Genomic DNA, 56,495 nt, shown 5'->3' on the forward strand with positions numbered 1-56,495 from the left:
CATGTCCCCGAACACCCGTCAGTCATGTCTCCGGGCTAAACAGCAGCGAAGCAATCCAGAGTCCCTCCGCGGAAAGATTCTGGATTGCTTCGCTACGCTCGCAATGACGGCTGAAAGGACAGTGGCCCTCAGTGGTTCAGCTCGAACCGCTTGAGCTTCCTGTGCAGGGTTGCGCGGCTGACGCCGAGGGCTTTGGCGGCCGCCGAAACATTGCCGCCCGCGCGGAGCAGCGCCCGCTGCACCACCGCGCGCTGACCGCCGGCGAGGTGGTCGCGCGCCGTATCGCCGCCGAGAAGATCGGCCGCGGGCACTGGCCGCAACGCCCGGCCTGGCGCGAGCCCAAGTCCCACCCGGGCGGAGCGGGTCGCGCCGATCACGAGATCGTCCGCATCGACCGCAACGAGGCCCCCGCACTGTCCGTCCGCAGCCGGCGTCAGCACGATGCGGGCATGGGCGAAAGCCCGGCGGAACAAGTCGGCCTCGATGCGCTTTGCCGCCTCGCCTGCCGCGAGCGCGATCAGATTGGAAAACGCATCGGTCCGGTCGGCGCGGCAGGAGGAGACGTCGAGCACGCCGGCAAACGCCGCCTCGTGGTCGTAGATCGGTACGGCGGTGCAGCTCAACAGCGTGTTGCGCGTGAAGAAGTGCTGGTCGCGGTCGATCGTCAGCGGCCGCTGCTCGACGACGCAAGTGCCGATGCCATTGGTGCCCTCGCGCTCCTCGCTCCAGAGCGCGCCGGTCCACAGACCCCAGGATTGGAAGGTGGTGTCGTCCGCCGGCGTGCCGCGACGATCCACCGGCACCCCCTCGCCGTCGGCCAGCAGCACGCAGCAGCCGGCCGCGCCAACCGCCTGGTAGAGCCGGTCCATCGCGCCTCGTGCAGCGGCGAGCAGCGGTGCGATCCGCTCGCGCGCCTCGCGGAGTTCCGCGTCGGTCAGCCGCTGGGGCAGGCCGCGGCCGGAGGGGTCGAGATGATGCAGTCGGGACGAACGGCGCCAGGAGGCCACGAGCGCGGAGCGAGCCGCCTGGCCTGATGCAATAGCGGCTTCGACACGAGCCGCGTGATGCTGGGGCATTGACCCATTCATCACCGTTTCCTCCGGGTGGCAATCTACGGCGTGCCGGCGCGGCCTGATTGATCTCTGTCAATCCTGGGGAGCGGTTGCGCCGCATAAGCCATGCCCCCGCCCGCGCTGCTCCGTCAAGGCGGCAAGACGACTGCGGTCTTGCGACCTTTGCAGGAGGCGGTCGGACCCGGCGCCGGCTTTCGATACCGGTTTCGAAACCTGCGCAAGCGCTAGTTCGGCGGGATCATCCGAACGAGATCGCGCGGATTGACATAGTCGAGCTGGAAGCGTGCCCGCTCGTCCAGCATGTCGGGATCGATCCTCGCGGAACGCAGCAGCGAGACGCGCTGCTCGCTCCTGGCGCGCTCGCGCTTGAGCTGGGCCAGCTCGCTCGTCAGCGCGATGATCTCCTGGTCGAGTTCCTGGCGGGCGTTGAGGCCGTATTTGCCGGTATAGGCGTTGACGCCGAAATAGCCGACGATGGCAGCCGCCATCGCATAGAGGGCAAGACCGGTCAGGATCGATTTGAGGCGCGCGCGGGAGACCATCTTGGGAAGATGGGGCAGCTTGGTTAAGGGAGCGCTAATCTTGGCAAACTGTCATTCCGGGGCGATGCGCAGCATCGAACCCGGAATCTCGAGATTCCGGGTTCGGCTCTTCGAGCCGCCCCCGGAATGACAAGGTTGTTCAGCCTCAGCCGTGATGCTTGGCCACGTGGGCGGCGAAGGCGTCGATATAGGCCTGGAGCACGGTCTTGAGCGCGTCCTTGGCGAGGTTACCCTCGGCATCGAAGGCGTCGCCAACCGCGTTCAGGTAGGTCTCGGGCTGCTGCATGATCGGGCCGGCAATGCCCGGCAGGATGTTCTGGAGCGTCTTGGCCGCGCTGACGCCGCCGAGCGGGCCCGGCGAGTTCGAGATGATGCCGACCGGCTTGCCGTTGAACGAGCTCTTGCCATAGGGGCGCGAGGCGACGTCGATGGCATTCTTGAGGACGCCCGGGATGGCGCGATTGTATTCCGGGGTGACGAACAGGACACCGTCCGACTTCTGGAGCTTTTCGCGGAAGGCCAGCCAGTCCGCGGGCGGCGCGCCCTCGAGGTCCTGGTTGAAGAAGGAGATGCCCGCCGGCGTGATGACCTCGAGCTTGAGAGAGGCCGGCGCGAGCTTCGCGAGCGCATTGGCGATCTTCAGCGAAAAACTGTCCTTGCGCAGGCTGCCGGCGATCACGACGATATTGTAGGCCATGGAGTGTCCTCAGAACTTGAGCGGGAGTGCCGGGCGGCACTTAAGCGATCCGGACCAATGGATGCAAGTGCATGAACCGGTCCGATTTGGAAACATTGAGTTTCTGAAACCGTCGTCCAAAACAATCAGGCCGCCAAGCGGCGGCCCGATCTTTCGCACAAACGTCCAGCCCGATCAGATCGTCGGATTCCAGGCCGACGGGATCAGGCGATATTTGGCGCCGTCCTTCTCGACATGGCCGACCGAGGGGAAGGTGAAGTGGAAGCCGATCACGGTCGCCTTCTCGGCCGCCGCCATGTCGTAGAATTTGTGGCGCGTCTGCTGCGCCAACGCGGCATCGGTGTCGAACACCACGTGCCAGTCCGGATTGCGCAGGAAGAACTCCGGAATGTTGGTGACATCGGACTGGATCAGCACCTTGGCATCGCCGGATGCAACCGCAAACGAGGTGTGGCCGGGCGTATGGCCGGGCGTCGCGATCGATGTGATGCCGGGCGCGACCTCCTTGCCCCACTCGTACTTGGTGACCTTGGATTCGAGGCCGGCGAAGGTCTTCTTCACGTTGGCGAAGTAGTTCTTCATCATCGCGTTGGACTCGGCCTTGGCGGCGTTGTCCTCGCTGGTCCAGAACTCCCAGTCCTTGCCCGGCACGATGATCTCCGCATTCGGGAACGCGAGCGCGCCGTCGGCGAGGCGAATGCCGTTGGTGTGGTCGGGATGCAGATGCGAGAGCAGCACGACGTCGATGCTCTTGGGATCGACGCCGGCGGCCGCGAGGTTCTGCAGGGTGCGGCCGACCGCGCCCTTGCTGGGCTCGAGATTGGCGACGCCGTTGCCCGTATCGATCAGAACGAGCTTGGAGCCGGTGTTGATGAGCTGCGGGTTGAACGGCACCGTGACCATGCCCTTGGGCATGTAGGCCGCCTCGCCCGCGGCGAGCGCCTCGTCCTTGGGCGCGTTGACGACGAACTTGTCCGGCATCGGGAAGGTGCGCGCGCCGTCATTGATCGAGGTGCACTCGAAGCTGCCGACCTTGTAGCGGTAGAAGCCCGGCGCCTGCGCCCCGGCTTGCGGCACTGAGGCACGAGCAGTGATCGGTCCGAGCCCGGTAACGGCAGCCGCGCCCACAGCGGCCGCGCCCGCCAGCAAGTGGCGGCGATTCAGATCAGTCATGGAAGTGTCCCCTTCTTTGCTTGCGGTTGTCCCGCTTTCAATAGCGGCGGAATAATCCCCCGCTTCGCTCAGAAGGCAAGACCTTCCTTCGGTGAGGTGCCGTCGCAGATCACGATAATTTATTTGGGGCGTTGGGGAATTTTTCGCCCGCGGCCTGTCCGCGCCAGTATCGCTTCGGTGCGTGGCCGTAGACTCGCTTGAAGGCATGTCCGAAGGCGCTCTCCGACGAGTATCCAAGCTGCGCGGCCGTTGCCGAAACGGTCGCTCCACGTCGTAGCTGATCGCGTGCAAGTCGCATTCGCCATCGAAGCAGGTAGTCGAGCGGCGCCAACCCCACAAGCGACTTAAACCGCTTCGAAAACGCGGATCGCGACATGGCGATCGCGTCGGCCAATGCTTCCAGGGTCCAGGGGTGAGCGGCGTTTTCGTGCATCAGCCTGATGGCCTTGCCGATCCTGGCATCGACCAGCGCGTTGATCCATCCAAAACCCTCGCCGGCACTCTGAGCCAGCGCCGCGCGGAGCACCTGGACGAGCAGGACGTCGGCAAGCCTGTCGGTGAGTACGGCCGCTCCGATTCCCGTCCCCCTGATCTCAAGGTCGAAAATCCCAAGCGTGGAATGAATGATGGGGGCCGACGGGCTGCGCGACGGTATGAGCAGAAAGCGAGGAAGCGCATCGAGCAGCAATCCGGCGTCCGACGCTTCGAAGCCGAAACTGCCGGCAAGCAGAACGGTATCGCTGCCCGCGTGACGCGCGACATCCGACTGCTTCCAATCGAACGCCGCTATGCCGTCTTCGGGAGCAAGGCGTTGGTCGTTGGCCAGAACATAGGCTGGTGCATTGGCCAGAAGAAAGCAGTCGCCGGTGACAAGCCGATGATGGGCTTCGTCACCGAAATCGATCCAGCAATCACCTCGGATGACCGCGCCGAACTTCAGGGCGGGTTTGGCCGGGAACCGATACGACCAATTGCCGCCCGCCTCGAACCTCGTGCAACGCGCAGCGCGAACGTTCAGGAGCGAGAAGACCTGAGACAGCGGGTCCGAGGCGTTACCCGAGGTCTCGTGCCTATCTGGGGGTGTGTCCAAGGCCTGATCCGATCTCGACGATTTTCGAGCACTTCGAGCATAGATCATCCTCGCTTTCGATGCGAAGTTCATCGCAACGAATTGCATGGAACATCTATGACGGGCATCGCAGGCAAAGTCATCGCCATCACGGGCGCCAGCAGCGGAATAGGCGCAGCCGCCGCCCGGCATCTCGCGGAACGTGGCGCCATCGTGGTCCTCGGCGCACGGCGCGCCGACCGGCTGGAGATGCTGGCCGCGAGCATCGCGTCAAAGGGCGGAAAGGCGTCGTACCTCGTCACCGACGTCAGGCAACGCGAGGATGTCGCCGGGCTCGTCGGACTGGCAACGGATCGATACGGGAAGCTGGACGTCCTGATCAACAATGCGGGGATTGCCCCGATTTCGCTCCTGGACGATCTGAGGGTCGACGACTGGGACGACATGATCGACGTGAACGTGAAGGGCGTGCTCTACGGGATCGCCGCGGCCCTGCCCGTGTTCCGTCGTCAGGGCTTCGGCCATTTCGTCAACACCCTGTCGACCGCCGGCCTCAAGATCGTTCCGACAATGGCCGTCTATGCGGGGTCCAAGAATGCCGTCAGGGCGATTTCCGAAGGACTTCGTCAGGAGGTCGGCCCGTCCCTTCGCGTGACGACCATCTCACCCGGTTATGTCGACACCGAACTGCCGTCCTCCATGACGGATTCCGCGTTACGGGAGCAAGGACAGGCAAGCATGAAGGCGATGGCCATTCCGGCGAGCGCAATCGCGGAGGCGATGGCCTTCGCGATAGCGCAGCCGGATAGCGTGGACGTCGGCGAGATCGTTATTCGCCCCACGGCTCAGGCATAAATTCGATCAGGCCTGGACGCCATCGCTCGTCACGACTTATTCGGGTTGATGAGGAATTTTTCGCCGGTGGCCCGTTTGGCGTAGACCGCGATGTTGGCGGGATCGAGCGCCTCGGGAAGCGAGACCACCTTGGTGTAGTGGCTGGCGAAGGTGGTCTTCAATTCGTTCACGACGCGCTGGCGCAGCCGTCCGATGTCGGCCGGACCGATCTTCTGAAGGAACGGGGTCAGCAGCCAACCGCCGACGCCCCAGGCCATGCCGAAGCCGCGCGGCAGTTCGATCGGGCGGATATCGAGCGCGCCGTAGACATAGACCTGCTTGTGCACGCTGGAGCCGTAGCGGCTGTATTCCTTGGCGGTCTTGTTGATCGCGATTTCCATGCAGTTGAGGATGTCGCCGGCAAGCTTGCCACCGCCGATGGCGTCGAAGGCAATAGTGGCGCCGGTCTCGACCAGCGCGGCCGTGAGATCGTCGAGGAAGCTCGGCACGCTGGAATCGACGACGTATTTGGCACCGATCTTGTTCAGGATCTCCGCCTGCTCCTTGCTGCGCACGATGTTGACGAGCGGAATGCCGTCCTTGATGCAGATCTTGTTCAGCATCTGCCCGAGATTGGAGGCGGCAGCGGTATGCACCAGCGCCTTGTGGCCTTCGCGCCGCATCGTCTCGGTCATGCCGAGCGCGGTGAGCGGATTGACGAACCAGGACGCGCCCTCCGCCGCCGTCGTGCCGTCAGGCAATGGCTGGCAGTCCCTCGCCTTCAGGGTCCGGTATTGCGAGTACATGGCGCCGCCGATCATCGCGACCGTCTTGCCCATCAGCGCCTTCGCGGCATCCGACGAGCCGGTCTTGATGACGACGCCGGCACCTTCATTGCCGACCGGCAGGGATTGGTCGAGCCGCGCGCCCATCGCGCGCATCGCACCGTCAGGCACTTTCGCGGTGATGACGGGCGCCTGCTTTGTGCCGGAGAGCTTCGCCGTGCTCATGTCGGCCGCGCCGACGAGCAGACCGAGATCGGACGGGTTGATCGGCGCCGCCTCGACGCGGACGACCACCTCGTCCTCGGCGGGCTCGGGGGTCGGCACGTCGAGAAGCGAGATTTCCAGCTCGCCGCTCTTCTTGATCAGCGAACGCAGTTGCAGTCCGGTTTCGCCATCGCTCATGTCGATCCTCCCTTGATGCAGGAGCGTCAGCGAGGCCTTGGGCCCTCGACCAACTCATGGCCTCAGGCCCAGGCATTGCAGCGCGACGCGCCCGGATAGGCGGCCTCCTTACCAAGTTCCGGCTCGCCGCGCAGCAACTGATTGAACAGGAAGCCTAGCCGACGGGAACGGCGGATTCGCGCTGCAGGATGTGCGGCTGGCTGCGCGGATGCAGATGCTGAAGTCCGATCGGCATGTCCTGCCCCAGCGGACGGGGGCCGCCGAGATCGACATCCGTCGAATACGCAAATGCATTGGTCGGCGACAGCCCCGATACCTTGAAGCATAGCCGCGCCTCCGGCAGACCGCCGCCGTAATCCTTGGGCGGTGCATATTCAACCGAAAGCCACACGATGTTGAAGCAGGCCGGACTGAGGAGCCCGATCATCCATTCGCCGGTGAAGGCCTCTGGCGTCACGTAGGTCCAGGCGTGCGGGTTGCTGCCAAGGCTCCAAAGTCCGAAGCCGGGCAAAACCGTAGCTCCGTCGGGCCCGCCAGTGACCCTGAGGTAGAGCTGAATCCATTCGGCTCCCAGCGAGAACGTGAAGACATAGGTCTTCCCGGTCATCACGGCATTGCTGCTCATGTCGCTGATGTACAGTGGCTGGTAGATGCCGGCCTGGTAAGTGTAGCCGTAGGTCGTCGGGACCATTCCCTGGGCGCCGAACGCGGTGCCGTTTCCGGACCAGTATTGCTTGCCCGGCTTCCACGGCGGCGGAGGTTCGTTGGGCGGCCCGTAGGCAAGCGCTCCGGCCGTCACCTTCAGTCCGTTCACCGCGCCGCTGCTGATGTACGATGCGTTGTTGTCGAGGTTGAGGCCGACAGTAAGCCTGCCTTTGGTCTGCAAGGTCGGATCCGAGCGGGCATGAAAATATCCTCTGATGAAACAGCCTGGGTGAAAATCAGTTTGCGAAATTTGAGCAGTATGAGCGTCCCTCCGGACGCGCGGCCCGTGACCTAGGCCGAGCCCATCGAGACGCGCCTTGCAGTCAGCGTCGTCCCTTGCTCCGAATCGATGATCTCCTTGCCGTGGACGATCTTGGCGATTCCGGCGCTGACGTCGCTGACGATATCCACGACGCCGAGGAAGATACGGGCATCAAGCGGATCAAGCGTGTGCTTGGCCGGCTTTGCGATCGCCGACAATGACCCGGCGGCGCCGGCAACCCATTCCGACACCCGCGCCGTGCCCGCACTTTCCTTCTCGAAGAACATCCATGCATTCATCGCCAAGGACAGGATGCCGCCGGCACTCAGTGCGCAAGATCCCGGGAACGAGCCGCGCGGACCATCCTTGAACTTACGGGCGATGCCCCACAAGAACTTGAACGCGATATTGCCGAACCCGGACAGCCAGGCCGCCGAGGTGGCCTTGTTGACCGGCGTGTCGAACGCGAGCCGTGCGAACGGGCCTCCGGGCCAGGCGAGAAACTGGATCAAGGTCGGGCCGAGAATCACGACGGCCAGCGCTTGCCAGGCAGGCGGGTTGTCGAACAATCCGACATCGAGCCCGACGTCGGCGACGCACCAGACCGTCGCCTGAACGAGGCCGGACAGGATCAGCAGAACGCCGATCTCCTTCTTGCTCGACGCAACGCCCTGCTCGGCTTGTTCGAGCGAGAACGGAGAATCCTCGAAGATGATGCGATAGAGCGTGGTCGCAACGAAAGCGCAGAGCAACGAGCCGAGGCCGACGACGGTCAACCCCTCCGAAGACCCCGGGTTGATCAGATCGTAGAGCGCCTGAATGACGAAGTTATTGATGGAGGCGCCGAACACTGCGGTGTTGAGCGCGACGAGATCCTTGGCGAAGAAGTTCAAAACGGATTGAACCAGTCCATCGAGGACGCGCAGAACGGCCAGGATCAGGTCTTTCACCTCGCCGAGGATCGTGGCGAGCAGCACCTTGCCGAACTCCGACGTGCTGGTTGCCAGCGCCCGCAAGCGTTTCATGCTTGCCTGGATGAGCTTCGCGATCTCGGTGGCGAATGTCGACTGGACCCGCGAGATGAGAGCCATCGCATCCTGCACCATCGCCGACGGGATATTGATGCCAAGGCTGATGAGGCTGCCGAACGAAACCTTGTCCATCAGCCAGTTGGCGACGCTTGCGCTGTCCTCGATGATTTCGAGAAACGTGCTCACGCCGGACGGCGCATCCATCCCGTCATCCGCATCGATCTTGCCGAGATCCTTCTCGATCCCCGCAAAGGCCTGCTTGACGGTACCTTCCATGGTCTCAAAGAAGCTGTGACTGACCTTGCCGCCGTCGGCGGCAAAGCCTGCGAGCGAAACCAGACCCTGGCTGAATATCCGCTCGAACTTCCGCTTGGTGGCCCAGATGTCCTTGCGCGCATCGCTCAACAGCCAGGCAAAGAAATTGTAGAGCCCGACGAAGAACGTCCTGACCGCGTTGAAGACGGTTTCCACGAAGCGGAACGCGCTTTCCACGGTGTCGACGATGCCGTTCCATACGATCTTGAGCTTGTCCGCCACCCAGTTGATGGCGAGTTCGAAACCGGAGGCGATCGGCTTGATGACGTAGTCGTACACCGCATCGACCGCGGTCTCGAACGCATTGCCGATCGCCTCGATCGCGTCCTCGAAGAAGTCGAGGAGTCCAAAATCCGGACTGGTGCGCAATGCCGCGATCTCGACGATGGCGGCGTCCGCCTCCGCATCGGTGAGAGTCTTGAAGACGGCCCGCCCGCCGGCAACGGTGAAGCGGAAGGGCTGCCGGGGCTGCGCGCGCATCGGCAGCGGCAGCCGAAGGTCGTCCCTGGCATTGATGCGCGCCCGCACCAACGCGACCGGCCCGTCATGGATGTTGGCCATCGCTTCCGTGACGGCCAGTCGGATTTGATCGGCATCGCCGGCGAACTCGCTCGGCACGAGCTGCTTGACCTGGGCTGTCGTGATGTTGCGCAGCCGTTCCTGCACATCATAATTGGGCGTCACCGCGAAATCGCCGCCGTCCATCATCAGGTCCGGCAGCCTGGCGCTCAGCCCCACGGCATTCAGCGACCGCGTCTCCGTCGTGACCCGCAGGCGGCCGGACGCATCGGTCGTGAACGTCAGGGCCCGCGCCGGACCAAGGGTCACGACCTGCCCGGCGATCGAGGCGCTCATGATCTCGGTCGATTTTAGCGCGACCTTGGCGTTGGAAAGGGTCACGCCATTCGCGTCATAGAAAGTCAGCGTCGTCGAATAGGTCTTCTGCTCGACGAGCTTGCGGGTCAGCGGCGGATACTGAATCGGCTCCTGATTCCAGCCGCCCTTGCTGCCGTCAGGCGAAGCCGGATCGTCCGGCGGACTCTGCCACATCCGCATCAGGCCCTTTGTGGGCACGTAACCAACCAGCTCCGCATCGCCCTCCGTCCCCCGCGCAGTCAGGATGTTCCTCAGGCGAAGGAAGAAGTCGAATTTGGTGTCCGACGGCGGCGTCGCGATGAATTGCAGCGAGCCGCTGTCATCGAGCGCAAACAGCGCCAATGGATTGGCGCCGGCGCTCGCAACCGCCAGCGCGGTCGCCTTGATCGTGGAATCCACGACCACGAAACCGGCGTCCGGATTGCCACCGTCGAGATACTGGATCTGCGGCCGATCGGTCATGTCACCGGGATCGGCAATGAACACCGCCGAATTGTTGTCCGCCTGCGTACCAACGGCCAGCGAGCGGAATACGATGTTCGCCGCCAGCAATGTTGCCGTTGCCGTGAAGGGAGCCGCCACGGTGAACAGATCCAGCGCGACGGGCGTCGCCTCGGCGGTGTTCGCGAACAAGAGACAATCGATGTCCGCGACGGTGCAGCTCTCGATGATGGTCTGGTCGGTATCGGCGATGTACTGCCAGCTCGGAGCGGCAGCATCCCAGCCGATGCGCCACAGGCTGGACTGGCCGTTGGACCCCGGCGAGGGGCTGAGCAACGCGAACAGTTCGAGCTTGCCCGCGATTGCAAAGGCCGCAAGCTTGCTGGCCTGCATGAATACAGGCACCGAGCCGTCCGGTGCGATCGGCTGCGGCGCGCTCCAGCTTCCCCCGCTCTGGCGCGTCATGACATAAACATCGGGCGCCGCCGCATTCGAGCCGATGGCAAAGACCGTGAACCTGCCGCTGGCATCGATGCCGCCGACAACCTGGCTCGGCTGAAGGGTGGCATCGACCACCTCCTCGCTCCAGCCCGTATCGCTGTCAGGGTCCCGGCGCAGCGACATGATGTTGCCGGTCGCTCCGAGGTAAAGCAGGCTGTAACTGCCGTCGGCCTGTTGTATCGCCGTCAGATCCGTCTCGCCGGTCAGATCGGTGGCGTAGACGTAGTCGTCCATCAATTGACCGCTGGCCTGAACGGTAACGGTTCCATCCGTGCTGACGGCTCGGGTTGCTCGCAATCTGGTCATTTTGGCGCTCCGCGTTGGGCGAGGCAAAGCACCGGCGCTTCCGCGCCCGACACGCGCGGAACGTCAAATTGCTAAAAAATGAAATAAGAAAAAAGTAGCCTCACCTTTAAGGTGTATGAGCACATCACGACAACCATCCGGCGTCAACGCGCATGCGACTGAGCGTCGATCAAGCTAACGTGACGCCGGAGAATTGGCTTGGCGAGGCGCGTTAGGCCAGCGCCTTCAGTGCCGCCTTGCCGCCATAGAGCGCCTGCTTGCCGAGCTGTTGCTCGATGCGCAGGAGCTGGTTGTACTTGGCGGTGCGATCGGAACGCGCAAGGGAGCCGGTCTTGATCTGACCGCAATTGGTGGCGACGGCGAGGTCGGCGATGGTGGAATCCTCGGTCTCGCCGGAGCGGTGCGACATCACAGAGGTGTAGCCCGCCTTGTGCGCCATTTCGACGGCGGCGAGCGTCTCGGTCAGCGTGCCGATCTGGTTGACCTTGATCAGGATCGAGTTGGCCCGGCCCGCCTTGATGCCTTCGGCGAGGCGCTTGACGTTGGTGACGAACAGATCGTCGCCGACGAGCTGGCACTTCTTGCCGATGAGGTCGGTGAGCTCCTTCCAGCCGTCCATGTCGTCTTCCGACATGCCGTCCTCGATGGTCACGATCGGATAGCGCGCAACGAGATCGGCAAGGTACTTGGCCTGCTCGGAGATCGAACGGGTCTTGCCCTCGCCTTCATAGACGTACTTGCCGTCCTTGAAGAACTCGGTCGAGGCGCAGTCGAGGCCGATCACGATGTCGCTGCCCGCCTTGAAGCCGGCCTTGCCGATCGCGTTCATGACGAATTCGAGCGCGGCGTCCGCCGACGGCAGGTTCGGGGCAAAGCCGCCCTCGTCGCCGACATTGGTATTGTGGCCGGCCTTCTTCAGCTCCGACTTCAGCGTGTGGAAAACCTCCGCGCCGTAACGCAGGCCCTCGGCAAAGCTCGACGCGCCGACGGGCAGGATCATGAACTCCTGGAAGTCGATCGGGTTGTCGGCATGCACGCCGCCGTTGATGATGTTCATCATCGGCACCGGCAACAGCCGCGCCGAGGTGCCGCCGACGTAACGGTAGAGCGGCATGTCGAGCGAGTTCGCAGCCGCCTTGGCGCAGGCGAGCGACACGCCGAGGATGGCATTGGCACCAAGGCGGCTCTTGTTCGGGGTGCCGTCGAGGTCGATCATGATCTGGTCGATCTGGGCCTGCTGCTCGACATCGAGGCCGCTCAAGGCCTCGAAGATCTCGCCGTTGACGGCGCCGACCGCCTTGGTGACGCCCTTGCCGAGATAGCGGGCCTTGTCGCCGTCGCGCAGTTCCACCGCCTCATGGGCGCCGGTGGAGGCGCCTGATGGCACCGCGGCGCGGCCGAGCGCGCCATCTTCCAGCACGACGTCGACCTCGACGGTGGGATTGCCACGGCTGTCGAGGATTTCGCGGCCGATGATGTCGATGATGGCGGTCATGATGTTGCACTTCCGTTCGTTAGGTTTGATCGGTTCGCCGCGGGTCTTACACGGAGCGCAAGCAAATGTGAACGCTTGGACGGCGAGCTTCGACTGACGCGTGAATTCCCCAAGACTAAGCTTGAGAACACTGGGTCTGCGCGTCCATCCTCAATCCTAGACAGTCGGGGTAACGCCATGAATCGCCGCCAGTTTCTTGCTTCCAGCGCCGCCCTCCTCGCCGTTAGCCCATCTTTTGCGCAGGAGGGCCCGTTCCGGACAAAATATTTCCCCATCAGTGCCGGGATCGGGCTGCACGACCTCGCGCCAGCCCCCGACGGCACGGTCTGGTTCACCGCGCAGGGCAAGGGCATGCTCGGCAGGCTCGATCCGAAGGATGGCACCTTCAAGACCGTCAGCCTCGGCCAGGGCGCCGCGCCGCACGGCGTGACGATCGGTCCCGATGGCGCGCCCTGGATCACCGAGGGCGGACAGAATGCGATCGCGCGGGTCGATCCCGGCGATCTCAAGGTCACGCTGTTCCGCCTGCCGGAGAAATTCGCCTCCGCCAATCTCAATACCGGCGTGTTCGACAAGGACGGCACCTACTGGTTCACCGGACAGTCCGGCTATTACGGCCGGCTCAAGCCGAAGTCTGGCGAGATGGACGTGTTCCGGGCGCCCAAGGGCGTCGGCCCCTACGGCATCACCGTGACGCCCAAGGGCGACGTCTGGTACGCCTCGCTCGCCGGCAGCTATATCGGCGAAGATCGATCTTGCGACCGGCAACGCCAATGTGGTCGAGCCGCCAACGCCGAACCAGGGATCGCGGCGCGTCTGGTCGGATTCGAAGAGCCGGATCTGGGTCAGCGAATGGAACAGCGGCCATGTCTCGGTGCACGATCCCGCTGACGGTTCCTGGAAGACCTGGAAGCTGCCGGGAGATCGTCCCCGCACCTACGCCGTCTATGTCGACGACAAGGACAAGGTCTGGCTGACCGATTTTTCCGCCAATGCCATCGTCCGCTTCGATCCCATGACCGAAAAATTCAACGTCTTCGCCAGCGACAAGCCGAATGCCAATGTCCGCCAGCTCGACGGCAGGCCGGGCGAGCTCTGGGGCTGCGAGTCCGGCAACGACCGCATCGTCATGATCCAGACAATCGCGACCGGTTGACGGCAGCTTCAATTGCGTCCATCCCGGCATCCGCAAAAGGATGTGACGACGATGGCGAAAAAATCCCTCCAGCTCGGCCGCGCGGTCGAATGGCCGCACACACCGGAAGAAGCCCAGCTCGACCGCGTGCCCAATCCGCAAAAGGGCACCGACTATCTGGTGCGCTTCACCGTGCCGGAATTCACCTCGCTGTGCCCGGTCACAGGACAACCGGATTTCGCGCATCTGATGATCGACTACGCACCCGGCCCATGGCTGCTGGAGTCGAAATCGCTGAAACTCTACATCGCGAGCTTCCGCAATCACGGCGCCTTCCACGAGGATTGCACCGTGATGATCGGCAAGCGCATCGCCTCGGAGATCAAACCGAAATGGCTCCGCATCGGCGGCTACTGGTATCCGCGCGGCGGCATCCCGATCGACGTGTTCTGGCAGACCGGCCGCGTGCCGAAGGGCCTGTGGGTGCCGGAGCAAGGCGTCGCGCCCTATCGCGGGCGGGGCTAGCTGGAGACCAACGACGATGAAATCGACATCTGACAAATTTCGCGGCCTTGTCCTGAACCTTTCCTTGGGCCTTCTGAGCGTCCTGTGGCTGACCGGCGCGTCCGACGCGGCCGAGGTCCGGGTGATGATTTCCGGCGGTCTGACAGCGGCCTATCAGGCGCTCGTGCCGGAGTTCGAGAAAGCCACCGGGAACAAGGTGCTGACCGCGTTCGGGCCTTCGATGGGCACCACCACCAATGCGATCCCGGTCCGGCTGGAGCGGGGCGAGCCGGCCGATGTCCTGATCATGGTGGGCTATGCCCTCAACGACCTCGCCAGCAAGGGCAAGGTCGTTGCCGGCAGTCAGGTCGATCTGACCAGATCGCCGATCGGGATTGCCGTCAAGTCGGGCGCGCCGAAGCCGGACATCAGCTCGGTGGAAGCCGTCAAGCGTGCGCTGCTGGCGGCGAAGACGATCGCCTATTCGGACAGCGCCAGCGGCGTCTACGTCTCGACCGAGATGTTCGACAAGCTTGGCATTGCCGATGTCATGAAGGACAAGGCGCGCAAGATTCCGGCCACGCCGGTCGGCGAGATCGTCGCGCATGGCGAGGCCGAACTGGGCTTTCAGCAGATCAGCGAACTGAAGCCGGTGAAGGGCATCGATATCGTCGGACCGCTGCCGAGCGAATTGCAGAAGATCACGATCTTCTCAGCCGGCATCGCGACCGTTTCAAAGGAGCCCGAGGCTGGCCGGGCCTTGATCAAGTTCCTCGCCTCCCCCGCTGCCCGCGACACGATCATTGCGAGCGGCATGGAGCCGATCGCTGCCGGTGGAGCGAATTAGGCCCGGCCTCCTAATACGCGCTCAGCAGGTCGACCTTGGCATTGGCCGCCACCAGCCGCCGCGCCAGGATTGCGGCGAGGTTGCGCATGATCTTCAGCGCGGTCTCCGGGTGCAACCGGCGGTAATCGGCAAAGCTGTCGAGCGGCAGTTCGAGGCAGGCAACGGGCGTATCGGCAAACACGTCGGCGCTGCGGGTTCGCTCCAGGATCGCCATCTCACCGAACTCCATGCCGGGACCGAGCGAGGCCAGCCGAACGCCGCTCCGCAGCTTCACGCTGACCATGCCGCTCTGGAGGAAGAACAGCGAATTGGCGGGCGCGCCGGCGGCGATGACGCGCTGGCCGGCCGTGTAGTGCCGTGTGGTCGAGAGTTTGACGATGGCGGCGATCTCGTCGGTGTCGAGCTCGGCCAGCAAGGCCTGCTCGCCGAGATGCGCGCTCTCCTTCACGTCGGTGAAGCCGCCGAAGCGATAGATCACCTGGTCCTCGGCCCATTCGATGGCATCGTCGAGCAGCGCGAAGCGGCGCAGCCGGCGTGGATCCCCCGTGCGCGCGGCGATCGCGGCCCAGACCGCGGAGGCCTCCTCGAGGCCGGACAGAATCGTGGTGACGTTGGCATTGCCGAGCGCCGTCAGCGTCTCGCCCAGAAGCTCCGCACCGGCCGCGGTGATGTCGGGCACGCGGCGGAAATCGATGATCAACAGCGGCGCGTTCGGCGGCTCACTGGTCAGTCTTCGCGTGACGTAATCGATGGTGCCGAAATTCAGCGCGCCGACGAGCTCGAGGATGCGGATGTCGCTGTGACGCTCGTCAAGAATCTGCTGCTCGTGCGGCTGGCGGCTGCGGCGCGAGGAGATGCCGTAGACGTCGTAATCCGCCATGACGCTGGTGCGGACGTCGGCATTGCGGTTGAGCATGTGCAGGTCGAACCGCGCCGACAGTGCCTCGCAGACCTTCAGGCCGCGCACGCTGTTGAAGTGATTGTCGAGCAGCGGCGAGAAGGTGCCCAGTCCCAGTTGCGAGGGCAGCGCTGCGACGATGCCGCCGCCGACGCCGCTCTTGGCGGGGATGCCGACGCGATAGGTCCACTCGCCGGCATAGTCGTACATGCCCGAGCTCGTCATCACCGACAGCGTGCGGGCGACGATGTGCGGCGTGATCACCTGCGCGCCCGTCACCGGATTGATGCCGCGATTGGCGAGAGTTGCCGCCATCACCGCCAGATCGCGCGCCGTCACCAGGATCGCGCATTGGCGGAAATAGACGTCGAGCACCGCGTCGACGTCATCCGGCAGCACCGCGTAATTGCGGAGCAGCCACGCGATCGCGCGGTTGCGGTTGCCCGTCGCGGTCTCCGAGGCATGCACGGCCTCGTCGACGCCGAGCTCGCGCCCGGCGAACTCGCTGAGTTTTGAGCGGACACGCTCGAAAGCACCCTTGCCGTCCACCTCGTAGATCAGGCCCGAGCAGGCAATCGCACCGGCATTGACCATCGGGTTGAAGGGACGGTTGTCGTTGGTGAGCCGGATCGAATTGAAGGCTTCGCCGCTCGGCTCGACGCCGATGGTGGCCGAGACGCGCTCCTCGCCCACCGTCTCCAGCGCCAGCGCGAACACGAAGGCCTTCGAGACCGACTGGATCGTGAACGGCACCGCGCTGTCGCCGACCTCGTAGACATGGCCGTCGATGGTGACGAGCGCGATGCCGAAATGATCGGGGTTGGCGCGCTTCAGCTCGGGAATGTAATCGGCAAGCTCGCCCGAACCGTCGCCCCTGAACTCCTCGTGGCAATCGGTCAGGAAACGCCGCAGTGGCGGCCTGGTGGGATATCCGGCCGACCGGGTCGCGCCGGCTACGCTGGGCAAACGGATGGGCTGGGCGTCCACGGTCTCACACCTCGGTTTGCCCAGAATAAAAGCAATTCGTGTGCCATGTATACGGAGCCGACGGTGTCGTGGTGGGGCGATCCCCCCTTAAGGACCGAATAAAATCTCAGCGCGCGTCGGCTGGTGCACGCGGCCTGAGCAGCCGGGCGCAGACGATGCCGAGGACCACCATGATCGCGGCGCTCACGAACAGCGTCGGCATCTTGCCGCCGTGTTGCAGGCCGAAGCCGTAGGCGAGCGGCCCGACCGTCTGTCCCATGAAGAAGAAGAACGAATGCAGCGACAGCGCGGTGGCGCGCGCCTCGACTGAGAGCTCGCTGGCGAACACCTGGAGACAGCCATGGGCGATGTAGAAGCCCCAGCCCATGACGATGAGATTCAGCGCCTGCACCTCCCAGCGCGGACCGAAGGCCACGGCGACGAGCTGCGAGGCCACCAGCGTCATGCCCGCGATCATCATTCCCTTCATGCCGAGCCACGGCAGCAGGCGCGACACCGTCAGCGTGTAGAAAAGGCCGCCGACCGCGAAGCCCGCGATGACGATGCCGGCGATCGAGAGCGAGGTCTGGCCGAGCTCGAACAGGAACGAGGCGATATAGGGAAACAGGCCGAGCACGCAGCAGCCTTCGACGAACACGGCCGAGTAGCACACATAGGCGTTGGGGTTGGTGAAGATGGTGCGATAGCCGGCCTTCAGCGCCGACAGGCTCGTCTTCGGCGGATGCTTGACCTTGGCGCCGCGAAAGCCGGCGGCAACCGCGATCGATGCAACGATCACGAGCACGCCGAGCACCGCCAGCACGCCGCGCCAGCCGAGGAAATCGCCGATCAGGCCGGAGGCCGAGGCACCGAGCAGATTGCCGGTCATGGCGCCGGCGAGCGTGCGGCTGATCGCGACCTGCCGCTTCTCCGGACCGACCAGATCGCTGGTCAGGCTGAGCGCCACCGGAAACACGCCGCCCGAGCCGATGCCGGCAAGGACGCGGGTCGCAAACAGAACCGAGAACGAGGTCGAGAGCGCGCCGAGAATATTGGCAAGCCCGAGCAGCGCGAGGCAGCCGATCATCAGCCGCGTCTTGCCGAACAGATCGGCGGCGGCGCCGACGATCGGCTGGATGATCGAGAAGGTGAAAGCGAACACCGCGGCAAAGCCCGCGGCGGTCGCGATGCTGACGCCAAAATCCTCGGCGACGTGCGGCAGCACCGGGTCGAGCGCACGCGCCGACAACGCCGCGGCGAAGCTGGCGCCGGAGATGACGTAGAGCGCGGCCGGCAGACCGTGATCGTGCGGCCGCGCCTCGCCGTGCTGCATCAGCGCGGGTTCTTTGCGAGCGCGTCGAACGCCATCAGCTTAGCGATCAGGCCTTCGAATTCGCGTAGCGGCACCATGTTGGGGCCGTCGGAAGGCGCGCTATCGGGATCGGGATGGGTCTCGATGAAGACGCCGGCGACACCGACCGCGACCGCCGCGCGCGCCAGTACCGGCACGAATTCGCGCTCGCCGCCGGAGGACGTCCCCTTCCCGCCCGGCTGCTGCACCGAATGGGTCGCGTCGAAGATCACGGGTGCGCCGGTGGTGCGCGCCAGGATCGGCAGCGCGCGCATGTCGGATACCAGTGTGTTGTAGCCGAAGGAGGCGCCGCGCTCGGTGACGAGCACGTTCGGATTGTTCGCGCTCGTGATCTTGGTGACGACGTTCGCCATGTCCCAGGGCGCCAGGAACTGGCCCTTCTTGACGTTGACAACCTTGCCGGTCGCGGCCGCCGCCAGCAGCAGGTCGGTCTGCCGGCACAGGAAGGCCGGGATCTGCAGGATGTCCACGGCCTGCGCCACCTCGGCGCATTGCGTGGCTTCGTGCACGTCGGTCAGCACCGGCAGGCCGAGCGAGGCGCGGATCTCGGCGAAGATCGGCAGCGACTGCGCGAGCCCGAGCCCGCGCGCCGCCGACGCGCTGGTGCGGTTGGCCTTGTCGAACGAGGTCTTGTAGACGAGACTGATGTTCAGCCGCGCGGCGATCTCCTTCAGCGCGGAGGCCACCTCCAGCGCATGCTGGCGGCTTTCGAGCTGGCAAGGCCCGGCAATGATCGAAATCGGCAGATCATTGCCGAACTTGACCCTGCCAATGGTGACGACCGGCGCCGCTGACGTCGAAGAGCTCAAGGCAAATCCCTCGTTTCGGCGCGACCATAGCCGCCATCGGGGTCGGATCAACCCCAATCGGCCCAGGCCGTCCGAATATCAGGGTTGCGCCGAAGTTCCGCGGGCGCCGCCGACGCTATTTCACCGCCGAAAAGGCGGTCGGCGTCAGGAGCTGGCTGACGATATTGCCGACGATCTGGCCGTCCGCCTCCGACTTCGCCCGCGCCTCGAGCCAGTCCGGATCGGTCACGAACGCGCCCCACTTCTTCTCGCGCTCGGCGAGCGACTCCCAGGCGAGGAAATAGGTCAGCTCCTGGCTGGATTCACCAATCAGCGTGGTGAAGAATCCAGCCTGGCGGATGCCGTGCTTCTCCCACAGCTTCAGCGTCGCCGTCTCGAATCGCTTCAAGAGCGCCGGCAAGCGGCCGGGCACGCAGCGGTAGACGCGCATTTCGTAGATCATTCTTGCTTCCTCCCAGAACAGGTCCGCCGCTTATAACGGCCGGCCATAACCGTGTCTTGAGCCCTGCGCGGCCGCCCCTGTGGCGTTTCGCGCATGGCTCGGCGGCCTCCGGTAACGCATCAAGTCCGGCTCCCGCAATGCTGCCGCAATGATCGGGCCGCTAGAATGGCTTTAGTTGAAGCCCAGGTGCCGGATCATGCGGATTTTGCTCGTCGAGGATGAGGCGGAGATGGCGGGCGCGCTGGCGTCGGCGCTGAAGCGCTACGACATGGTGGTAGACCATGCCCCTACCCTTGCCGACGCGGAAGCGGCCATTTCCGCCGACGTCCATGTCGCGGTCCTGCTCGACCGCCAGCTCCCCGACGGCGACGGCCTTGCGCTGATTCCGAAGCTCCGGGCGCGCGCCGACGGCGTGCCGATCATCGTCCTGACCGCGCGCGGCGAGCTCGCCGACCGGATCGCCGGGCTCGACAGCGGCGCCGACGATTATCTGGCCAAGCCGTTCGCGGTCGAGGAGCTGCTGGCGCGCCTGCGCGCCGTGATGCGGCGCCCCGCGGGACTTACGCCGGATGTCATCCGCGCAGGCCGCCTCGCCTTCGATGTCGGCCATCGCGAGGCGAGCATCGACGGCCAGCCGTTCGAGCTGCCGCGTCGCGAGCTGTTGGTGCTCGAGGCGCTGATCCGCCGCATCGGCCGCACCGTGATACGCTCGGCGCTGGAAGAGGCCGTCTACAATTTCGACGACGAGATCCAGTCGAACGCGCTGGACACGCATATCTCGCGGCTACGCCGCAAGCTCGCCGAGGCGGATGCCGGCATCGAGATCCACGGCATTCGCGGCGTCGGCTATCTCCTGAAGAAGCTGCCATGAGCAGGCACGACGATCCCTACTGCCTGCGCTCGCGCCTGAGCTGGCGCCTGCTCTCGCTCCAGGCCGCGCTGCTCCTGGCCCTGGTTGCCGTCGTCGTCGGAGCGCTGTGCGCGTCAGGACTTGTGCTCGCCGAGCGCGACGAGGATCGCGTGATTGACGTCGTGCAGCACGCACTGACGCGCGACGCACAGGGCGGCCTGACCGTGCGGCCGACGCCCGAGCTCAAACAATTGCGTAGCGAGACGCCAGACCTCTGGTTCCTGGTCCGCGACCGGCAGGGACATTCGCTCGCCGAAGGTGCCGTGCCGGCTGAATTCGCCGCGATCGGCGGCGGCCTCGACCAGATCAGCCAGGCGCGGCTCGGCTGGCAGCTGTTCGAGGACGATCCGCGCAAGCCGGCGGCGCGGCTGAAGCGGGTCGATACCGAGGCCGGCAATGTGCAGGTCATCACGGCGACACAGGGCCGGTTGACCGGCGCCAAGGCGCTGGTCATGACATCGCTTGCGTTCCTCGGCATCGCCCTGCCAGGCCTCCTTCTGATGGGAACCGCGACCTTCATCGCGACACCGATGATCGTGCGGCGCGCCTTCAGAGGGCTTGATACGACCGCGGACCAGGCGCGTCGTATCGACATCCATCAGCGCGGCGCGCGTCTGTCGGTGGAGAGAATTCCGCTGGAGGTCGTACCGCTCGTGACTGCGGTCAATGACGCGCTGGCGCGGCTCGACCAAGGCTATGCCCGCCACAAGCGTTTCGTCGCCGACGCCGCGCACGAGCTGCGCACGCCGATCGCGATCCTCAACACGCGCCTGGAGTCGCTTGCCCCCGGGCCGGACAAGACCCGGCTGCTGGAAGATGCCGCGCGGCTGGCGACGCTTGCCGAGCAGTTGCTGGACATTCAGCGGCTCGACCGCTGCGGCCATCCGTTCGCGCGCGTCGACCTTGTCCGGGTCGCGCAAGGCGCGGCTGCCGACCTCGCGCCGCTGGCGATTGCCGGCGGCTACGAGCTGGCGCTCGATGCACCCACGACGCCGATCGAGACGATCGGTGACGCGGCCGCGTTGGAACGCGCGCTGACCAACCTCGTGCAAAATGCGATTCAGCACGGCCCTCGCCGCGGCACCATCGGCATTCGCGTCAGCAGACCCGCGAGCATCGAAGTCACGGACGAAGGTGCCGGCATTCCCGTCGGACAACGCGAGCAGATCTTCGAGCCGTTCTACCGGCTGACGCCGCTCGATCGCGGTGCCGGCCTCGGCCTCAACATGGTGCGCGAGATCGTGCAGCTGCATGGCGGCCACGTCTCGGTCACGGACGGGCCGGACGGCGGCGCCTGTTTCAGAATAACGCTGCGCCCAATCCCGCAGGATTGATTCAATCCGCGTGCGCCCCTCACAGCGCAATGCTGTCGCAATGCACGACCGTGACACTGCATCCGCTTCACCTCCGATCTTTCGAGGTGCAACCAAGATGCCGGAGTGCGCATGCCCAACGATTTCCTCTCCTTCTTCCTGTCCTGGATGTCGGCCCCGCGCCGGGTCGGCGCGATCGCGCCATCAGGCGCGGCGCTCGCCGATCTGATCACCCGCGAGATCACGGCATCGACCGGTCCGATCCTCGAGCTCGGCCCCGGCACCGGGGCATTCACCTACAACCTCCTGAAACGCGGCGTCCGCCAGCAGGACCTCACGCTGATCGAATACGGCTCCGACTTCATGAAGCTCCTGCAAGTGCGCTTTCCCAACGCGCGCGTCTTGTGGATGGATGCGGGGCGGCTGACGACGGAGCGCCTCTATGACGGCGCGCCCGTCGGCGCGGTCGTGAGCGGGCTGCCGCTGCTCAACATGTCGACGCGCAAGGTCGTCTCGATCGTCAGCGGCGCGTTCAGCTATGTGCGCCCCGGCGGCGCATTCTACCAGTTCACCTACGGCATGAGCTGCCCGGTGCCGCGGCCGATTCTCGATCGGCTGGGCTTACGCGCCACGCTGGTCGATCGCGCCCTGCTGAACATGCCGCCCGCCGCCGTCTACAGGCTGACACGGCGGCCGCAGATGAAGCTCGTCACGGGATCGCTTGCGCCGGCCCCCTCGACGCGAGTCGCCTTGGAGCCGATACATCACGCGCGCGACTACTCCGCCGCGCGCTGAGTCATCAGACCAGCCGGCTCTGCACCATCGCCGCCTGAATGAAGGAGGCGAAGAGAGGATGCGGCTCAAAAGGCCGCGACTTCAGTTCGGGATGGAACTGGACGCCGATGAACCAGGGATGATCCTCGTATTCGACGATCTCCGGCAGGACGCCGTCGGGCGACAGCCCTGAGAATTTCAGGCCGTGCTGCTCGAGGCGGTCCTTGTAGGCGGTGTTCACCTCGTAGCGATGGCGGTGGCGCTCGGAAATCTCGGTCGCTCCGCCATAGACCTGCGAGACGCGGCTGCCGCGGTTGAGTGCCGCGGGATACGCGCCGAGCCGCATCGTGCCGCCGAGATCGCCGGCCTGCGAGCGCTTCTCGAGCTCGTTGCCGCGCAGCCATTCCGTCATCAGGCCGACCAGGGGCTCCTTGGTCGGGCCGAATTCGGTGGAGTTGGCGTCCTCGATGCCGACGAGATTGCGCGCGGCCTCGATCACCGCCATCTGCATGCCGAAGCAGATGCCGAAATACGGCACGTCACGCTCGCGCGCGAACTGCGCCGCGCGGATCTTGCCTTCCGCGCCGCGCTGGCCGAATCCGCCCGGCACCAGGATGCCGTTGACGTGCTCGAGGAACGGCGCGGGATCTTCCTTCTCGAAGATCTCGCTCTCGATCCAGTCGAGATTGACCTTCACCTTGTTGGCGATGCCGCCGTGTGAGAGCGCCTCGATCAGCGACTTATACGCATCCTTCATGCCGGTGTATTTGCCGACGATGGCGATGGTGACGTTGCCTTCGGGATTGCGGACGCGCTCGTTGATCTGCTGCCAGCTCCGCAGCTCCGGCGAAATCCGCGAGGCGATGCCGAAGGCGGCGAGCACCTCGTCGTCGAGGCCCGCATTGTGATAGGCCTCAGGCACCGCATAGATGTTGTCGACGTCGCGCGCTTCGATCACCGCGCTTTCACGCACGTTGCAGAACAGCCCGAGCTTACGCCGCTCTTCCTTCGGGATCTCGCGGTCGGTGCGGCAGAGCAGGATGTCCGGCTGGATGCCGATCGAACGCAGCTCCTTCACCGAGTGCTGCGTCGGCTTCGTCTTCAATTCGCCTGCGCTCGGAATGTAGGGCAGCAGCGTGAGATGTATGTAGACGGCATGATCGCGCGGCAGATCGTTCTTGAGCTGGCGGATCGCCTCGAAGAACGGCAGGCCCTCGATGTCGCCGACGGTGCCGCCGATCTCGACCAGCACGAAGTCGTAGTCGTCATTGCCGTCGAGGACGAATTCCTTGATGGCGTTGGTGACGTGCGGAACCACCTGGATGGTCGCGCCGAGATAATCGCCGCGGCGCTCCTTGGTGATGATGTCCTGGTAGATACGCCCCGTCGTGATGTTGTCGGCCTTGGTCGCCGGCCGCCCGGTGAAGCGCTCGTAGTGACCGAGATCGAGATCGGTCTCCGCGCCGTCATCGGTCACGAACACTTCGCCGTGCTGATACGGCGACATCGTTCCGGGATCGAGGTTGAGATAGGGGTCGAGCTTACGGAGGCGGACCTTGTAGCCCCGGGCCTGCAACAGCGCACCGAGTGCCGCTGAAGCCAAACCCTTGCCGAGCGAAGAAACCACGCCGCCGGTGATGAATATGTACCGCGCCATGGGACTTAACCTCTAATCCCTCGAATTCGATTCGCCAAAGCGATTCGTATTCCGCCCCAAAGATTTTGCGGGCCTGTGGGTGAGCCAGAACTAAGAATGGTAACAGAGCCTTGATGGGGATTGTTGACGCAGGACGGTAGAAGCCGTCCTGCATGGCCCCCCTGCTTTATTGCGAGCGAGGCACCTGCGGGCCGCTCGGCGCTGCGGGGGCCTGCTGCTGCTCGTCGGCCTTCTTCAGCGAATCCAGGATGCCGCCCGAGGTCGGCGGCGCAATCGGCGATCCGCCGGCCGGCTGGCCCTGCGATGCCGGCTGGCCAATGATCGACGAAGGCGCGCGGTTGTAGCCGGCGTACCAGGACAGGAACAGGCTGGTCACGAAGAAGCCGGCGGCGAGGATCGCGGTCGTCCGCGACAGAAGATTCGCGGTGCCGCGGCTCGACATGAAGCCCGCGCCTCCGCCCATGCCGAGGCCGCCGCCTTCCGACTTCTGGAGCAGGACGGCGCCGATCATGACGGCGACGATCATGAGATGGATGACGATGACAACAGTCTGCATAGTGCCCTTCCGTCACAAGCCGACAGCGCCGAGACGGCGGCCGATCGCGCTTCGCGGGTTTTCCTGAAGTTGCGCGGTGTTACACGATCGGAAACGGCATTGCCACCCCCGATCGGGTCCAGACCAACGGTTTGGGTTAGCTAGGGGCAGCCCTTGGCGATCGCAAGGAAATCGGCCGCCTTGAGGCTGGCGCCGCCGACCAGCGCCCCGTTGACGTTCTTCACGGCCATCAGCTCGGCCGCGTTCGAGGGCTTGACCGAACCGCCATAGAGGATTCGCATCTTCGCCCCGTCCGCCCTAAACCGGGAGGTCAGGAACTCCCGGATAAACCCATGAATCTGCTCGACATCCTGGGCCGTGGGGGTCAGGCCGGTGCCGATTGCCCAGACTGGCTCATAGGCCACGACCAGGTTGGCCGCGGTAGAGCCGTCCGGCAGCGAGCCGTCGAGCTGGCCGCGCAGGATGTCCAGGGTCTGGCCGGCATCGCGCTGGGCTTGCGTCTCGCCGATGCAGACGATCGCCGTCACCCCGGCCCGCCAGGCGGCTTCCGCCTTCTGCCGCACCAAAGCATCGCCCTCGCCATGGTCGGCGCGGCGCTCGGAATGGCCGACGATGATGGCAGTCGCGCCGGCATCCGCCAGCATTTCGGCGGCGATATCGCCGGTATGGGCGCCGGAGGCCTTGGGGTGGCAATCCTGGGCCCCAACCGCGACCTTCTTGCCGCGCGCCTTGTCGGCAAAGGCCGCGATCAGGGTCGCCGGCGGGCAGACCAGCAGATCGGCCTTGGCGGCCACGTCTGCCGCGCCATTGAGCATGGCGTCGAATTCGGCAGCGGAGGCCTTCAGGCCGTTCATTTTCCAGTTGCCGGCGATCAGCGGTCGGATGGCGTCGGTCATGTCAATTTCCAGCAAAATGAGGTTTGTGCATGCGCTAGCAGAGGTGCCGCGGCAGTTCCAGAGACCTAAGGGCTTTTAACCGCAGCTTCGCGAGGCCGCGTGACCTGAGGTTGCGGGGGGAAAGCCGCCACTTTATGATGATCTATCAATTTGGTGACGCGCTTTTGCGGAATCTGCATTAAGACGCGCTCCCGTTCCCTTCCTGCCAAACAAGTTGGACCAAATGCTTCGAGGAATGCGCAAGGCCTCATCAAACTGGCTCGGCAAGACCATTATGGCCGTGGTGATGGGCGTGTTGATCATCAGTTTCGGCATTTGGGGCATCGCCGACATCTTCCGCGGCTTCGGACAGTCCACGGTGGCCAAGATCGGCCGCACCGAGATTTCGCTGAACGAGTTCCGCCAGATCTATACCGACCGCTTGCAACAGATCAGCCGCCAGTTCGGCCGTCCGCTAACGCCTGATCAGGCCCGCGCCTTCGGCCTCGACCGTCAGGTGCTCCAGCAGACGATCGCGGAAGCCGCCCTCGACGAAGAGGCGCGCCGGCTCGGGCTCGGCCAGTCTGACGACCAGATCCGCCAGGTCATCATGAACGACCCCAACTTCAAGGGCGTCGGCGGCAGCTTCGATGCGAACCGCTTCCAGGCCGTGATCCGCAACTTCGGCTATACCGAGCAGCGCTACGTGTCCGAGCAGCGCAAGGTGTCGCTGCGCCGGCAGCTCACCGGCACGATCGGCGCGGGTCTCGAGCCGCCGAAGGCGATGATCGACGTGCTGACGCGCTTCCAGAACGAGCAGCGCGCCATTGAGTTCGCAAGGCTCGACGCCGCGCAGGCAGGCACCATCGATGCGCCCTCGCCCGAGGCGCTCGCCGCCTATTTCGAGGATCACAAGGTCCAGTTCCGCGCGCCCGAATATCGCAAGATCGCCTTTGTCGTGATCTCGCCGGAAGAGATCGGCAAGTGGAGCGAAGTCTCCGATGAGGACGCGAAGAAACTGTTCGACCAGCGCAAGGACCGGCTCGGCACGCCCGAGAAGCGCCAAATCCACCAGATCGTGTTTCCCAACGCGGCCGAGGCGCAGACCGCGCGCGAGCGCCTCGCCGGTGGAATGTCGTTCGAGGATCTCGGCAAGGAGCGCGGACTGAGCGCATCCGACGTCGATCTCGGGCTCGTGACCAAATCGTCGCTCGACCCGGCGGTTGGCGATGCCGCCTTCGCGCTCCCCGCAGGTGAAATCAGCCAGCCGATCCAGGGCCGTCTCGGCACCGCGATCGTCAAGGTCGACAAGATCGAGCCGGGCGTCGAGGCGAACTACGCCAGCCTCGTCGGCGACATCAAGCGCGAGATCGCCACCGAGCGCGCGCGCGTCAAGGTCGCCGATCTCCGCGACAAGATGGAAGACGAGCGCGGTGGCGGCGCCAGCGTGATCGACGCGGCGCAGAAGCTCGGCCTCACCGCCGTCACCATCGACGCCGTCGACCGCTCCGGCCGCGCCCCGAACGGCCAGCCGGTCGCCAACATCCCGCAGGGCCTCGACGTGGTGTCGCAGGCCTTCAATACCGACGTCGGCGTCGACAATGACGCGATCTCGTTCAAGGGCGGCTACGTCTGGTACGACGTGCTCGCCATCACGCCCTCGCGCGATCGCAACCTCGACGAGGTCCGCGACCAGGTCGAGGCGCGCTGGCGCCAGGACCAGATCGCGACCAAGCTGAAGGCCAAGGCGACCGAGATGGTGCAGAAGCTCGAAGCGGGCGGCAAGCTTGCCGATGAAGCCGCCGCGGTCGGCGCCAAGGTCGAGACCGCGACCGGCTTCAAGCGCGACGACTCGCCCGCCGGCGTGCCCGCGACCGTCGTTGCGGCCGCCTTCCGCACCGCCAAGGACGGCGTCGGACAGACGCCCGTGAGCGGCGGCAGCGAGGTGATCGTCTTCCGCGTCACCGACATCGTCGACCCCACGGTCGACGCCGCCTCCGACGCGGTGAAGAAGCTGAAGGAGAGCCTCGACCGGGCGCAGACCGAGGAGCAGGTCGCTTCCTACGTCAACAAGCTTGAAACCGACATCGGGACCACCATTAATCAGGCCGCCTTCGCGCAGGTGACCGGCGCGAACCAGTGAGTTGAAAGCACGCGATGGACGACCTGAAATCGATCATTGGAAAAGTGGCGACCGGCGCCAGCCTGTCGCGTGACGAAGCGGCTTCCGCCTTCGACGCCATGATGTCGGGCGAAGCCACCCCCTCGCAGATGGGTGGCCTCTTGATGGCGCTGCGGGTGCGCGGCGAGACCGTGGACGAGATCACCGGCGCGGTCGCGGCGATGCGCTCCAAGATGCTGACCGTGACCGCACCGCCAGACGCCGTCGACATCGTCGGCACCGGCGGCGACGGCTCCGGCTCGGTTAACGTCTCGACCTGCGCCTCATTCATCGTCTCGGGCGCCGGCGTGCCGGTGGCCAAGCACGGCAACCGCGCGCTGTCGTCGCGCTCGGGCGCCGCCGACGTGCTGGCTTCGCTCGGGGTGAGGATCGACCTCAGGCCGGAGCAGGTCGGGCGCTGCGTGCGCGAATGCGGCATCGGCTTCATGTTCGCCCCTGCCCATCATCCCGCGATGAAGAATGTCGGCCCGACCCGGGTCGAGCTCGCCACCCGCACGATCTTCAACCTGCTCGGCCCGTTGTCCAATCCGGCCGGCGTGAAGCGGCAGATGGTCGGCGTGTTCTCGCGGCAATGGGTGCAGCCGCTGGCGCAGGTGCTCAAGAACCTCGGCTCTGAATCCGCCTGGGTGGTGCACGGCTCCGACGGCCTCGACGAAATCACCCTCACCGGCCCGACTTTCGTATCCTCGCTCCACAATGGCGAGATCAGGAACTTCGAGGTGACGCCGGAGGAAGCGGGGCTGCCGCGCTGTGAGCCCGGTGCGCTCAAGGGCGGTGACGCCGACGCCAACGCGATTGCGCTGCAAAGCGTGCTCAACGGCAAGCCGAGCGCCTACCGCGACGTGGCGCTGATGAACGCGGCCGCCGCGCTGGTCGTGGCCGGCCGTGCCAAGGACCTCAAGGAGGGCGTCGCGATCGGCGCGAAATCGCTCGACAGCGGCGCAGCCAACGCACGGCTGAAGCATCTGATCGCGGTCTCCAACGGCTGAGCCTGACATGTCGGATATCCTGACCAAGATCGAGACGTACAAGCGCGAAGAGATCGCCGCCGCCAAGCGCGCGCAGCCGCTCTCCGTCGTCGAAGCAACGGCCAAGGCGCAAGGAGCACCGCGCGGCTTCCTGCACGCCATCAAGGCTAAGCATTCCGGCGGCGACTTCGCGCTGATCGCCGAGGTCAAGAAGGCCTCGCCGTCGAAGGGGCTGATCCGCGCCGATTTCGATCCGCCACAGCTTGCCAAGGCCTATGAGGCCGGCGGCGCCGCCTGCCTCTCGGTGCTGACGGACACACCGTCGTTCCAGGGCCATCTCGACTTCATGGTGGCCGCGCGTGCGGCGACGTCACTGCCGGTGCTGCGCAAGGATTTCATGTTCGACGCCTATCAGGTGGTCGAAGCCCGCGCGCATGGCGCCGATTGCATCCTGATCATCATGGCCGCGCTCGACGACGCCACCGCCAAGGACCTGGAAGACACAGCTATCGCCTATGGCATGGATGTGCTGGTCGAGATCCATGACCGCGCCGAGCTCGACCGCGCGCTCAAGCTGCGCTCGCCGATGATCGGCGTCAACAACCGGAACCTGCGCACCTTCGAGACCACGCTCGCGACCAGCGAAGCGTTGGCGCCGCTGATCCCCGGGGACCGGCTGATGGTCGGCGAGAGCGGCATCTTCACGCCCGCCGACCTCGCCCGGCTCGAGCGCGTCGGCATGTCGACCTTCCTGGTCGGCGAGAGCCTGATGCGGCAGGCTGACGTGACCGCCGCCACGCGTACGCTGCTCGCGCGCGAGACAGCCCGCGCGACCGGTACGCGCTGACATGGCGCGCAAGCCGTCCAAGACAAAGCCGTCGAAAACGAAGTCCGGCCCTGCCCTCACCCATATCGGCGCCTCCGGCGAGGCGCGGATGGTGGACGTCTCGGACAAGCCCGCGACCGAACGGCTTGCGGTCGCGGAAGGCCGCGTCCTCATGACCAGGGCAACGCTGGACCTGATCGTCTCGGGCAATGCCAAGAAGGGCGACGTGCTCGGCACCGCGCGCATCGCCGGCATCATGGCCGCCAAGCGCACCTCGGAGCTGATCCCGCTCTGCCATCCGCTCGCGCTGTCGAAGGTCACGGTCGATATCGAGCCCGACGCGAAGCTGCCGGGCTGCCTCGTCCGTGCCAGCGTGAAGGTGACGGGCCCGACCGGCGTCGAGATGGAGGCGCTCACGGCCGTGTCCGTCGCCTGCCTCACCATCTACGACATGATCAAGGCGGTCGAGCGCGGCGTGCGCATCGAGGGCATCCATCTCGTCGAGAAGCTCGGCGGCAAGTCCGGCCACTACCGCGCCTGAGCGCGCGGTTCTCACTTCAGCAAAGTGCTGATCGATCCGAATTTCGTGTTGAGCTTGCTGCCCATGCCGTTCACGACGGTGATGACCGCAGCGCGATGCCGGCTGCAATGAGCCCGTATTCGATCGCGGTCGCGCCACGCTCGTCGGCGAGGAAGTTCTTCAAGGTGTTTTTCATCGTCGCGCCCTCTCTGTATCGTTGGCATGCGTGTTCGCAAATCACGTGCCAACGCCGGCTTGAGGATCGTCAGCATGTTAGATGGTTAAGCCTTGGTTGATCATCGTGCGGCCGGCAGGAATTGACCGGCATCGCAGGATCCTTGCGGCAATTCCTGCACGTCCTGCATCCCGCGTATCGATTGCTTTTGCCTGTGGGCATTCATGTCGCATTAACCGCGCTTCCTAACTTCGCCTCCACACCGTTCCCGTAAACCAACGGATGTTTTGAGGATCAAGAATTGATCCTGGCGTGTGCGCGGCAACGATCCACATGATGACGAAATACGGCAGTCGCCTCTTTGACCAGGTCTTCGTGCGCAGCGGGCCGATCCGCTGGCTGGTCGTTGGCGGCACGCTGCTGATCGCCGCGATCGCCGTCGGCGCGGTCCTGATGGCGCAGAACTTCCGCGAGCGCGCGCTGCGCAACTCCGGCCGCGAGCTCGAAAACACCGTGCTGATGCTCGCCCATCATTTCGACCAGCAATTGCAGGATTTCGCGGTCATCCAGAAGGATTTTGTCGACCACGTTCGCACGATCGGCATTGCCAGCGCGGAAGACTATCGCAAGCGCCTTTCCGGCCAGGACATCCACCGCCTGCTGCGCTCGAAGATCGAGGCGCTTCCCTACATGGGCGGCGTCAACGTCATCGACGCCGAAGGCAATCTCATCAACTCGTCGACGGCGTGGCCGGCTCCGAAGGTCAACGTCGCCGACCGCGCCTATTTCCGCGCCTTCCGATATGCCCCCGATGCGCCCGACGTCCTGATCGAGCCGGTGCACAGCCGCATCTCGGGCGCCTGGACCATCCTGATCGTCCGCAAGATCGTCGGCCCGAACGGCGAGTTCATGGGCGTGGTCGGACGCGGCATCGAGCCGGCCAATTTCGAGAAATTCTTCGAGTCCGTCGTGCTCGGCGAAGGCGCGACCATCTCGATGCTGCATCGTGACGGCACGCTGCTCGCCCGCTACCCGCATTCGGGCGAATTGATGGGACGGAACTTCAGGAACGGCCCGTTCTCGCAGCAGCGAGTCTTCGGCCTCGACCATTTTGCCGGACGCTTCGTCAGCCCCGTCGACGGCGAGGACCGCCTGATCGCCTCGCACGCCCTGCCCCACTTCCCGATCCTGATGATGGCCACCACGACGCGCGCGGCGGCCCTGACGGACTGGCGCGAGCAGATCGGCATCCTGATCTCGGTCGCCGCCTCTTCCGCGCTCGCCATCGCCGGCGTGCTGATCGCGATCGTGCGCAAGCTTCTGGAGCAGCACCGCCTCTCGCGGGAACGGCTGACGCTGGAAAAGCAGCGTCTCGACCGCGCCGTCAACAACATGACCCAGGGCCTGCTGCTGTTCGACGCCGAGCAGCGGCTCGTGGTGTGCAACCAACGCTATATCGAGATGTACGGCCTGTCGCCCGAGGTGGTGAAGCCCGGCTCCAGCTTCCATGACATCATCGCCCACCGCAGCGCGACCGGCTCGTTCACCGGCGACGTCGACGGCTATGTCGCGCGCGTGCTGGGCGACATCCACGCGCGCAACTCCATGGTGGTCGACACCGCCGACGGGCGCTCGATCCACATCCTCAACGAGCCGCTCGCGGACGGCGGCTGGGTGGCAACGCACGAGGACATCACCGAGCGCCGGCGCATCGAGGAGCGCATCACCCACCTCGCCCATTATGACGCGCTGACCGACCTGCCCAACCGCGCCATGTTCCACGAGCATCTGCGCCAGGAGCTGGCCGCCATCACCGACGGCGAAGAGATCGCGGTGCATTACATCGACATCGACGAGTTCAAGGGCGTCAACGACGCGCTCGGCCACCTCGTCGGCGACGAGCTCCTGAAATCGGTCGCAACGAGCCTCAGCCGCTGCGCGGGCCCGGCGGATTTCGTGGCGCGGCTTGGCGGCGACGAATTTGCCATCGTGCAGGGCGCGGTGACGTCGCCGGACCAGGTCAACGATCTCGTCGCCCGGGTCTTCCAGGCCATCCGCGCTCCCTTCGACTGCATGGGCCATCATCTCACCACCGACGCCAGCATCGGCATCGCGCTGGCGCCCGGACACGGCACGGTGCTGGATCAGATCCTGAAGAACGCGGACCTGGCGATGTACGCCGCCAAATCCGCCGGACGCCGCACCTATCGCTTCTTCGAGCCGGAGATGGACGCCAAGGTCCGCGAGCGGCGGCAGCTCGAGATCGACCTGCGCCACGCCATCGCCCAAGGGGGGCTCGAAGGCGGCCTCGAAGTCTATTACCAGCCCTGCCTCGGCCTGAAGGACGACCGCATCACCGGCTGCGAGGCGCTTGTACGCTGGCGCCATCCCGAGCGCGGCATGGTCTCGCCGGTCGAGTTCATCCCGATCGCGGAGGATACCGGCCTGATCAACGAGATCGGCGAATGGGTGCTGGCCACCGCCTGCCTCGACGCCGTAAGCTGGCCCGACGATATCCGCCTCGCCGTCAACGTCTCGCCGGTGCAGTTCAAGAGCGGCACGCTGGCGCTGAAGATCATGGCGGCGCTCGCCGCCTCCAATTTTCCGGCCAGCCGGCTCGAGCTCGAGATCACCGAGGCGGTGCTGATCCGCGACGACGACAGCGCGCTCGCGATCCTGCACCAGCTCCGCGCCATCGGCGTGCGCATCGCGCTCGACGATTTCGGCACCGGCTACTCCTCGCTGAGCTACCTGCACCGCTTCCCGTTCGACAAGATCAAGATCGACCGCTGCTTCGTTAACGACATCGCCGGCCCCGACGGCTCCGCCAGCATCGTCCAGGCCGTCGTCAATCTGGCGGCCGCCCGCCGCATGACCACCACCGCCGAGGGCGTCGAGACCGAGGAGCAGCAGCGCCTGCTCCGCACGCTCGGCTGCTCCGAAATGCAGGGCTATCTGTTCAGCGCCGCAAAGCCGGCGGACAAGGTGCTGGAGCTGTTCGCACTGCATCGCAGCCGGCTCGCCCAGCGCGGCGGCAACGAGAGTCGCCGCCGCGAGGCAGGCTAGGTCGGACCTCGGTTATCAGCGCAGCGGCATTCCCAGAAGCTTTCCTCCAAACACACAACGCAGGTCTGCTCCAGACGCACCTTCAGGGCGTGCCGGGCGCGATGAAGGCGGACGGTCAGGTTGTTGACGGTCACGCCCAGATCGGCCGCAACCAGCTCCCGCGGCTCACCGGCGAGATCCACCCTTCTGATGACTTCGGCATGCTCCGGCTTCAGCAGGGACAGGTGGGTATGAAGACACTCGCAGACCGCGGCATTCGCAGCGGAATCCTGATCGGCTGCAAGACGGTCGTTGAGCTCATGCGGAAAAGGCATCTCGCGAGTCCTGCTCCTTGATGCCTGGCGGTGAAAGTCTGCGATGGACGTGGCCAGGACCCTGCTCAGCCAGCCTCGAACCGAGTCCGCATCACGAATGTCGCCGGATCGCTCCAGTGCACGCAACATGAACGCCTGGAGCACCTCCTCCGCTTCCGCCTTCCCGCCAAAGCGCCGCTGCAAATAATTGCGAAGGCGATCGTAGCTGCCGACGAGGGCAGCACGAACGACTGCCTCCTGCACTTCCAGGGAGCCGGCTGTCAGCATCGGCAGATTCTCGTTCGGCGATTTCATGACCCATCGTCCTTGCATGACATTCGGTAGATCGCTTCGTTGGAGCGGGAACGCGACGGCGCGGCTGCCATCAGCCGGTGCGGCAGCCTCCCGAACAGCGGGCGCGAGCGATCGCTGCGACAGCGGCGCTCACGTGGCGACCTCTGTTTCCGCAAACCGGCGATCGCTCTTTCGGCGTTCTTCCTCTCAGCACGCAGCGTGCGGGAACAGCACCGAGGCCGGCGCCGTCACTCCGCCGCGTGTGAGGTCCTGGCGCGCATCGTCGTCATCCGCATGGCAACGTGCCTCTCGCAGACGAGTCGATCCGCGCTCGCACCTGGAGCGACGCAGTCCGGTTTTCAGGAGCTATCTCAGGCGATGGGGGGCCGGTAGTGGCGACGGAACGTGCCTTCGTCGCCGATCACGTCAGGCTGCGCTTCGCAGCGCGAGCGCGGCACGACGAACTCCGCAACGGCCGGAGCTTGCGGCCACACGGCGCTGAAGCAAAGCACCGAGCCGCAGCAGGTCGCATGCCGCTCGCCGGGCCGGTCATGGTCGTCGTCGTCGCAATCCCCGGCCATCGCAACGTCATGCGAATGTACTGCCGATCCGCCAGCGTGATCGTGCTCATGCGCATCTCCAGGCTGATCGCTCGGATGGTCGCACTGCATCGCTACGTCGAGGGAGATCGAGATCGCGAGGGACGGCGTCATCGACGCGAGCAGGTAAGCGATGGCGACAAGCCATCCCCACCATCTTCGCCTTGGCTTTCGCAAGCCAATCATCCCTGCACCTGCTGTCCCGACCGGAAACATATAGCTCTGGTTGCAGTGACGGCCAATAGAAAACGACGCTCGCGGCTTCGACATTGCAAGAACGGCGATGAGAGTCGTGCGCCGTGCCAGATGCGGCGCGGAAATCAGCTCCCGATTTCTTTCGTCGAGCCCTGTAATATATTGCACCCCTCTCCGTCGCGCGACCGAATCCGTCAATGGTGCTTCATCCAGCCGGTGCCCTTGATGTCGTTGAACGAGTCGGTTCTGTGACACAGAAAGCATTGATCGACCGATGCGTGCTCCTGTCCCGTGATCATCCGATCCATCATGACGAAGTGGCCCATGTAGTGGCTCGGCGGCGCCTGATGGCATTGGGCGCAGTCCCTCGAAGTCGGCGAGGGGTGCAGGAAACCGGCGATCTTCCAGGACGCGAGCCCATGGCAATCCGCGCAGTCCCGTCCGAGCAATTCGCGGTGCGGCTCCCGGTTGCTGTGGCAGCTGGCACAGTCGAGCGCAGCCTTTTCCCGCCGTTCTGACTTTGGCAGGCCGAGAAACTCCTTCAGGTCCGCAGTCAGTTGATCGGCCGTGGCCCGGTCGAACAACTTCGTGCCGGAGCCGGCCGCCGCGACTTGCAGCAGTGCCGCGTGGTCCATCCTGATCGGCCGCAACTCGCCCATGTGCTCGAGATGACAGCCGGAACATTGAGTGCCCGCCGCGGCATGAAACGCCGTCGACTGCTTGGCGAGATCCGCGGCGGAAGGCGCGTGACAGGAGATACAGGCCGCTGCGTCGACGCCCCTGACCGGCGTGTGGCAGCTCTCGCATCTGTCGGACAGAAAAGCGTGCTTCCCGGACAGCGGCCCGGGCATCACAAATCTCGTCCAGCCCGGGACTAGCTCGGAGCTGCCCCGATAGAGAGCGATCGATACGACGGCCGCGCTTGCGACGGCCAGTGTCGCAACCACGGCGTAGAGCACGCCCCTGATCGTCACGCCAGCCACCGCAGCCCGTAATAGACCTCGGCCGCCACATGCACCGCCAGCAGCGCATACATGACGATCGCCGCCATGACATGCAGCCCGATCCACTTCAGGAAGATCTTCTTGATTGCTTCGCTGGATCCGATCGCCGATTCGAGATCGGAAATGCCATCGACGAGTTGCAGCACGGGCACATTCGGCAACGCCGATGCAGGCGCGGCGTCCCCCTCACGGACCACACGATCGGGCGACGACATCGCCGACGCAATGTGCTCATAGGCCGACCTCAAGGTCGCCAGATGCGATTGCTGCTGGCGCAGCTCCATCGCGGTTTGCGGCAGGTAGTACCGCCCGACAAATCCGGTGACGACAACGATCAGCATGCTGGTCACCAGGGCAATCCCAAGCGGACTTTGAAACTTGTGACCGGTATGCAGAAGCGCGAAGAATGCTGCGACGATTCCGTCATAGGCGTGAAACGCCAGGAGCGTCGGCATCGACACGCCTCGCGTGACCAGGACCTTCAAACCCACGCTGTATTTCGTCATCGGATAGACGAGAAGGAGAACCATCAGCACGGCCGCACCGGCCCCGAGGACAAAGCCCGCCAGGCTTCCTGCGAACCGGCTGTCGGAGTGCAGCAGGAAAGCCGGCACCAGCAGCAACAGGGCCGCCAGAACGACGTCGGCGATCAGGCGCTCTCTCCCGTCCATCATGTCAGGCCTCGACGACCAGATCTCCGACCGATCTCGCCTGGCAGGCCAGGATGAGACCGTTCGCCTTATCGTCTGCGGTCAAGGCGTCCTGGACCTCCATCGTGACGTTTCCTTGCAACAGATGCGTCTTGCAGACGCCGCAGACCCCGACCCGACAGGAATAATCGATCGAAACGCCCGCGCTCTCGGCCACCTCCAGGACGCTCTTGTCCGGAGGCAGCGCCACAACCTTATCGGATGTCGCAAAGCGAATGGTGGCCGTTGCAGGACCGACTGTCGCAGCCCCTCGATTGCTCGCCTCGGCGGCCGGCATTTGCGCTTCGGCCGCGACCTTGCCGGGAGGTGGAACGGCGCCGCGGGCCGGCCCAAAGGCCTCCGTCTTGATCTGCTCGCGCGGCACGCCGAGCCCGATCAACGTCTTCCTGAGCGCGTCCATCATTCCGGGCGGACCGCACAGGTGAACGCGTCGTCTGGCGAGATCGGGCACGGCCTGCGTCAGGAACTCGGCCGTGATCTGCCCCTCGCTTCCCATCCACGACGTGCCCGCGGCCCGCACCATCGTGGCCGCGACGTGCAGATTGTTCATCCTGCGCTGAAGATATTCCAGCTCGTCCCGGAAAATGAATTGCTCGGTCGTCTGCGCGCCATAGACGAGGTAGATCTGGCCGGGCCATGCAATATCCGAGAGATACCGGATCGCCGCCATCAGCGGCGTGATACCGACCCCGCCACCGATCAGGACGACGCTGTCGGCTTCCACGCCCGTGAATGTAAAGGCGCCTGAGGGGCCCGCCACTTCAACGAGGTCTCCCTCCTTCAGGTGGCCATGCATGTAGTCGGACAGAAGCCCGCCGTCTTCGCGCTTGATCGTGGTCTCGACATAGGCGGTCTGGGCGGCGGACGATGCGATCGTGTAGGAACGCCTGACGGCCTGTCCGTCGATCTCGATGGCATAGGTCAGGAACTGTCCCGGCAGGAATGCAAACGGAATCGCGCCGCCGTCTGGTGCTTGCAGACGGAAGGTCTTCACGTTCGGTGTCTCCTGATAGATCGCGCAGATCCTCAGCTTGCCCTTCCAGGAGCGGCTCGCCTCAACCCGCCGCGGATGGCGATCTTTCTCCTGGGAGGATGTCGCCTCGGGCTTGTCGTTCGGCACGCCGGCGGCCGGCGGGGACACGAGGGGCGCGGCAGCAGCCGGAGCGACCGCAGCGCGCGTCAGCCGGTCGACCAGCGCGTTCGCCCGGCGCATGCGCGCGAGGTAGACGGCAAGCATCGCGAGCGAGAACAGCACCAGCAGCGCCATGGTCGTGACGTGAAACCAGGAGACCCCTGGCGTGCCGTCATCCGCATCCATGGCGCCGCGCTGAGGCAGGAGGTTCATCTGCGATTTGAACCAGGCCTGTGCGATTTGCTGCGGCGGCTTGCCCTCGTGCAGCGAGCGCAGCGCGACCACGCCACTCTGGACGGCGTTCAGAGATTCGCGAAGCCGACGCGCCGCCTGATCCGCGGCAACGATGTCGCTCCCGGCAATGGCGTGCCGCAGATCCATCTCAGCACCCGCCAAGCGATCGGTCTCCGCGCTGATCCGCTCGCGCGCCTGGATCTCCAGATTGCTCCGCTGTTCGGCGGACAGCGACGGCATATCCATCAATGCCGGATAAAACTCCTTGCGCGGCCGGCCCATCATGCCGTCCATTCCGCCCATCATCCCCGGCGTGGCGCCGCCGGGCGGCGCGCCGGCCGCACCGCCTGCGGAGCCGGACGCTGCGGGATGATGTGCGGCGTGGTCGTCCTCTGCCTGCGCCAGCTCCCAACCCTGAGCGACCTGCCCTGTCGGATGCGCGCGGCCGAGGCCGAAGTCCGATGCGAGCGCGGCATTCGCCACAAGCTGGCTCGTGAGGACGACGAGCGCAGACAGGCCGGCTCGACATCGAAGGGGCAGACCGAACATGATCTCGCTCTCGATTCCAGCGCTCAGAACGACGCAATCAGAGGCAGCAGGATCGTGTCTGCTGTCTGCTTCTGGCTCTCGTTCAACGACGCGTAGAGCCGCGTGAAGGCCACGCGAGCCGCCTTGAGCGCCTCCAGGCGCTCGGACAGGTGCCGCTCGTAATGCTCCAGACGGTCCGCGCTTCCCAGCCTGTCATCCATCGCGAGCATCTTGCGCGCATCCAGCAGGTGCTGCCGGCTCGACCGCAAGGCATCCGCCACATTATTCCAATCGGCAACCTGCTTGTCGCTGATCTGCAATTCCGCCTTCAGAAATGCGATCCGCCCTTCGAGCCGCTCGGTCACGTCCGCCGGGCCACTCATCGCGCCGCTGCTGCCAGACGAACTCATCTGGCCGCGCATCATCTTCTCCATCATTTGCATCATCTGCATCATGCCGGAATTGTCCTGGCAGCCGGCGCCCTGGCAGTCCCGCATCTGGCCTTGCGGCGGCATCTTCATCTTGTCGTCGTTCATCTGGCCGCCGCTCATGTTCTGCGGCTGACCCGATGGCTGTCCCGTATTCATCTTGCCGCTGGAATCCGACGGTGCGGGCATCTTCGACATCTTGTCGTCGTCCATCATCGCGACGCGTGTCAGATCGGTTGCAGCGACCGCGGACGACAGTCCACCCGAACCCAGCACGAGGACGGCAAGGGCGGCTGCGCTCACGACAAATTTCTTCGGACGATTCATGGTCATTCTCCAGGGTTTGATTCGGATGGTCGTCTGCTCATCGAGGTCGACGATGAGGGCAGCGAAGTGCGGGTCAGGCCATATAGACGCGGAGCGCCGGAAACTCTTACGCACGGAGGTGTCAAAGGCCGCCGCGTGCTGCATCGCTCACCTCCCCGTCATGCCTTCGCCACGGCCATCGCCCTTCGATTTCAATCTGGAGCGAGAAGCTCAGGAAGGTGCGGATCACGATGATCAATGCCAGGATGCCGAGCCGGTCGAACGACGGCACGATCGCGACCATTCCGATGATGTCGGCGGCAATCAGGAATTCGAGGCCAAGTAGGATGCCGCGACCGAGGTTCGCGCGATAGGAACGAAATGCGTCTGCAGGCGCACCGCGCCGCATCTCGTTCAACGACCAGACCGTTGCGGCAACCACGCCGCACACGATCACCACCACGCCAAGCAGCTCGATCGTCGATGCGGTCCAGTGCAGGCCATGCAGGATGACGCCCTGCACGTCCTCGGTGAAAATCAACTCGGAAGTTATCATTCGCCCGCCTCCCCGCCCTGCCCGGACGAACGGCTTCTGTCCACGCCCTTCGACCAGGTCCGGTAGTAGGCAACGCCCGTCATGATCCAGAGGCCCGCGGCTCCGACGATGAGCTGAGCCGGGATTCCCTCCGATCCAAAATCAAGCAGGAAATGCGCGATGAACGAAAGGAAGAGACCGACGCAGAACACGGGCAAGGATTGCTGGCCACATCGAATCAACGGCTGCAGGAAAGGCGACTTCAGTCCCGGCCAATCGATCGGAACGAGCGAGACGACGATGAGCACCAGGCTCGCCAGATGAACGACCCGATAGGGGCTGAGATTGGTCTTGTCGTTCGGTACGAAGACGGCGACGAGTCCCTCGGGGAGGTAGCCCCTGAGCTCGGGAATTCGCTCGGCCAGTGTCATCACAAGCGCGAAGAGCAGAAAGCCGCCGCTCATGACAAGGAGCGTGCGGGACGACAGCAGCCAGCGACTTGCCGTCGCCCCTCCCAATGCCAGCCAGGCCCCGAATACGAAGAGCAGTTGCCAGGTAAACGGATTGAAATACCAGACCCCGGCCGGATAGGCGGGCAAGTTCCAGCCGTAATGGCGGGCGGCCAGATAGAGACCGAACGAGCTGATCATCACCGCGTTCCGCCATCGCAACATGAACCAGAGCACGACGGGAAACGCAGCCATCAGCACGATGTAGAGCGGCAGGACGTCGAGATTGAGCGGCTTGAACTTGAGGACCAGGCCTTGCGAGAGCGTCTCGACGGGAAAGTCCATCAGTGGCGCGACGTTGAACTGATCCATCAGGTGAAGGTCGTCGAACCTGTGCGCAAGGTAATGCACGGCGGTGAGATAGACGAAGAACAGCAGAAGGTGGGCGACATAGAGCTGCCATACTCGCCGCAGCAGCCGGGTTGCCCCGATGACGAAGCCACGCTCCATCATCATGGTGCCGAACACGAACGTCGCGGTGTAGCCGGAGATCAACACGAACAGATCGGCGCCGTCGCTGAAGCCGTAATTGCGCGTCGTGAACCAGACCAGCACCGAATTCGGAATGTGTCCGAGGAAGATCAGCCAGTTCGCCAGACCGCGAAACAGATCCAGCCGGACATCGCGCCGGGGCTTGGCCAGCACCGATCTGATCGTGATCGTCTCCCAGAGCCGGCGGCGCAGGACAAATGCAACTTGCAGCGGCCGACCGGCCACCAGGATCGTCTCGTCAATCAAGAGCGTGCTTCCCATTCTTGCGCGATGTTTGCGGATCGCAACCGCGCCGCGATGCTCTATCCACTCGCGAGCCGGCACGCTAGGTGGCGTCGTTGATGCTCTTTTGACGGACATCAAACTCGAGCGATGCACCGGCCAAATCTTTTTTTCGCGCGGTCTTGTAATGAGTTGAGACGCCTCTCGTCCTCGAGTCATTCGATCGACATCGCCATCTTTCCAGCAACGCCTCTTGCCGGCACTGCAAGTGATCGAGGGCACGACATGAAGTCATCGAATTCGCGAGATCGATGCAAATTTTTTTCTGTAAGAAGATCGATACTTCCCGTCGACTGCGGCAACTCGACGATCCACGCATCGGCGCACGCAAGTGCGCGCGTCGACATTTGATTTTGCTCAACCTAGACAATCGCGCTCCGGGTTTGGTTGCCTGTCAGTCAAGCCACCGGGACTTGATTGACACCAACTCGACAAGTTCAAACAGGAGAAACCAGAATGAGTCACCGCAAGCTGATCATCGCTGCCGCGATCATGTCGCTCGTCGCGTTGCCCGCCTTGGCGCAGACGAGCACGACGAACACCACCGATGAGAAGAACGGCCACCACTATTCGGGCGGGCCCAAGACCGAGGTCCCGCACCACATGGGCAAGAAAGAGAGCGACGGCGGATCGACCAGCGGATCGGGCGGCAGCCACCATTACGGCGGCGGACCGAAGACGGAAGTCCCGCATCACATGGGCCCGAAGAAGGAGCAATGACGATCGCGCTGTGATCTCGCGGCTTGCGAGCCGCGGGATCACCGCAGAGCCCTATGTCCTAAGCTCGCAATTGATCAGACCCGTCGACTGAGATTTGAACTGATTGTAAGACGAGGTCCGTTCAACTCGTTCCAAGAAAGAGCGCAAGATGGCTCAGATTTCCGGATATGTCGTGGTCACAGTTACCGGCTTGTCATCGGCCGGCACCGTCGCTGCGCCGGGCCTCAAGGTTGGAGATCGTGTCATCCAGGCCTCGTCACCCTCCCTCAATGGCAACGTGAACATCTTCGAAGCCGTCGTTACGGTCGATGATCAATTGCAACAATTCACTGCTTTCGGTGCTTCGACAGCGGTCACATTCGAAATCCTGGCGCTCCGCCTTTGACACGCCAGCCTCAAAACGAATTCGCCCGGGAGCGGTCATCCGCTCCCGGGCGATTATCTGGACGTCGTAGGATTTAGTTCGGCACCGCAGCCTTCGGCGCGGGCTTGGCCGCGACCGCATTCGCGGTGACGCCGTGCAGGAAGTCGTAGGCCGCGTGCAGGGCCTTGTCGTCCTCCTCTTTCGGCGGGACGTAGGACTGCGATCCGGTCTGCTCGGTGCCGTCGGCAGCCTGCAGGTGGCCGCGCATCTGGGACTCCGCCATGGTATCCATCCGGCCCTTCAGCTCGGGCGGCACGTCCTGGAGGATCTCGATGTCGGGCGCAATACCCTGGGCCTGGATCGAGCGGCCGGACGGCGTGTAGTAGCGCGCCGTGGTCAGCGCCAGCGCGCCATTGCCGGCGCCGAGCGGAATGATGGTCTGCACCGAGCCCTTGCCGAACGAGCGCGTGCCGATGATCGTGGCACGCTTGTGGTCATGCAGCGCGCCGGCGACGATCTCCGAGGCCGAAGCCGAGCCGCCATTGACCAGAACCACCAGCGGCCTGCCCTTGGTAAGGTCGCCACCATGCGCGGTGAAGCGCTGGGTTTCCTCCGGATTGCGGCCGCGGGTCGAGACCACCTCGCCGCGCTGAAGGAACGCGCTCGACACCGACACGGCCTGGTCGAGCAAGCCGCCCGGATTGTTGCGCAGGTCCATCACATAGCCCGCGAGCTTCTCCTGCGGGATCTCCCTGGAGATCGCCGCGATCGCCTTCTTCAGGCCGTCGGTGGTCTGCTCGTTGAACGAGGTGACGCGGATATAACCGATGTCGCCATTCTCGACGTGGAAGCGGACCGGCCGCACATGGATGATCTCGCGGGTGATCGCGATGTCGAGCGGGGCGTCGGCGCCCTTGCGCACGATGGTGAGCTTGGTCTTGGTGTCGACCGGGCCCTTCATCTTGTTGACGGCCTGCTCGAGCGTCATGCCCTGCACGGCATCGCCATCGATCTTGCTGATGAGATCGCCGGACATGATGCCGGCCTTGGACGCCGGGGTGTCATCGATCGGCGAGACGACCTTGACCAGGCCCTCCTCCATCGTGACCTCGATGCCGAGCCCGCCGAACTCGCCGGAGGTGGTCTCCTGCATCTCGGTCCAGGCCTTGTCGTTCATGTAGCGCGAATGCGGATCGAGCGAAGTCACCATGCCGGTGATCGCGCCTTCGATCAGCTTGGCGTTGTCGGGCTTCTCGACATAGCTCGCCTTCACGCGCTCGAAGACTTCGCCGAACAAGTTGAGCTGTGAATAGGCATCATCCGCGCCAGCCGCCGCCCGTGCCGCCCATACTCCGCCGTGCGGACTGGCTACCAGAAGGGTCAAACACGCTCCGGTGAGCGCGCCCAGGGGGAACAGCAGGGTTTTCCGCATGGATAGGCTGGCCTTTTTGCTTGGCGGTTCTCTTGGGCTTGGGAGGCGCCATGCAAATGGCGATCCAGCCCGCTTCTCACAATACCATTCTGGTTTCTTCAAGGCCGGGACGCCGCGCCGGCGGGTACACCGTAAAAATCCCTTCGCCCGGACCTAAACTTTTGGCAACGTTCCGAAACCGTTTCACGCGAAGCGGGAATCGGTCGACCGACCGCGCCTCGCAGCTATGCGATTTTAGGATGGTTTTGGAGAGCCGGACGGGTTAGGCGATGAAACAAGGCTTCAAATTCTCGGGAGGATAATAATGAACGAAAAACCCCGCATCCAGCCGGAAAGGAACGTCGAACTCGGCGCCAGCAGCGAGCCGTTCCAGAATCTGCACGAATTCATCCGCAAAGCACGCGCCAACCTCAACCAGAATGCCTGGGACTATATCGTCGGCGCCGCCGAGACCGAGACCACGATGCGCCGCAACCGGATGGCGCTGGACGAGATCGCTTTTCGCCCGCGCGTGCTGCGCGACGTGCGCAAGGTCGATGGCTCCGTCGAGCAGTTCGGCCGCAGGATGCGCCTGCCGGTGGTGCTCGCCCCGGTCGGCGCGCTCGAGATCTTCGATCCGGATGGCGCCGCGAGCGTCGCGCGCGCCGCCGGCACCTTTGGGGCGGCGCACATGCTGAGCTCGGTGTCCGAGCCTGGCCTGGAGAAGACCGCCGCAGCCGCCCCCGACGCGCTGCGTCTCTACCAGCTCTATGTGCGCGGCGACGACGCCTTCGTCGCCGATGTCGTCAGCCGGGCCGAAAAGCACGCCTACGCCGCCTTCTGCCTGACCGTCGACACCGCCCATTACAGCCGTCGCGAACGCGACATCGCCAAGCGCTACGTTCGCGAGAGCCGCCTGCGCGCCACCGGCGGCGATTTCCAGAAAGGCCTGGAATGGCGGACCGTGAAGATGATCAAGGACAAGTTCAAGATTCCGCTGATCCTGAAAGGTATCGCCACCGCCGAGGACGCCCTGATCGCGCTCGATCACGGCGTCGAATGGATCTACGTCTCCAACCATGGCGGCCGCCAGCTCGATCACGGCCGCGGCGCCATGCATGTGCTGCCTGAGATCGTCGAGGCCGTGAAGGGCCGCGCCAAGATCATGGTCGATGGCGGCTTTGGCCGCGGCACCGACATCGTCAAGGCGATCACGGCGGGCGCCGACCTCGTCGGCATCGGCCGGTTGCAATGCTGGGCGCTGGCGGCGGCCGGCGAAGCCGGCGTGACGCGGATGCTGGAACTTCTGGAGGACGAGGTGCTGCGCTGCCTCGGCCTGTTGGGCGCCACCTCGTTCGCCGAGGTCAACAAGTCCTGCCTGCACCAAGCCACCGCAACGAATGCGCCGAGCGTGTTCAGCGCGTTCCCGCTGTTCGACCACGAACCTTACCGGTACTGATCCGAAAGGACGCAATGACCTCGCTCTCTCCCGGCAGCGCGGATGCGCTTCTGTTCGACCTCGGGCGCGTCGTGCTCGACATCGATTTCTCCAAGGCGATCGCCTGCTGGGCGGGACACGCCGGCTGCAAGCCGGAGGCGATCATTGCCCGCTATGTGCGCGACAGCGAGGCGTATCGGCTGCACGAGGTCGGCAAGATCAGCGACGAGGAGTATTTCGCCTCGCTACGCGCCTCGCTCGGGATCGGCATCTCGGATGCGCAATTCCTCGAGGGCTGGAACGCGATCTTCGCGGGTGAGATGCCCGATGTCGCGGAGCTGTTGCCGCGTGCGGCGAAGCAGATGCCGCTCTACGCCTTCTCCAACACCAACCGGCCGCATGTCGACCATTTCTCGAAGGAATACGCCGACCTGCTCGGCCATTTCCGCGAGCTGTACCTGTCGTCCAGCATCGGCCTGCGCAAGCCGGACGCGGCGGCGTTCGACCATGTCGTGGCGGCCATCGGTGTGCCCGCCAGGCGCATCGTGTTCTTCGACGACCTCGCCGAAAACGTCGAGGGAGCGCGGGCGCGCGGATTGACCGCGGTGCATGTGACCTCGCCCCGCGATGTCGGCGACGCGCTCGAGGCGCTGGGAATCTGATCGAGACGCATCGGCCGGCGGGTGAAACCGGGGAGCTCCCGGAACCGATCTGGCCGAGATGAGGAACCAAATCGCTTTGTACATTTTTGTACAGAGTTCCGGGAACGGAATGCCCGCTTCCGGACTCTTGAGTCCGTTGGGACTTCTACAGACGGACGTATCATCGTGTTGGGCAAGACCTACCTCACCAAACAAGCCTCTCTTCTGCTCGAATTCGCCAGAACGACTTCGGATGCTGACCTCTCCGCCAAGCTGATCAGCAAGGCCGCCGACCTGAAATCCCAGGCCGATCCGCTGCCCGACAAGGATCAAGGCCCCAAGCCCCCTGACGTGGCTCCCGACGTGGCGCCGGACCTCCGTCCGGACCGCCAGACCGGTCGTTGACCGATGCTGGCCGTGGCTCCCGTCATTGTCGTCCTTGCCATGGCCACGCTCGTTCCCGTCTTTCTCGTCAGACAGATCATGCCGCGGCAAAGCTGACGGTCCCTCATGACTGGACGGATCAAGCAGGATAAATCCTGATCCGGTCCCATTTTGCTTCATCGCCCGCGCTCGGCTAGAACTCTTGCCGCCCATTCGTCCAGAATTTCCGAGCAGGAGTTTCGCCGTGGCCTTGATGCCGGTTTCTGACGCGCTCGCCGCGGTGCTGGCCGGCGCGGAGCCGCTGCCTGAAGAGATGATTCCCCTCGACGAGGCCTACCACCGCGTGCTCGCGCGCGACGTCGCGGCGCGGCGTACCCAGCCGCCCGAGGCGATGTCGGCCATGGACGGCTACGCCGTGCGCGCAGCCGATGCGGCCAGGGTCGACGCGCAGCTCACCATGATCGGCGAGGTCGCGGCGGGCCGGCCGTTCGCGGGAGCGGTCGGCGCCGGCGAAGCGGTGCGAATCTTCACCGGCGGCGTCGTTCCCGCCGGCGCGGACGCGGTCGTGATCCAGGAGGATACGGTCGCCGAGGGCAAGCGCATCACGATCAAGGAAGCCGCTATCGCCGGTCGGCACATCCGGCCCGCCGGCGTCGACTTCCGCGAGGGCGACGTGCTCCTGCGCAAAGGAACCCGGCTCACCGAGCGCGACCTCGCGCTCGCCGCGGGGATGAACCACCCAGACCTGCCCATCCGCCGCCGTCCGAAGGTCGCGATCCTCGCCACCGGCGACGAGCTGGTGATGCCGGGCACCACGCCGGGCCCCGGCCAGATCGTCTATTCCAACGGCTATGCCCTGCACGCCCTCGCCCGCCAGGAGGGCGCAGATACCATCGACCTCGGCGTTGCCGCCGATACGCTGGAGGCCACCACAGCCGGCATCCGCCGTGCCCGAGAGAGCGGCGCCGACATCCTGATCACGATCGGCGGCGCCTCGGTCGGCGACCACGATCTGGTCCAGCAGGCGCTGAAGGCCGAAGGCATTGCGATGGCGTTCTGGAAGATCGCGATGCGGCCGGGCAAGCCGATGATGCACGGCCGGCTAGGGGCGATGGGGGTGATCGGCCTGCCCGGCAATCCCGTGTCGTCCTATGTGTGCGGCTTCCTGTTCATGGTGCCGTTGATTCGCGCCCTGTCGGGCCGCGCCGTGATTCACCATCGTCGCGAGCGCGCCGTGCTCGGCCGCGATGTCGGCGCCAATGACCAGCGCGAGGACTATCTTCGTGCGCGCCTGGAGCGGCGCGACGACGGCATGCTTGTCGCCCTTCCCGTCAATCATCAGGATTCCTCGCTGCTTGCGAATCTCGCTGCGGCGCAGGCACTTCTCGTGCGCGCGCCGTTCGCGCCGAAGGCCGAGGCAGGCGCGCCTTGCGAGGTGCTGCGACTGCCCGCCTGAACGCACTGGTCCTGCGCGTTCCGCGAACTTTGTCGCGTTCACGGTAAATTAAGCAGTTGCGGAACACATATCGAACATATAGTGTCCGTTCATGATTTGTTTCGAGCATCTGGCGGCTCGCCGCTGAATTCACCGTCTCGGAATCGAACGACATCAACCGGGGGATTTGGTCGAGATGTTAACGCGCAAACAATACGAGCTTCTGCGATTCATCAGCGAGCGTTTGAAGGAAAGCGGTGTGCCGCCCTCCTTCGACGAGATGAAGGACGCGCTCGACCTGCGCTCGAAGTCGGGCATCCATCGCCTGATCACCGCACTGGAGGAGCGCGGCTTCATCCGGCGCCTGCCCAACCGGGCCCGCGCGATCGAGGTGATCAAGCTGCCCGAGCTGCAGGCCGCCGCTGGCAACCGCCGTGGCTTCACGCCGAGCGTCATCGAGGGCAATCTCGGCAAGGTGCGAGCGAGCTCCAGCGCGGACGAGGGCGAACGCCCCGTCGCGGTGCCGGTGATGGGCCGCATCGCGGCCGGCACGCCGATCGAAGCGTTGCAGACCCGCAGCCACACCATCAGCGTACCGCCCGACATGCTCGGCTCGGGCGAGCACTACGCGCTCGAAGTGCGCGGCGACTCGATGGTCGAAGCCGGCATCCTCGACGGCGACATGGCGCTGATCCAGCGCAATGAGAGCGCCGACACCGGCGACATCGTGGTGGCGCTGATCGACGACGAGGAAGCGACGCTGAAGCGCTTCCGCCGCCGCGGCGCCTCGATCGCGCTCGAGCCCGCCAATGCGGCCTATGAGGTCCGCATCCTGCCGCCCAACCGAGTGAAGATTCAGGGCAAGCTGATCGGCCTATACCGGAAGTACTGAGCGTGATCCGGACTGGAGGGCCGCGTTAGCGCAAAGTGCGCAGCGGTTTTCCCTCGCGACAAGCGCAGGACGCGCTTGCGCGGAGATCATGCTCAAGCAATCACCTAAGCGCGGCCCGCCGGTTGGCGACCCGCGTCGTTGACGATTGGAGCGGACGATTGTCCGCTCCGGCTGGATAGTCTTTCTGGTTTTGCTCAGATTATCCGGCCCCTCTCTAGCGCTACATCCTCGCGACGCCGCACGAAGCCCTCATCGCTTCGTGGCCCTGGAGATCGAGGAGGCAATCAATGCGCAAGATCGTTTTGAGCACCGTCACGGTGGCGCTGATCGCAGCATCCGCGTCGGCATCGCAAGCCTTCGCCGCGCAGTCGCACCATGCCCGCAAGGCAACGCAGACGACGAGCGAGCAATTGCGCAATGCCCGCAACGCCGTCGCGCAGCCGTCGCAACCCGCCTGGCAATATTCGGGCTGGTCGGCACCTGCTGGTCGCTGACGGAGACGCACGCCAAATGCACGGAAGCGGTTTTTGTTCCTGAGGCATTTGAAAAAGATATTGTGATGGCAGCCTGCGGACCCAAGCCGCAGATTTGCCTACAACCAAGAAGACGCTAACATGCTTCCACTCTGATAGAGGCCAGTGCCTCCGAAGGAGGCGCGGGTCGCTATCCCTGAATGAGGAGCACCCGATGTGTGACTACAGCCTGCATGCCGTCGCGACGCGTCCCGCACAAGTCGGCGAGACGATCGTCACGACCACCTTCCGCGGCACCTCGACGCGCGGCTTCGCCTCCGAGGCCGACATGTCCGTCGCGGTCTGCCTGCTGCCGGGAACGGAGCTCGCCTTCGCCGACAACGTCCGCTACGACAATCGCTGGATCTGGACGCGCACCATCAACTCCCGCGTCGGCAAGTTCGGCAAGATCGATCCGCACATTCCCGATCGCCATCATGACGCGATCGAATTCCCCGACGGCAAATACGTACTCGTGACGCAACTCGTCGAAGGCCAGCGCGCGACCGTGCTGCAATTGCCGGTGACCCAGCCGGCCGGCGAGCGTGAACACAAGCCGGAGATCATCGCTGACAGGCCGACGATCACACGCCTGCCGATCGGCTGATGTACCTCCCCCCGGCGCAGAGGTCGGGGCCGGGATTGAAATTGCCATCGCCGGCCGTGGCCGGCGAGATGGTATGATTTGCGTCTTCCGGAATCCAATCCGCCGAGATCAGGCTCGCACCTGCCCATCGCACGAAGTTTGCGCGGCCCTGCCCGAATTTTGAACGTCCGTTCCGCGGCCAGATCGCCGATGCTGTCAAAGGCTTGAGGCGGCGGACACGTTCGATGAAAACCTTCATTCGCGTCGTTGAACTCTGGGTGCCGGACCGGACGCGCATGCGGCTGGAATTCGGCGGCGGCCTCTACGGCGAAGGGCTGTCCGCGTTCAAGGCCGTGAGCGAGGACTTGCGCTTCGGATACGACGAGGGCCTTCCCGGCAAGGCCTGGGCCAGCGGCCATCCCGTGATCCTCACTAAATTCGCCAACTCCTATTTCAAGCGGACCGACCAGGCGCTCGCGGCCGGCCTCACCTGTGGCGTGGCGGTGCCGGTGTTTTCAGGCGAATTCTTGCAGGCCGTCATGGTGCTGTTCTGCGGCGATGACGAGGCGCATGTCGGCGCGATCGAGCTCTGGCACAATGATCCCGATAGCTCCCACGAGATGGGGCTCGTCGACGGCTACTATGGCACCGCCGACATGTTCGAATTCAACTCCCGCCACACCAGGTTTCCCCGCGGCTTCGGTCTGCCCGGACGCACCTGGAAAGCGGGCCTGCCGCTGATCATCAAGGACCTGCACAACGCCAGGAGTTTTCTGCGCTGGGAAGACGCCGCCGAGGTCGGGATCAATCTCGGCGTCGGCGTGCCCTATCGGACCGGCACCGACCAGACCTGGGTGCTGACTTTCCTGTCCGCACAGGCGACGCCGATTGCGCGACGCTTCGAGATCTGGGTGCCGAACGAGGCCCGTTCGGCACTGGTCTTTCGCGCCGGCGATTGCAGCGCGCAGACAGACCTTGCCGCGCTCTATGCGGACAAATCCATCGCCAGGGGCGACGGCAGCATCGGCGGAGCCTGGGCCACCGGCATGCCCGCGCTCAACGACGATCTCGGGCACGACGGCTCGGCCGCAGCCGCGGAGGCCCGCGCAATCGGACTGAGCCAGATGGTGGCCCTGCCGGTAATCGGGAGTGCTGGGCTCGAAGCCGTGCTGGCCTGGTACCTGTGAGCCCGTCCGCTCAATCCTCGGCCTGCAGGTCGGCCTCGGACGGCGTCGCGTCCCGGGGGGCGGCCGCCTGCGGCGCAAGGCTCGCGCTGAAATCGCCCTCGCCGGCGGTCGCCGGCGACCACGGACGATCGGTGCCTCTCGCTTTCACCGCCTGAACCGCAAAGCCGTCGCCGCGCCGTGTCAGAGCGAGCGCGCCTTGCGCCGCGAGTCGCTGCCGGTCGACCACCATCGCCACACAATCCGGTGGCGCCGGTCGCGCCGTCACCACCAGCGCAGCGCGGCTGCAATCATCCGCCAGAGCGTCGATGCGCAAGGCCAGCGCGACCAGGCGCCCGTCGGCGAGCGGCGTCACGCAGCCGGCCTCGTCGCACGACACGCCGGCGGCGAGCGAGGGACTACCGGCATCGCGCGGATCGGCGTCGGCAGCCAACCACTCCTTCAGCAGAAAGCCGTCCTTGTTCGCCCGGATCATTTGCAGGGGCCCGTCCCTGCCCCGCACCGCGACACTCTGGCCGTCCCCGGCGATCAGAATATCCGGCCGCCGGTCTGCCAGCCCCCAGAGGATCGCGACCAACAGCACCAGCGCGCCTGACCAGCGTAAGGGCGTGCGCAGCAGGCCCATCACGATGATCCCGAGGCTCGCCGCGATCAGCGGCGCAATGCCGAACGCCGGGATGCGGCCGACCGCGCCCGGCAGCGCGGCCACCCAGCGCGAGACCGCGACCATCCAGTCGATGCCGATCCCCATCAGCCACCAGAACACGCCGTCGAGCCCGAACGGCGCCGCGAGCAATCCGAGCAGTCCCGCCGGCATCACCAGCGCCGACACCACCGGCATCGCCCCGAGGTTGGCAAGCACGCCGAACGGGGTGACGCGGTGGAAGTGGAAGGCGGCATAGGGCGTGGTCGCAAGCCCCGCGATCAGCGAGGCCAGAAACAGCATCGCGATCTCGCGGCCGCCCCACATCGCGATGCGCGCGGTCGCCGAATGATCGGGCGAAGCGAACAGGTTCGGCATGCCGATCTGCACCAGCGCAACCAGCCCCAGCGTTGCCGCAAACGACATCTGGAAGCTCGGATGCACCAGCGCTTCGGGCGCGACCGCGAGCACGATCAACGCGGCCACGGCAAGCGTGCGGAAGGTGATGGCGCGTCGGTCGACCATGACGGCGATCAGCACCACGGCGGTCATGAAGAACGAGCGTTGCGTCGCGACCTCCGCGCCCGAGAGCAGCAGATAGAATGCGGCGGCCACCAGCGCCGCAGCCGCCGACCATTTCTTGATGGGGAAGCCGACCGCCAATCGCGGAATCAGAGCGAGCAGCGCGCGGACCGCGAAGAACACGACGCCGGCGACCACCGCCATGTGGTAACCGGAGATCGAGAGCACATGGCCCAGCCCTGAAATGAACATGGCATCGTTGACGGGCGTGGTGATCGCGTCGCGCCGCCCCGTCAGCAGCGCCGTCGCGATCGCGCGATTGTCGCCTTCGAGCATTGCCCGGATGCGCGCGTCGATCGCATCGCGCAGGCCCTGCATGAAGGCGGCATAGCGCAGCCGCAAGCCACCGGCATCGGGCGGCACCGCAGCCGCAATCGCCCCCATCACGAAGCCGGAGGCGCCGATGCCCTGGAAAAACATGTCGCGCGAGAAATCGTAGCTGCCGGGGCGCACCGGCGAAATCGGCGGCATCAGCCGCGCCTTCAACTGCACGAAGCTGCCGACCTCCGGCGCAGTCCCCTTGCGCACCGAGAGGCGCACGCGCTCCAGCTTCACCTCGCTCCGCTGCGCCTCCATCGCGGTGACACGCAGCACGAAACGGTCGGTGCGCTCGCGGATGTCGCGCGTCTCGACGAAGCCCGACAACGACACCGAATAGAGCGGTTTTGCGAGAACGGTGTGAGCAATGCGCGCCGTCTTCCAGGTCGCCACGGCAAAACCGGCCGCAATCGCCGCGATCATGATCGCGGGGGCGAACAGCCGGCTCCGCCGCAACAGGACGGCGCCAAGCATGAGCGCGGCCGCTATCGCGGCAACGACCCACAGCACCGGCTCGTGATCGGCGGTAAAGTAGAGTGCGATGCCGCTGCCGAAGGCGACCGGCACCCACGGCAACAGCCGCCCGGCGCCGGCCTCCGCGCGCATCCATCCGCGCAGCGCCTCGACGAGTGCGGGCCAGGCGCCATAGCCCGCCGGCGCAAACCCGCCGGCCGGAGCAGCCCGGCCAACGGGCCAGGTCCCCGCAATCCCTTGGGACCGTGCTGGCCGGCCCGGCTCCGCCATTCCCTGCACCTTGCGATACGTGACGGAGGCCGAGGCTACCGGAACGTGCAGGGCGGCGAATAGCGGTACAGATCAGGAACGAACTCGATCGAGCCCTACTTTTCCTCTTCCATCGTCACGGCGACATCCGCCTTGGCCGACAGCCGGACCTTGTTGCCCTCGACGCCGGCGACGAGGCCCCTGTCGATGAAGTGATGATGGCCCCTGTGGCTGCCCTCGCCGCTGTCCTTCTTGGTCAGCTTGATCCGATGGCCTTCGACCTTGTCGACCGTGCCGATGTGGACGCCGTCGGCGCCGATGACTTCCATATGCTCTGCGATGTTCTGCATGGTGGGCTCCTCGCTCGGGACCCACACAACGCCCGAGAGGTCCTTTCCGTTCATTCGTGACACGACCGCCCGGCGCGATGGGCGACCGTTCTGTCTCTGGACGGGGGCAGCCTGGGTTCGGGTCGATTGCGCCGAAAGTCTCATAAGGGGTCGGCCTTGGCAGGACTAAACTGCTCTCCACGCCTCCCCCGCACAGACGGGCCAGGTCGTGACAGCTCGCGGTACCGAAGGCCGCCGAAGCTCTTCTCAGGTGGTTCAAGGTTCCTCTGAGACCAGGCGTTGCGGACGCAACTCGCAATTCTCGCCTGTAGCGTCGCACACCAAACGCACTCCGCGAGCGAACTGGCGCTGAAATGCGCGAGGAGTGGGTTTGAGTTTGATAGGAGCAGCACATGGCAGTTCAAGTACCGCACGATTTCCGCCGCGTGATCGTTGCTGCATCGGTGGGAAACGTCATCGAATGGTATGATTTCTATATCTTTGGCAGCCTGGCCGCCGTTCTGTCGGTCAAGTTCTTCGAGCAATCCCACCCGGTTGCAGCCCTCCTCAGCACGATCGCTCTGTTCACTGCGGGCTTCCTGATCCGCCCCCTGGGAGCCTTCCTCTTTGGATGGATGGGTGACAGGGTCGGACGAAAATATACATTCCTCATCACGCTGAGCGGAATGGGACTGGGTACGGGGGCAATCGGGTTGATCCCGACCTACCAGTCCATAGGTCTAACGGCGGCGTTCGTTCTGTTCGGCCTGCGCATGATCCAGGGTCTGTGCCTGGGCGGCGAATATGGCGGCGCCATCACCTATGTCGCGGAGCATGTGCCGGACGACAAGCGCGGCTACTACACCGGCTGGCTACAGACCTCTCCGACTCTCGGCATCGTGGTGTCGCTGGCCGTGATCGTCCTGACTCGGACCTGGTTCGGCAATCAGGTCTTCGACGAATGGGCCTGGCGCGTTCCGTTCCTGGTGTCTTTCCTGCTGGTGGCCATCGCGATCTACATTCGGCTCCAGCTCCAGGAGACGCCGATCTTCCAGGAGATCAGGGCCCGCGGCCAAATGACGACGAACCCGTGGAAGGAGGCCTTCCTCAGCTCCAACATCAAATACATCGGGATCGCGATCGTGGTCCTGATCGGACAGGGCGTGGTCTGGTACAGCGGCCAGTTCTGGGCGCTGTACTTCCTGCAGCAGGTCTCCAAGGTGGATGCGCTGACCTCGGCCTACATCGTGGGAGCCGCGCTGCTGATCGCAACGCCGAGCCTGATCTTCTTCGGCTGGCTGTCGGACCAGATCGGCCGCAAGCCGGTGATCCTGGGCGGCATGCTGCTCGCTGCGATCACGTACTATCCGCTCTATCTGTGGCTGGGAACGGTCACGCAGCCCGGCAACATCAACTATCCGACCGCGATCTTCATCATCTTCATCCTGGTTTGCTACGTCGGGATGGTGTACGGGCCGGTCGGCGCGTTTCTGGCGGAATTCTTCCCCGCCAGGATCAGGTACACGTCGGTCTCCGTGCCGTACCACATCGGCAACGGTTGGGGTGGCGGATTGGTGCCGTTCATCACCTCGGCGGCATTCGCCGCGACCGGCAGCATCGGCTACGCGCTGATCTACCCGATTGCGGTGCCTGCGGTGTGCTTCGTGCTTGCGGTCTTCCTGATGCCGGAGACTCGCAAGATCAGCATCTGGCAACCGATCGAGCCCAGAGCCGCATTGTAACGTAACCACCTCTCCTCCGGCCGCCGCCGATGGCGGTCGGAGAGAAGCCGGCAACCTCTCGTCTCAGCCGGCGCGGTGAGGCCAGTGATCGTGCCACCAGGTGCTGAAGTCGCGATCGGTCATCAATTCCCAAGCAGCGAGCAAGATCACCAATAGGCCCGACAATACGCTGCTGACCGTGGCCGATACCGGCTCATAGCCAATGGACCAAGGCGCCAGCACCAGAGCCAAGCCCAGCAGCATTTCGCCCCACTCTTCCAGGTAGGACGGGACGACAAAGGCCTCCACGGCAAACAGCATGACGCCGAGCCCGAGTGCGATGGTGATCCAGACAGCAGCCCCGGATAAGCCGAGGACGAAGGACGACAGGACCAGCCACACGCCCACCAACAGGCTACCAGCGTCTTGCCAATGTTGGATGCGCATGATGCTCACCTCCCTTCTCGTATTGATGTGGGGGCGCACCGATGAAGAATCATCCCTCCGACCTGCGCTGTGTTGCCGCGACCAGGAGCCGGCGCCCCGTCCGGCCGCCCATGCCCCGGAAAGGACCCTTGCAAGTGCGGCGCACCAGGATGCAGACTATCGGCGCTTGACAGGTGTCAATGTCTGCCGTTCTCGGCCCACCCGGTTCGCGCCCAGAACAAGAGGGAGATGACGCCATGCGCGAAATGGAAATCCACGATTATGCGCGGCAGTTGCTGGAAGCCCATGGCCCGAAGGCCATTGCGGAGGCCGCTCAAAACGCCATCGACCTCGAGCAGAAGGGCGAGCTCGAATTGGCAAAAACCTGGCGGCACATCGAAGACGCGATGAAGCTGATGCGCGGGCCACATCAAAGCTGACTGCCGTCGCGCGAAGCTTGCCTGACTGCGGCGACAACGCCGAACGTGGACCACAGTCCGTCGCGAGCCGCCAGGTTGCGGCCCAACGGCTACGCGATCTCGGGACGCTGACCTGGGAGCGAAGCCATGGTTGCGAAATGTACGACAGCCGAAGACCTCGTGAAGGCGATCACGGACGAGAAAGTCCAGATGATCGATTTGCGGTTCACCGACCTGCCGGGGGTGTGGCAACATTTTTCCGTCCCGCCGAGCGCGGTGAATGCCGATGCACTCAATGAGGGCATCGGATTCGATGGCTCATCGATCCGAGGCTTCCAGGAGATCCAGGAAAGCGACATGCTGGTCGTCGCCGATCCGACGACGGCATTCGTCGACCCCTATAGTCCGGCCAAAACGCTGGTTCTCATCTGCAACATCCGCGACCCCGTGACCGGCCAGTCCTATAGCCGGGATGCCCGCTACATCGCCCAGAAAGCCGAAATCCACCTTAAGGGCACCGGGCGCGCCGATACGAGCTATTTCGGCCCGGAAGCGGAGTTCTTCGTCTTCGACGAGGTGCGCTACGCACAGGGCATCAACTACGCCATGCACGCAGTCGACTCCAGCGAAGGCAGCTGGAACACCGGCTCCGAGGAAGGGCCGAACCTCGGCCACAAACCGCGCCCGAAGGAGGGATACTTTCCCGTTCCCCCGACCGACAGCATGCAGGCGCTACGCACCGAAATGGTGCTGACAATGGAATCTCTGGGGATCCAGATCGAGGCCCATCACCATGAAGTCGCAACCGGCGGCCAGAACGAGATCGACATGCGCTTCACCACCCTCACCCGGATGGCCGACAACCTGATGATCTACAAATACGTGGTGAAGAACACCGCGCATCAGCACGGCAAGACCGCGACA

Annotated in this window: 52 protein-coding genes and 2 pseudogenes (1 of these 54 running past the window's edge); 25 read left to right on the forward strand and 29 right to left on the reverse strand. The window is 64.7% G+C overall.

The window, feature by feature from the left end; genetic code table 11:
• Positions 1–128 precede the first annotated feature (128 nt).
• From WN73_RS18140 to WN73_RS18160, 5 genes are all read right to left on the reverse strand, one after another.
• Positions 129–1,088, reverse strand: a complete 960-nt coding sequence (locus WN73_RS18140) for a helix-turn-helix domain-containing protein (RefSeq protein ID WP_038967230.1) — start codon at positions 1,086–1,088, stop codon at positions 129–131.
• Between the two features lie 209 nt (positions 1,089–1,297).
• Entirely contained in the window at positions 1,298–1,615 is a 318-nt protein-coding gene (locus WN73_RS18145; protein WP_011087554.1) for an FtsB family cell division protein, read from the reverse strand.
• 145 nt (positions 1,616–1,760) lie between these two features.
• Positions 1,761–2,312 carry an NADPH-dependent FMN reductase gene (locus tag WN73_RS18150; protein WP_271554112.1) on the reverse strand — a complete coding sequence of 184 codons (552 nt, stop codon included), beginning with the start codon at positions 2,310–2,312 and terminating at the stop codon, positions 1,761–1,763.
• 174 nt (positions 2,313–2,486) lie between these two features.
• On the reverse strand, positions 2,487–3,485 hold the full coding sequence (locus WN73_RS18155; RefSeq protein ID WP_271554113.1) for an MBL fold metallo-hydrolase: 999 nt from the start codon (positions 3,483–3,485) through the stop codon (positions 2,487–2,489).
• A gap of 109 nt (positions 3,486–3,594) precedes the next feature.
• On the reverse strand, positions 3,595–4,662 hold the full coding sequence (locus WN73_RS18160; RefSeq protein ID WP_439711366.1) for an AraC family transcriptional regulator: 1,068 nt from the start codon (positions 4,660–4,662) through the stop codon (positions 3,595–3,597).
• A 9-nt stretch (positions 4,663–4,671) separates the two neighbouring features.
• Between WN73_RS18160 and WN73_RS18165 the strand changes: the two genes are divergently transcribed.
• Positions 4,672–5,409, forward strand: a complete 738-nt coding sequence (locus tag WN73_RS18165; RefSeq protein ID WP_011087558.1) for an SDR family oxidoreductase — start codon at positions 4,672–4,674, stop codon at positions 5,407–5,409.
• 29 nt (positions 5,410–5,438) lie between these two features.
• Here the strand turns inward: WN73_RS18165 and WN73_RS18170 are convergent, their stop codons facing one another.
• The 4 genes from WN73_RS18170 to eno all read right to left on the reverse strand — a co-directional run bounded on the left by WN73_RS18170 (position 5,439) and on the right by eno (position 12,507).
• Positions 5,439–6,575 carry a zinc-binding dehydrogenase gene (locus WN73_RS18170; protein ID WP_011087559.1) on the reverse strand — a complete coding sequence of 379 codons (1,137 nt, stop codon included), beginning with the start codon at positions 6,573–6,575 and terminating at the stop codon, positions 5,439–5,441.
• A 154-nt stretch (positions 6,576–6,729) separates the two neighbouring features.
• The gene (locus WN73_RS18175) at positions 6,730–7,461 is read right to left on the reverse strand and encodes a hypothetical protein (RefSeq protein WP_271554121.1); all 732 of its coding nucleotides are present in this window, start codon (positions 7,459–7,461) and stop codon (positions 6,730–6,732) included.
• Between the two features lie 110 nt (positions 7,462–7,571).
• On the reverse strand, positions 7,572–11,012 hold the full coding sequence (locus WN73_RS18180; RefSeq protein WP_271554123.1) for a hypothetical protein: 3,441 nt from the start codon (positions 11,010–11,012) through the stop codon (positions 7,572–7,574).
• Positions 11,013–11,223: 211 nt separating this feature from the next.
• Positions 11,224–12,507, reverse strand: coding sequence for a phosphopyruvate hydratase (eno, locus tag WN73_RS18185; RefSeq protein WP_011087562.1), 1,284 nt, complete (start codon positions 12,505–12,507; stop codon positions 11,224–11,226).
• Between the two features lie 177 nt (positions 12,508–12,684).
• Here eno and WN73_RS18190 point away from each other — a divergent pair.
• From WN73_RS18190 to WN73_RS18200, 3 genes and pseudogenes are all read left to right on the forward strand, one after another.
• Positions 12,685–13,663 (forward strand): annotated as a pseudogene (locus WN73_RS18190) (Vgb family protein).
• 51 nt (positions 13,664–13,714) lie between these two features.
• Complete coding sequence (gene queF, locus WN73_RS18195; protein WP_038967228.1) at positions 13,715–14,167, forward strand: preQ(1) synthase; 453 nt, start codon at positions 13,715–13,717, stop codon at positions 14,165–14,167.
• 16 nt (positions 14,168–14,183) lie between these two features.
• Positions 14,184–14,993, forward strand: coding sequence for a substrate-binding domain-containing protein (locus WN73_RS18200; RefSeq protein WP_028171810.1), 810 nt, complete (start codon positions 14,184–14,186; stop codon positions 14,991–14,993).
• A 10-nt stretch (positions 14,994–15,003) separates the two neighbouring features.
• Here WN73_RS18200 and glsA read toward each other — a convergent pair whose 3' ends face one another.
• From glsA to WN73_RS18220, 4 genes are all read right to left on the reverse strand, one after another.
• Positions 15,004–16,878 carry a glutaminase A gene (gene glsA, locus WN73_RS18205; RefSeq protein ID WP_161534824.1) on the reverse strand — a complete coding sequence of 625 codons (1,875 nt, stop codon included), beginning with the start codon at positions 16,876–16,878 and terminating at the stop codon, positions 15,004–15,006.
• A 106-nt stretch (positions 16,879–16,984) separates the two neighbouring features.
• Complete coding sequence (locus WN73_RS18210) at positions 16,985–18,190, reverse strand: MFS transporter (RefSeq protein WP_028171808.1); 1,206 nt, start codon at positions 18,188–18,190, stop codon at positions 16,985–16,987.
• Entirely contained in the window at positions 18,190–19,038 is an 849-nt protein-coding gene (kdsA, locus tag WN73_RS18215) for a 3-deoxy-8-phosphooctulonate synthase (protein ID WP_028171807.1), read from the reverse strand. The genes WN73_RS18210 and kdsA overlap by 1 nt, the downstream gene beginning before the upstream one ends.
• A gap of 115 nt (positions 19,039–19,153) precedes the next feature.
• Complete coding sequence (locus WN73_RS18220; protein WP_028171806.1) at positions 19,154–19,480, reverse strand: NIPSNAP family protein; 327 nt, start codon at positions 19,478–19,480, stop codon at positions 19,154–19,156.
• A 196-nt stretch (positions 19,481–19,676) separates the two neighbouring features.
• On the opposite strand from WN73_RS18220, the gene WN73_RS18225 reads away from it, so the two are divergent.
• From WN73_RS18225 to WN73_RS18235, 3 genes are all read left to right on the forward strand, one after another.
• Positions 19,677–20,351: a response regulator gene (locus tag WN73_RS18225; RefSeq protein ID WP_028171805.1), complete on the forward strand. Its 675-nt coding sequence runs from the start codon at positions 19,677–19,679 to the stop codon at positions 20,349–20,351.
• Positions 20,348–21,724 carry a sensor histidine kinase gene (locus WN73_RS18230; RefSeq protein WP_028171804.1) on the forward strand — a complete coding sequence of 459 codons (1,377 nt, stop codon included), beginning with the start codon at positions 20,348–20,350 and terminating at the stop codon, positions 21,722–21,724. Before WN73_RS18225 ends, WN73_RS18230 begins: the two co-directional genes overlap by 4 nt.
• A 111-nt stretch (positions 21,725–21,835) precedes the next feature.
• Positions 21,836–22,498, forward strand: coding sequence for a class I SAM-dependent methyltransferase (locus tag WN73_RS18235; RefSeq protein WP_039184566.1), 663 nt, complete (start codon positions 21,836–21,838; stop codon positions 22,496–22,498).
• Positions 22,499–22,502: 4 nt separating this feature from the next.
• On the opposite strand, the gene WN73_RS18240 is transcribed toward WN73_RS18235, so the two are convergent.
• From WN73_RS18240 to tpiA, 3 genes are all read right to left on the reverse strand, one after another.
• Complete coding sequence (locus WN73_RS18240; RefSeq protein WP_028171802.1) at positions 22,503–24,134, reverse strand: CTP synthase; 1,632 nt, start codon at positions 24,132–24,134, stop codon at positions 22,503–22,505.
• Between the two features lie 166 nt (positions 24,135–24,300).
• On the reverse strand, positions 24,301–24,690 hold the full coding sequence (gene secG, locus WN73_RS18245; protein ID WP_011087574.1) for a preprotein translocase subunit SecG: 390 nt from the start codon (positions 24,688–24,690) through the stop codon (positions 24,301–24,303).
• Between the two features lie 140 nt (positions 24,691–24,830).
• Positions 24,831–25,586, reverse strand: a complete 756-nt coding sequence (gene tpiA / locus WN73_RS18250) for a triose-phosphate isomerase (protein ID WP_028171801.1) — start codon at positions 25,584–25,586, stop codon at positions 24,831–24,833.
• Between the two features lie 223 nt (positions 25,587–25,809).
• On the opposite strand from tpiA, the gene WN73_RS18255 reads away from it, so the two are divergent.
• Genes WN73_RS18255 through moaC form a run of 4 tightly spaced genes read left to right on the forward strand, consistent with a single transcriptional unit; the run spans position 25,810 to position 30,082 of the window.
• Positions 25,810–27,708, forward strand: coding sequence for a SurA N-terminal domain-containing protein (locus tag WN73_RS18255; protein WP_028171800.1), 1,899 nt, complete (start codon positions 25,810–25,812; stop codon positions 27,706–27,708).
• Positions 27,709–27,722: 14 nt separating this feature from the next.
• The gene (gene trpD, locus WN73_RS18260; protein WP_028171799.1) at positions 27,723–28,736 is read left to right on the forward strand and encodes an anthranilate phosphoribosyltransferase; all 1,014 of its coding nucleotides are present in this window, start codon (positions 27,723–27,725) and stop codon (positions 28,734–28,736) included.
• A gap of 7 nt (positions 28,737–28,743) precedes the next feature.
• On the forward strand, positions 28,744–29,562 hold the full coding sequence (gene trpC / locus WN73_RS18265; protein WP_110116139.1) for an indole-3-glycerol phosphate synthase TrpC: 819 nt from the start codon (positions 28,744–28,746) through the stop codon (positions 29,560–29,562).
• A gap of 1 nt (position 29,563) precedes the next feature.
• The gene (moaC, locus tag WN73_RS18270; protein ID WP_060912369.1) at positions 29,564–30,082 is read left to right on the forward strand and encodes a cyclic pyranopterin monophosphate synthase MoaC; all 519 of its coding nucleotides are present in this window, start codon (positions 29,564–29,566) and stop codon (positions 30,080–30,082) included.
• Positions 30,083–30,093: 11 nt separating this feature from the next.
• Here moaC and WN73_RS18275 read toward each other — a convergent pair.
• A pseudogene (locus WN73_RS18275) lies at positions 30,094–30,257 on the reverse strand (Flp family type IVb pilin).
• Between the two features lie 312 nt (positions 30,258–30,569).
• Here WN73_RS18275 and WN73_RS18280 point away from each other — a divergent pair.
• Positions 30,570–33,302, forward strand: coding sequence for a bifunctional diguanylate cyclase/phosphodiesterase (locus WN73_RS18280; protein WP_271554135.1), 2,733 nt, complete (start codon positions 30,570–30,572; stop codon positions 33,300–33,302).
• Here WN73_RS18280 and WN73_RS18285 read toward each other — a convergent pair.
• From WN73_RS18285 to WN73_RS18320, 8 genes are all read right to left on the reverse strand, one after another.
• Positions 33,299–33,910: an RNA polymerase sigma factor gene (locus WN73_RS18285; protein WP_028171794.1), complete on the reverse strand. Its 612-nt coding sequence runs from the start codon at positions 33,908–33,910 to the stop codon at positions 33,299–33,301. The two genes, WN73_RS18280 and WN73_RS18285, sit on opposite strands and share 4 nt — an antisense overlap.
• A gap of 350 nt (positions 33,911–34,260) precedes the next feature.
• Complete coding sequence (locus tag WN73_RS18290) at positions 34,261–34,881, reverse strand: hypothetical protein (RefSeq protein ID WP_131234182.1); 621 nt, start codon at positions 34,879–34,881, stop codon at positions 34,261–34,263.
• Positions 34,878–35,534, reverse strand: coding sequence for a class III cytochrome C family protein (locus WN73_RS18295; protein ID WP_333924984.1), 657 nt, complete (start codon positions 35,532–35,534; stop codon positions 34,878–34,880). The genes WN73_RS18290 and WN73_RS18295 overlap by 4 nt, the downstream gene beginning before the upstream one ends.
• Before the next feature lie 119 nt (positions 35,535–35,653).
• Positions 35,654–36,361 carry a hypothetical protein gene (locus tag WN73_RS18300; RefSeq protein WP_039184572.1) on the reverse strand — a complete coding sequence of 236 codons (708 nt, stop codon included), beginning with the start codon at positions 36,359–36,361 and terminating at the stop codon, positions 35,654–35,656.
• Between the two features lies 1 nt (position 36,362).
• Positions 36,363–38,312, reverse strand: coding sequence for an FAD-binding oxidoreductase (locus tag WN73_RS18305; protein WP_271554140.1), 1,950 nt, complete (start codon positions 38,310–38,312; stop codon positions 36,363–36,365).
• A gap of 23 nt (positions 38,313–38,335) precedes the next feature.
• Positions 38,336–39,190 (reverse strand): Spy/CpxP family protein refolding chaperone, encoded by an 855-nt coding sequence (locus WN73_RS18310; RefSeq protein ID WP_271554141.1) that lies wholly within the window; start codon positions 39,188–39,190, stop codon positions 38,336–38,338.
• Entirely contained in the window at positions 39,168–39,581 is a 414-nt protein-coding gene (locus WN73_RS18315) for a DUF1622 domain-containing protein (protein WP_271554142.1), read from the reverse strand. Before WN73_RS18315 ends, WN73_RS18310 begins: the two co-directional genes overlap by 23 nt.
• On the reverse strand, positions 39,578–40,807 hold the full coding sequence (locus WN73_RS18320; protein WP_049832411.1) for an OpgC domain-containing protein: 1,230 nt from the start codon (positions 40,805–40,807) through the stop codon (positions 39,578–39,580). Before WN73_RS18320 ends, WN73_RS18315 begins: the two co-directional genes overlap by 4 nt.
• Before the next feature lie 492 nt (positions 40,808–41,299).
• Here WN73_RS18320 and WN73_RS18325 point away from each other — a divergent pair, with 492 nt between their 5' ends.
• Together WN73_RS18325 and WN73_RS18330 are read left to right on the forward strand one after the other, a co-directional pair.
• Entirely contained in the window at positions 41,300–41,563 is a 264-nt protein-coding gene (locus WN73_RS18325) for a hypothetical protein (protein WP_028171787.1), read from the forward strand.
• 148 nt (positions 41,564–41,711) lie between these two features.
• A complete protein-coding gene (locus WN73_RS18330) occupies positions 41,712–41,948 on the forward strand; it encodes a hypothetical protein (protein ID WP_080668037.1) in 237 nt (78 codons plus the stop codon).
• A gap of 73 nt (positions 41,949–42,021) precedes the next feature.
• Here the strand turns inward: WN73_RS18330 and WN73_RS18335 are convergent, their stop codons facing one another.
• Positions 42,022–43,359: a S41 family peptidase gene (locus WN73_RS18335; RefSeq protein ID WP_271554149.1), complete on the reverse strand. Its 1,338-nt coding sequence runs from the start codon at positions 43,357–43,359 to the stop codon at positions 42,022–42,024.
• A gap of 304 nt (positions 43,360–43,663) precedes the next feature.
• On the opposite strand from WN73_RS18335, the gene WN73_RS18340 reads away from it, so the two are divergent.
• The 8 genes from WN73_RS18340 to WN73_RS18375 all read left to right on the forward strand — a co-directional run bounded on the left by WN73_RS18340 (position 43,664) and on the right by WN73_RS18375 (position 50,413).
• Complete coding sequence (locus WN73_RS18340; protein WP_271554151.1) at positions 43,664–44,797, forward strand: alpha-hydroxy acid oxidase; 1,134 nt, start codon at positions 43,664–43,666, stop codon at positions 44,795–44,797.
• A gap of 14 nt (positions 44,798–44,811) precedes the next feature.
• Positions 44,812–45,438 carry an HAD family hydrolase gene (locus WN73_RS18345; protein ID WP_011087592.1) on the forward strand — a complete coding sequence of 209 codons (627 nt, stop codon included), beginning with the start codon at positions 44,812–44,814 and terminating at the stop codon, positions 45,436–45,438.
• 165 nt (positions 45,439–45,603) lie between these two features.
• Positions 45,604–45,822 carry a hypothetical protein gene (locus WN73_RS18350; RefSeq protein WP_039184576.1) on the forward strand — a complete coding sequence of 73 codons (219 nt, stop codon included), beginning with the start codon at positions 45,604–45,606 and terminating at the stop codon, positions 45,820–45,822.
• Between the two features lie 223 nt (positions 45,823–46,045).
• On the forward strand, positions 46,046–47,257 hold the full coding sequence (locus WN73_RS18355; RefSeq protein ID WP_271554154.1) for a molybdopterin molybdotransferase MoeA: 1,212 nt from the start codon (positions 46,046–46,048) through the stop codon (positions 47,255–47,257).
• A gap of 175 nt (positions 47,258–47,432) precedes the next feature.
• Positions 47,433–48,128: a transcriptional repressor LexA gene (lexA, locus tag WN73_RS18360; RefSeq protein WP_011087594.1), complete on the forward strand. Its 696-nt coding sequence runs from the start codon at positions 47,433–47,435 to the stop codon at positions 48,126–48,128.
• A 287-nt stretch (positions 48,129–48,415) separates the two neighbouring features.
• Complete coding sequence (locus WN73_RS18365) at positions 48,416–48,622, forward strand: hypothetical protein (protein ID WP_161534809.1); 207 nt, start codon at positions 48,416–48,418, stop codon at positions 48,620–48,622.
• Positions 48,623–48,815: 193 nt separating this feature from the next.
• Positions 48,816–49,247 (forward strand): hypothetical protein, encoded by a 432-nt coding sequence (locus WN73_RS18370; RefSeq protein WP_028171781.1) that lies wholly within the window; start codon positions 48,816–48,818, stop codon positions 49,245–49,247.
• Positions 49,248–49,471: 224 nt separating this feature from the next.
• The gene (locus tag WN73_RS18375) at positions 49,472–50,413 is read left to right on the forward strand and encodes a GAF domain-containing protein (RefSeq protein WP_011087597.1); all 942 of its coding nucleotides are present in this window, start codon (positions 49,472–49,474) and stop codon (positions 50,411–50,413) included.
• A 10-nt stretch (positions 50,414–50,423) separates the two neighbouring features.
• Here WN73_RS18375 and WN73_RS18380 read toward each other — a convergent pair whose 3' ends face one another.
• Together WN73_RS18380 and WN73_RS18385 are read right to left on the reverse strand one after the other, a co-directional pair.
• Positions 50,424–52,697, reverse strand: coding sequence for a ComEC/Rec2 family competence protein (locus tag WN73_RS18380; protein ID WP_271554156.1), 2,274 nt, complete (start codon positions 52,695–52,697; stop codon positions 50,424–50,426).
• A gap of 95 nt (positions 52,698–52,792) precedes the next feature.
• Positions 52,793–53,026, reverse strand: coding sequence for a DUF2171 domain-containing protein (locus WN73_RS18385; RefSeq protein ID WP_028171777.1), 234 nt, complete (start codon positions 53,024–53,026; stop codon positions 52,793–52,795).
• 392 nt (positions 53,027–53,418) lie between these two features.
• Between WN73_RS18385 and WN73_RS18390 the strand changes: the two genes are divergently transcribed.
• Entirely contained in the window at positions 53,419–54,747 is a 1,329-nt protein-coding gene (locus WN73_RS18390; protein WP_011087600.1) for an MFS transporter, read from the forward strand.
• 63 nt (positions 54,748–54,810) lie between these two features.
• Here the strand turns inward: WN73_RS18390 and WN73_RS18395 are convergent, their stop codons facing one another.
• A complete protein-coding gene (locus tag WN73_RS18395; protein WP_039184579.1) occupies positions 54,811–55,173 on the reverse strand; it encodes an SPW repeat protein in 363 nt (120 codons plus the stop codon).
• 236 nt (positions 55,174–55,409) lie between these two features.
• On the opposite strand from WN73_RS18395, the gene WN73_RS18400 reads away from it, so the two are divergent.
• Entirely contained in the window at positions 55,410–55,592 is a 183-nt protein-coding gene (locus WN73_RS18400) for a hypothetical protein (protein ID WP_028171775.1), read from the forward strand.
• A 126-nt stretch (positions 55,593–55,718) separates the two neighbouring features.
• Positions 55,719–56,495, forward strand: the 5' portion of a protein-coding gene (gene glnA, locus WN73_RS18405; RefSeq protein WP_011087603.1) for a type I glutamate--ammonia ligase. It continues 654 nt past the right edge of the window; 777 of the gene's 1,431 nt are visible here — the first part of the coding sequence; the start codon lies at positions 55,719–55,721; its stop codon lies beyond the right edge, outside the window.

Origin of the sequence: Bradyrhizobium sp. CCBAU 45394, assembly GCF_028128655.1 — a bacterium.
Lineage (GTDB): Bacteria > Pseudomonadota > Alphaproteobacteria > Rhizobiales > Xanthobacteraceae > Bradyrhizobium > Bradyrhizobium diazoefficiens.

Excerpts from the sequence above, each read along its gene's own strand:
- WN73_RS18140 (WP_038967230.1), bottom strand. The coding sequence starts at position 1,088 with ATGAATGGGTCAATGCCCCAGCATCACGCGGCTCGTGTCGAAGCCGCT.
- WN73_RS18145 (WP_011087554.1), bottom strand. The coding sequence starts at position 1,615 with ATGGTCTCCCGCGCGCGCCTCAAATCGATCCTGACCGGTCTTGCCCTC.
- WN73_RS18150 (WP_271554112.1), bottom strand. The coding sequence starts at position 2,312 with ATGGCCTACAATATCGTCGTGATCGCCGGCAGCCTGCGCAAGGACAGT.
- WN73_RS18155 (WP_271554113.1), bottom strand. The coding sequence starts at position 3,485 with ATGACTGATCTGAATCGCCGCCACTTGCTGGCGGGCGCGGCCGCTGTG.
- WN73_RS18160 (WP_439711366.1), bottom strand. The coding sequence starts at position 4,662 with ATGCAATTCGTTGCGATGAACTTCGCATCGAAAGCGAGGATGATCTAT.
- WN73_RS18165 (WP_011087558.1), top strand. The coding sequence starts at position 4,672 with ATGACGGGCATCGCAGGCAAAGTCATCGCCATCACGGGCGCCAGCAGC.
- WN73_RS18170 (WP_011087559.1), bottom strand. The coding sequence starts at position 6,575 with ATGAGCGATGGCGAAACCGGACTGCAACTGCGTTCGCTGATCAAGAAG.
- WN73_RS18180 (WP_271554123.1), bottom strand. The coding sequence starts at position 11,012 with ATGACCAGATTGCGAGCAACCCGAGCCGTCAGCACGGATGGAACCGTT.
- eno (WP_011087562.1), bottom strand. The coding sequence starts at position 12,507 with ATGACCGCCATCATCGACATCATCGGCCGCGAAATCCTCGACAGCCGT.
- queF (WP_038967228.1), top strand. The coding sequence starts at position 13,715 with ATGGCGAAAAAATCCCTCCAGCTCGGCCGCGCGGTCGAATGGCCGCAC.
- WN73_RS18200 (WP_028171810.1), top strand. The coding sequence starts at position 14,184 with ATGAAATCGACATCTGACAAATTTCGCGGCCTTGTCCTGAACCTTTCC.
- WN73_RS18210 (WP_028171808.1), bottom strand. The coding sequence starts at position 18,190 with ATGCAGCACGGCGAGGCGCGGCCGCACGATCACGGTCTGCCGGCCGCG.
- WN73_RS18220 (WP_028171806.1), bottom strand. The coding sequence starts at position 19,480 with ATGATCTACGAAATGCGCGTCTACCGCTGCGTGCCCGGCCGCTTGCCG.
- WN73_RS18225 (WP_028171805.1), top strand. The coding sequence starts at position 19,677 with ATGCGGATTTTGCTCGTCGAGGATGAGGCGGAGATGGCGGGCGCGCTG.
- WN73_RS18230 (WP_028171804.1), top strand. The coding sequence starts at position 20,348 with ATGAGCAGGCACGACGATCCCTACTGCCTGCGCTCGCGCCTGAGCTGG.
- WN73_RS18235 (WP_039184566.1), top strand. The coding sequence starts at position 21,836 with ATGCCCAACGATTTCCTCTCCTTCTTCCTGTCCTGGATGTCGGCCCCG.
- WN73_RS18240 (WP_028171802.1), bottom strand. The coding sequence starts at position 24,134 with ATGGCGCGGTACATATTCATCACCGGCGGCGTGGTTTCTTCGCTCGGC.
- secG (WP_011087574.1), bottom strand. The coding sequence starts at position 24,690 with ATGCAGACTGTTGTCATCGTCATCCATCTCATGATCGTCGCCGTCATG.
- tpiA (WP_028171801.1), bottom strand. The coding sequence starts at position 25,586 with ATGACCGACGCCATCCGACCGCTGATCGCCGGCAACTGGAAAATGAAC.
- WN73_RS18255 (WP_028171800.1), top strand. The coding sequence starts at position 25,810 with ATGCTTCGAGGAATGCGCAAGGCCTCATCAAACTGGCTCGGCAAGACC.
- trpD (WP_028171799.1), top strand. The coding sequence starts at position 27,723 with ATGGACGACCTGAAATCGATCATTGGAAAAGTGGCGACCGGCGCCAGC.
- trpC (WP_110116139.1), top strand. The coding sequence starts at position 28,744 with ATGTCGGATATCCTGACCAAGATCGAGACGTACAAGCGCGAAGAGATC.
- moaC (WP_060912369.1), top strand. The coding sequence starts at position 29,564 with ATGGCGCGCAAGCCGTCCAAGACAAAGCCGTCGAAAACGAAGTCCGGC.
- WN73_RS18280 (WP_271554135.1), top strand. The coding sequence starts at position 30,570 with ATGATGACGAAATACGGCAGTCGCCTCTTTGACCAGGTCTTCGTGCGC.
- WN73_RS18285 (WP_028171794.1), bottom strand. The coding sequence starts at position 33,910 with ATGAAATCGCCGAACGAGAATCTGCCGATGCTGACAGCCGGCTCCCTG.
- WN73_RS18295 (WP_333924984.1), bottom strand. The coding sequence starts at position 35,534 with ATGCCCGGGCCGCTGTCCGGGAAGCACGCTTTTCTGTCCGACAGATGC.
- WN73_RS18300 (WP_039184572.1), bottom strand. The coding sequence starts at position 36,361 with ATGATGGACGGGAGAGAGCGCCTGATCGCCGACGTCGTTCTGGCGGCC.
- WN73_RS18305 (WP_271554140.1), bottom strand. The coding sequence starts at position 38,312 with ATGTTCGGTCTGCCCCTTCGATGTCGAGCCGGCCTGTCTGCGCTCGTC.
- WN73_RS18310 (WP_271554141.1), bottom strand. The coding sequence starts at position 39,190 with ATGCAGCACGCGGCGGCCTTTGACACCTCCGTGCGTAAGAGTTTCCGG.
- WN73_RS18315 (WP_271554142.1), bottom strand. The coding sequence starts at position 39,581 with ATGATAACTTCCGAGTTGATTTTCACCGAGGACGTGCAGGGCGTCATC.
- WN73_RS18325 (WP_028171787.1), top strand. The coding sequence starts at position 41,300 with ATGAGTCACCGCAAGCTGATCATCGCTGCCGCGATCATGTCGCTCGTC.
- WN73_RS18330 (WP_080668037.1), top strand. The coding sequence starts at position 41,712 with ATGGCTCAGATTTCCGGATATGTCGTGGTCACAGTTACCGGCTTGTCA.
- WN73_RS18335 (WP_271554149.1), bottom strand. The coding sequence starts at position 43,359 with ATGCGGAAAACCCTGCTGTTCCCCCTGGGCGCGCTCACCGGAGCGTGT.
- WN73_RS18340 (WP_271554151.1), top strand. The coding sequence starts at position 43,664 with ATGAACGAAAAACCCCGCATCCAGCCGGAAAGGAACGTCGAACTCGGC.
- WN73_RS18345 (WP_011087592.1), top strand. The coding sequence starts at position 44,812 with ATGACCTCGCTCTCTCCCGGCAGCGCGGATGCGCTTCTGTTCGACCTC.
- lexA (WP_011087594.1), top strand. The coding sequence starts at position 47,433 with ATGTTAACGCGCAAACAATACGAGCTTCTGCGATTCATCAGCGAGCGT.
- WN73_RS18365 (WP_161534809.1), top strand. The coding sequence starts at position 48,416 with ATGCGCAAGATCGTTTTGAGCACCGTCACGGTGGCGCTGATCGCAGCA.
- WN73_RS18370 (WP_028171781.1), top strand. The coding sequence starts at position 48,816 with ATGTGTGACTACAGCCTGCATGCCGTCGCGACGCGTCCCGCACAAGTC.
- WN73_RS18375 (WP_011087597.1), top strand. The coding sequence starts at position 49,472 with ATGAAAACCTTCATTCGCGTCGTTGAACTCTGGGTGCCGGACCGGACG.
- WN73_RS18380 (WP_271554156.1), bottom strand. The coding sequence starts at position 52,697 with ATGGCGGAGCCGGGCCGGCCAGCACGGTCCCAAGGGATTGCGGGGACC.
- WN73_RS18385 (WP_028171777.1), bottom strand. The coding sequence starts at position 53,026 with ATGCAGAACATCGCAGAGCATATGGAAGTCATCGGCGCCGACGGCGTC.
- WN73_RS18390 (WP_011087600.1), top strand. The coding sequence starts at position 53,419 with ATGGCAGTTCAAGTACCGCACGATTTCCGCCGCGTGATCGTTGCTGCA.
- WN73_RS18395 (WP_039184579.1), bottom strand. The coding sequence starts at position 55,173 with ATGCGCATCCAACATTGGCAAGACGCTGGTAGCCTGTTGGTGGGCGTG.
- WN73_RS18400 (WP_028171775.1), top strand. The coding sequence starts at position 55,410 with ATGCGCGAAATGGAAATCCACGATTATGCGCGGCAGTTGCTGGAAGCC.